Source organism: Chitinophaga sp. SYP-B3965 (assembly GCF_009647655.1).
Taxonomy (GTDB): domain Bacteria; phylum Bacteroidota; class Bacteroidia; order Chitinophagales; family Chitinophagaceae; genus Chitinophaga.
Genome location: NZ_WJFD01000001.1, coordinates 1,441,788 through 1,499,458, shown reverse-complemented (window position 1 = coordinate 1,499,458; position 57,671 = coordinate 1,441,788). Strand labels below are relative to the sequence as shown.

Sequence of the window (57,671 nt, the reverse complement as noted above, 5' to 3'; positions counted from 1 at the left end):
GAACTGATCATCCTGGACCGCCCTAACCCTAACGGCTATGTGGATGGGCCTATATTAGACATGAAATACAAATCCGGCATCGGGCAATTCCCTGTTCCTATCACGCATGGCATGACGGTAGGGGAGTTTGCGCAAATGGTGAACGGTGAAGGATGGATGGCAGGGAAGGTAAAATGCAAGCTGAAGATCATCAAACTGAAAAACTATACGCACGATATGGACTATACGCTGCCGGTGGGACCATCTCCTAATCTGAATACGCAGCAGTCTGTATTGCTATATCCATCCTTGTGTTTATTTGAAGGAACTATCATCAGCCAGGGCCGTGGAACGTACATGCCCTTCACTGTGCTGGGGGCACCTTTATTAAAAGGGATCTATCCGTTCACCTTTACGCCGGTAAGTATCCAGGGGAAGTCAGAAACACCTTTACACAAGGATGAGGCCTGTTATGGACTTGATCTCAGGAATTTCAATACGGCTGCTATCCGCAAAGCGGGAAAGGTGAACATTAAATGGATGATGGACCTGTACAAGGCGTACCCGGATAAAGCAAAATTCTTTGACAGGTCGCAAAGCAGGCAAATAGGGAATATTGATTATCTGGCAGGCGTTGCTGTATTTAAAGAACAGATCATTGCGGGGAAAAGTGAGGAAGAAATTCGCCAAAGTTGGGAACCGGGATTGAGCAATTATAAGAAGATGCGCAAGAAGTATGTTTTATATCCCTGATAAACAACTTGTTATGAATTATGTGAAAAACCTGCGATTTTCGCAGGTTTTTCTTTTTAGCGAAGGCATGGGAATTGTTGATAGGAAACAGCAGTAATGTCTCATTAATATAAAAAGTCTACATGGCCGCAAAGAAGAAAATAACTAAAACCACCTTACCTAAAACTCCCACAGGCATCATAGGTCTTGATGAAATAACACTTGGCGGTTTACCTAAAGGGCGTCCTACACTCATTTGCGGAGGAGCGGGAGCAGGAAAAACACTTTTTGCCATTGAATTTGTTGTACGGGGTGCCATGGAGTATGGAGAACCGGGTGTGATCGTGACTTTTGAGGAGAAAGCAGAAGATCTGCAAATGAACGTGGCTTCCCTGGGATATGATCTGAAGAAAATGCAGAAAGACGGGATGATCAGAATGGACTTTGTGCATATTGACCGCAGTGAGATAGAAGAAACCGGAGAATATGATCTGAGTGGACTGTTTATCCGTTTGAATCATGCTATAGACGCTATTGGTGCTAAACGTGTAGTGCTTGATACGATTGAAAACCTCTTTGGGGGATTGACGAATGAAGGTATCCTGCGGGCGGAATTACGCCGGCTTTTTGCATGGCTGAAGGAGAAAGGAGTAACAGCTATGATCACTGCGGAGAAAGGAGATGGTACTTTAACCCGCCATGGGTTGGAGGAATATGTATCAGATTGTGTGATCCTTTTAGACCATCGGGTGATCGACCAGATCTCTACCCGCCGTTTGCGTGTGGTAAAATATCGTGGTTCCGAACATGGCACCAATGAATATCCTTTCCTGATAGATGAAGATGGTATCTCCGTATTACCCATTACTTCACTGCAGTTAGATAATAAGGTTTCATCGCAAAGAATATCCTCCGGTATTGCCGGCATGGACCAGATGCTGGATGGAAATGGGTATTTCCGGGGCAGTTCTATACTTGTATCCGGAACAGCGGGAACGGGTAAAACCAGTATTGCTGCTACTTTTGCAGATGCAGCCTGCAGGCGGAAGGAGCGTGTTCTTTATTTTGCATTTGAGGAATCACCTGCCCAGATCATCCGTAATATGGGTTCCATCGGCCTGAGCTTACAGCAACATGTGGATGCTGGCCTGCTTCATTTCCATGCATCACGACCAACTTTGTACGGGTTGGAAATGCACCTGGTGACTATTCATAAGAAAATAACAGAATTAAAGCCCCGCATTGTTATCCTTGACCCGATCACCAATCTGATCACGGCGGGTTTAATGCCAGAGGTAAAATCCATTTTGATACGGCTGATCGATTTCCTGCAATCAAACCAGATCACGGTGATGTTTACGGCACTTAATTTGAACACAATAGTTAATGAACAGACAGATGAAGGCGTTTCCTCACTGGTAGATACATGGATCACAATTAAATATATTGAGACCAATGCGGAGCGTAACCGTGGATTATATATTATGAAGTCGCGCGGCATGAAGCATTCCAATAAGGTGCGTGAATTTGTGATCAGTGATGATGGCCTTGACCTGGTAGATGTATATAACGGTCCGGATGGCATACTTACGGGATCTGCCAGGGAAGCACAGCAAGTGAGTGAAGCTACCGGCGCAGAAATGCGGAAATATTCATTAGGACGGAAAGACAAACAAATAGACAGGAAACGCAAAGCGCTGGAATCGAAGATCGCTTCTTTGCATGAAGAGTTTGATACCATTCAGGACGAACTGAGTCAGACTTATATAGAGGAGGATCTCCGTAAAGAGATCATGGAGAAGAACCGTCATCAGTTATCACAAAAGCAGAGCAATGGTAAAAGAAAAAATTAAGCAGGCGAAAATAAAGGAAGAGAAATGGGAGCTGCGGTTATATATAGCGGGTAATACACCTAAATCCATGACTGCACTGGCTAATCTGAAAAAATACTGCGAACAGCATTTGCCGGATAAATATACCCTGGAGATCATAGATCTGTTGGTGCAACCGCAACTGGCGGCAGGTGATCAGATCTTTGCGATTCCAACACTGGTACGCAAAGTGCCTGTGCCTATCCGTAAAATAATAGGCGACTTGTCTAATGAAGAAAAAGTATTGGTTGGACTCAACATCAGACCTGTAAAAAAGTAAAATGCAAAAGAAAGAAGAACAGCAGTTGAACAGTCGTCCATCAGCCCCAAAAGTTGAGTTTGTTCTTCGCTTATTTGTAACGGGCGCTTCGCCCAATTCTGTGCGTGCTATTGCAAATCTGAAAGAACTTTGTGAGGAGTATCTGCCAGGGCAGTATTCGCTGGAGGTGATCGATGTTTACCAGGAGGCATCTGTTGCCCAACAGGAGCAGATCGTGGCGCTTCCTTTGCTGATAAAGAAATCACCTTTTCCGGAACGGAGAATGATTGGAGACTTATCAGATACAGACAAAGTATTAAAGGGCCTTGGGCTGAAAGCTCATTAAATGGAACAGCAGCCATTGTATTTAAGGCCCTGGATTAAAAGCTTATTAAATGGAGGAACAGTTAACAAAAAGTATTGAATCGCTGGAGGCTGAGCTGGAAGAATTACGGCATCAGCTATACGAAGCACAGGAAACGATCGATGCTATCCGCACCGGGCAGATAGATGCTATTGTAGTGAATGGCAGCAATGGTCATGAACTGTATACATTGAAAACAGCAGACCATTCCTACCGGGTATTTATTGAAAAAATGACGGAAGGTGTTGTAAGCCTCAATCATGAAGGTATTATCCTTTACTGTAATTCCCAGTTTGCCTCTTTGCTGAACATGCCCATTTCCAGGGTGATCGGCACCCCTTTCCAGGATTTTGTGCCGGAAGAAAACAAACGCAGCATAAGACGATTGTTTGAAGAAAGCTGGTCCAAAGACTGCAAAGAAGAAGTGACATTGCATACCTGCGATCTCGAAATTCCTGTGCTGCTTTCGCTGACGGCGCTGGAGTTTAACGAGAACATGGCCCTAAATATTATTGTTACAGACCTCACCATACAAAAACGTACACAGCAGCAACTGGAAACAACCAATGCACAGCTGGCGGAGATGAATCATGAACTGGAACTGAGCAACCACGACCTGCAACAGTTTGCCTCCGTAGCTTCCCATGATCTGCAGGAACCTCTCCGGAAGATTCAGATGTTTTCCAATCTTTTAAAGAACCAGAACAAAGAGATCCTTTCTGAAGAATCCCAAAGGTTCCTGGATAAAATAATGAATTCCTCCAAGCGGATGAAAACATTGATCCTGGATGTACTCAGCTATTCCAGGTTGTCCGCCAACAACAATGTATTTGAACCCGTTAACCTCAATGATATTACCAAAGAATTGCTGGATGACTTTGAACTGATCATCCAGGAGAAAAAAGCAGAGATCAGGGTGGGAGATCTGCCTGTTATTGAAGCTAACAGGGGCCAAATACGGCAGGTATTCCAGAATATGGTATCCAATGCCCTGAAGTTTTCAAAACCGGATCTTGCTCCTGTTATTGAGATCAGTAGCACCTACCTTGTGGAAAAGTTCTTTGATGGGCTGCCACAGCCTGATGGGCCTTATTGTTTGATACGAATAAAAGATAATGGCATAGGGTTTGACCAGAAATATCAGAACCATATCTTTGCATTGTTTGAGCGGCTACATTCAAAAGATAGCTACGAAGGCAGTGGGATAGGCCTGAGCATCACGAAAAAGATCATTGAGAAACACGATGGTCTTGTGCATGTAAGGAGCACATCCGGAGAAGGGGCAGAATTTTTATTGTTACTCCCCGTCTCCCAGGAGAAAAACAAACAACATGCATCTGCGCAAGAAGATCTTATTGGCCGAAGATGATCAGGACGATCAGGATTTTTTCCATGACTTTTTACATGAGAGAGAGGATATTTTTTTACTACCCATTGCCAGTAATGGCGAAGAACTTTTAGATTATTTAGCCAGTACCACCGAACTGCCTGATGCCATTATACTGGATCAGAACATGCCGAAACTCAACGGCCTCCAAACTTTACAGTTACTCAAAGACACCAGCCGGTATTCCAATATTACGGTGATGGTGTATTCCACTTCTACAGACGATAGCCTCATCAAAAGAAGCAGCTTGCTGGGCGCTACTTTGGTGGTGAGCAAACCCAGTAGTTACAAAGGATATCAGCGGATGATAGATGAGCTGATCAGGCATTTGTAAAGGGGTTTGCCGCGCAGCAAAGGGCGGTTTTTTCTTTTTTGAGAGGAGAAGTTTTTGGGACGATGGTTGGGGGGGGGAAGAGGAATGCAGGCATTGTTTTTTAAGAAGAATAAAGAACAAACCGCTGAAGGGAGTGACACAACGGCGGCTGAATAGCCATTCCACAGCCTGTTACAAAAATCCTTATATTCGGCTTCGGATGCAAAATAAGAAATGGGATTATACAAGTTTAGCCCGGAGATTTTCCGCGAGATTTCCGCTACTCAGCTATCTGGGTATACAGATCAATTTCTGGATATTAGCCAATATCTTCCTGGTGAGCCTGATGCATTTGCAGGCTTTATCTATCCAGGAAACGTTCAAGGGAAATGAACTGATCCGCTTTGATAAAGTACTCCTGCTGGCTGTTGTGCTGGGTTTGCTGTATGGCATTGTACTCGGGTTAACGGACCGGTACCTGGAACGATTTTATAAGCAACTTTCCCTTGGTAAGATCATCCTGTTTAAAACAGGCGTTTCCGTTAGTGTGATCATTATGATCGTGGTATTGCTCAGGGCTTTCTTTTTTGGTTTAACCATCAGCGAACAATCCTGGGAGTATTTCTTTTACATCCTGGTGATCTATTACCTGCTGATGACCCTCATGTTAAGCTTCATTAACCAGGTGAACAGGAAATATGGCCCTGGGGTACTGGTGCCTTTATTGTTAGGCAAATACAGAAGCCCAAGGGAAGAAGAAAGGATCTTTATGTTCATGGACCTGCAATCTTCCACTACGATTGCAGAACAGTTAGGTCACCTGAAATACAGTTCCTTTATCCGGGACAGCTTTATGGACATTAATGAAGTGCTGTTACCGCATAATGCAGAAGTATATCAATATGTGGGCGATGAAATTGTAGTGACCTGGCGGATAGATGAAGGGCTGAAGTTCCTTTCCTGCATCCGTTTCTTCTTTGCCTGTGAATATAGGTTCTTTGAGCGGGAACAATATTACATGAGCAATTACGGGGTGCTTCCCCGCTTTAAAGCTTCGCTGCATATGGGTAAAGTAACGGCTGTGGAGATCGGTGAAGTGAAACGGGATATTGCGTATCATGGGGATACGTTAAATACTGCTGCACGGATACAGAGTGTTTGCAATGATTATAATAAACGGCTTTTGATCTCCACTTACATGCTGGAGGCTATTGGTGCCAATTCCGGTATCCGAACAGAAACCATTGGTATGATCCAATTAAAGGGCAAAGCCACAAAGGTGGGCATTGCCAGTGTAGAAGGACTGGATGCCTGATCATACTGACCCTGTAAAGATCTCTGTATTATAATGAAACTTAATAGTGCCATTTACCTGGTGGCGCTGAAAAATATCCTTTAATAACTGCTGAAACGTTTCATCTCCTGCGGGTACGTAAGAAGATGAGTTAGCCCTGCCAAGGAAACCGGCTTCATCAAATTCCTGGTAACTCGGGAACACTACCTTTTCATATTTCTTTTCTTTAAAGAATGCCCTGAAATCAGCCGGAGATAATTTCTGGTGGTTCACTTCGTTGTAGTCGGCTGTTTTTTCACGCAGCAGCTGATCATAGTCTTTCGCAAAATTGTCTGTATCTGTTATCCGGTTGTTCCAGATCAGTGAGACCTTTCCCGCAGGTTTTAGGATCCTTTGGAATTCTTCCTTTGCTTCCTGGGTATTGAACCAATGGAAGGCCTGTGCACAGACGATAAGGTCTATGGAATGGTCCTTCAGGGTGGTTTTGCTGGCAGGCGCGTCTATGGAAGTGTAATTAGGGTATTCCTTCAGCATGGCGTCTGCTGCTTCCCGCATTTCGGCGTTAGGCTCTATGGCGTAAACTTTGCTTCCTGCGTCCAGCAGATGTTTGGTGAAGATGCCTGTACCGGAGCCAATGTCTGCTACGGTGGAGTTTTGGGTTAAGTCCGTTTGCCTGCGGAGATAAGTGATCACTTCGGGCGGGTAATCAGGTCTGTATTTGATATAGTTCTGTACCCGGTTGGAAAATCGTTGGGTGGAGTCTTTTGCCATAAGGTAAAGATAAGGAATCCATAAGGAATACCTTATCTTTAGCCTATGTCAAGCCTATGTGAAGCTATTTCGTAACCTTTGGTGCTTCCACCGGTAACACACCCAATTGTTGCAAAAAGCCCAGCCGGTCTGTGAACACCTGTGAGGAGATGACTTTACCATCTTTGAAAAGGAAGATACCCAGCCCGTCATTGGTAACCTCTTTACCGGTGGCGGCATAATCTGTGTACTGGCCGTTATGGGTGCCATGTAATTTCCATCTTACCATTACTTTATCTCCTTCAGCGATCACTTCCTGGACATTCCATTGAACATCTGAGAAACCTTTGATCAGTTGGTCTCCCGGTATGCCAAATCCTTCCGGTCCTTTTACACCACGGATACCTACAAATTCCGGGGAGATATATTCTTTCAATAATCCCAGGTTCCGCTTGTTCAGTGCTTCGTCATAAATTTTTCGGATTACTTCTTTGTTCTTTTCCATGGTTTCATTTTTAATAGTCTGTGCGCCAGCCATGCCGGCCATCTGCAGCATAACTAACAGCATATAAATTGATTTCATTTGTGATGGTTTGTTTAGCAAAACTATCAACAAGTGAGATCCTGACCTTGTAAAAAATCATTGATCTGTTTTACCAGAGGGGAGGGGTCTTGATAAAATCTGTGGGTGTTTTTCCGGTGAAGAGTTTGAAGTCCTTATTGAAGTGGGGCTGATCAAAATAGCCGGCATTGAAGGCTACTTCGGAAAGAGTTTCTTTGGTGAATCCACTGCTCACAATGGATTTCATACGGATGATGTTGGAAAACTGTTTGGGAGAAACACCTATTACGCGTCTGAAACGTTTTTCAAAAGCATCCTGGCTGATATAGAGGGATTGGGCGAGTTCTTTTATTTTCAGTATTCCTTTGGCGGCGTGGATCTTTTCCAGGGCGGCTAAGACTATTTTGTCCGGTTCTCCGGGGTAGAGTTTAGTTAGGAGGTATTGTTCTATGAGGACTATTCTTTGGATGTTGTTCTTTGCTTCGGCTAGTTGTTCTTCTACATCTGCTACATCTTTATACATGTTATTTAATGCGATGCTGCTGTCGTATAATTCGTACAAGGGTGCTTTAATGAATGCGTTGGCGCCGGCTTCATTAAATACTACCAGCAGGTTGGCGGAGTTTTGACCGTAGTTCACCAGCTTGCCGGATTTCCTCAGGCCGGAGATAGTGGCAGTGGGGAGTTCATTCTTTACATCGTTTTCCAGGAAGCTGACGTGACCTTTAAAGCGGAAGACCATCACCACGGAGGTATCCGGTAAAATCCTGTTCACCTGTTCATCCTGCATTTCAACGATCATGTAATGCTTGATGAAAGGGCTTAAAGCGGGGGATGGTATGTGTTTTTCTACGTTCAATTGTTAATGAAGGTAAGATTATTAAAGAAATATTTGGCGATAAGACCGATCGGTCTTATCTTTGTGTTGTTATGGCAACAGCAGAAAAAACAAGGCAGTTCATTATAGAGAAAGCTGCTTCTATCATAAATCAGAAGGGTATGGCGGGAACGTCTATCTCTGATATTATGGCTGCTACCAAACTGGCGAAAGGTGGGATCTATGGGAATTTTGAGAACAAGGATGAGATCTGCCGGGAGGTGTTTGCTTACCTGATGAAAGGGTTAAACGATGGAATACAGCATGTGCTGTTGAGTAAACCTACTCCCAAAGAAAAGTTGCTGGCTTTACTGGATCATTACCGGGACCTGGCGGTGAATAATATGGGTGGTTGCCCCATGCAGAATTTTGGAACAGAGTCTGATGATACAGATCCTTTTATTCAGGGACTGGTGCAGGATGCGGTGAAATTAACGCAGAACAGGTTGAGCCAGTTGATTAAAGATGGTATCCAGGCGGGCCAGTTTAAAGATTCCGTGAACCCTAAAGAAATGGGTATTAAGATCTTTGCCCTTGTGGAAGGTGGGATATTGACCAGCAGGGTATTTGGCAACAATCAGCAAATGAAATTAGTGATCAATATGATGAAGGCAGAAATAGAGGCATTTAGTGTCTGATTTTTTTTGCCTAATAAAAGACCGATCGGTCTCTGTACATTGTCTTAACAAATCAAACATAAATAAAATGAACATTCAAGGTAAAACAGCACTTATAACCGGCGGTGGCCGTGGCATCGGATTCTTCATTGCCAAATTATTTTCTTCTAAAGGCGCAAAGGTGATCCTCACCGGCAGGAACGAGGTTACGTTGAAAGAAGCAGTTGCTTCTATTCCTAACGCTTCCTATATCGTGGCCGATGTAACGAATGAAAAAGATCAACGTAACCTGGTGCAAAAAGCAGGTAACATTGACATCCTGGTGAATAATGCCGGGATCTTACTGGGCGCGCAGGCAGATGGCGGAGCGGACTTTATAGCTAAAGCAAAAGACGAAATGAACACGAACTACTTTGCAGTACTGGAATTAACGGAACTTTTCCTGCCGGTATTGAAACAAAGTGGTGATGCTGCGATCATTAATATCCAGTCTATTTTGTCCTACCTGCCTATTACGATGGCTTTAACTTATAGTGCATCCAAAGCAGCGTTGCATTCTTATTCTCAGGGGCTCCGCATTGTGCTGGAACAAAAGGGTGCCGGAGTAAAAGTATTTGAAGTGTTCCCTCCATATATAGACACGGATATGACGAAAGGGGTGGAAGTAAGTAAAATGAAACCGGAAGACCTGGCGACAGATATTTTGGAAGGTGTAGAGAATGATCTGTATGCTATCAGAAGTGGTTTAACGAAAGATGTGTATGCGAATTGGCATAAGGCTCCGGAAGCTACTGTGGCAGCGATCAATGGATTGTGATTAGATGTGTTAGTGAAGAGCGCTATGAGAGGAAACTTTCATAGCGCTTTATTTTTTAGCCACCTGGTTCTTAATGCGGCTCAGGGTTTCCGGTGTGATGCCAAGATAAGAGGCCAGCATATGACGGGGGACCCTGTTAGCGAGGTGGGGGAATGTTTCTATAAAATGAAGGTATTTCTCTTCTGCATTCAGGCTGATAGCTGCATCTATCCTTTGCTGAGAGGCATTAAAACTCCTGTTCAGGATGTTATTAATGAAGTCATTGAAAGCGGGCAGCTTTTGACAGAGCATATTGAAATCATCATTCCGGATCAATACTACTTCTGTATCTTCAATCGCATCAATATTGTATTTTGATGGCGTATTGTTTAATAAGCTTTCGCGATCACCCGCCCACCAGTTTTCAATGGAGAACTGTATGATATGCTCATCACCTTTATCATCTATGCGATACCTTCTCAGGCATCCTTTGCAGACAAATGCATGGTAGCGCCATACGTCTCCTTCCTGCAGGAGGTATTGCTGCTTACGCAGTTTCTTCATCGTGCAGACAGGGGCGATAATGTCCCAATCGGTTTCAGAAAGGTGGAGGTATTTTTTGAAGACTTCTATCATCAGCCCTACTAAGGTAGCAAAATTACCAGTATTGCTGGCTGGTATCTATCTTGCCGTCTCCTTTTATAATGAGATGTTTATCCAACGGTTTTGCATCCAGTTCTACCTGGTAATATACAACGCCATTCCTTTCCACTTTCTCTGTATCATTTATTTTATATCCTTTGTATTGCGTATTGACCGTATTCCTGACAGCCTGCGGCAATTGAGCGGTGCGGATATCATATTTTACGGCTACCAGTTTACCGGTTGCATCTATCAATGCTTTATGGTCCACATCTTTTACATCGAAGTCGGCTTCATATAGTTCCCCTTTCTTTTCCCAGTCAAGGCTGGATGTTTTAGGGAATCTGGCTTTGAGGGCGTTCTTAACGGCGGTGGGAACCTGGCTTTTGGGAATCTCCTGTGGGTGCATAAATAAGGCCACCAGCAACATGATCGTTTTCATATCTGTCTGTTTTGATGTTATTGTATTAACATCACGGTGGGCAAATTGTTATGGTTGTTCTTACAGGAAGCTGGCTATCTGTTTATACAGGGCTTCCTGGTCACTGGGTGCCCTGGCATTGTCCAATACCATTTTGCCATCTTTGAGGATCGCATACCGGGGAATAGCTAAGCCCTTGTTAGTACTGAATAATTTTCTGATATCGTCCATCAGTTTGGGTGAGGCGCGTATGTGATAACCCTGCAGATCGTAGTACCTGATCATGTCTTTCCATTGTTTGTCAGCAGCGTCATTATCTATTGAAATGTACAGGGATTGGACCCCGTTTTTTTGCAGGAATGGTTTAAGACTTTTATTGTAAGCAAACTCTGCTTTGCAGGGGCCACACCAGGTTGCCCAGAGGTCTACATATACTGTTTTGCCTTTGAACTTTTCGGCCAGCTCATCAAAGCTGGTGATGGTACTATAGTTTTCAACGAACTGCTGCCCGGTGGAAAAGTCTTTCCGGATCTTTTCCTGGTAATCCCTTACTTTATCTACACCTGCTACGAGTTTAGTTGTATAAGGACTTTGGGGATAGGCCGTTTTGAAATCACGGAACCAGTCGAGCACAAAGGGCTGGAAGCCATCCTCCATCGTGAGGGCGTAGATCCAGTTGGCGTAGAGATATTGCCGCAGGGGTTCTTTATAATTAGGTTGGATCAGGTCATATTTTCGTGTCCAGTATTCATCAGCCAGTGTTGATCTTTTATAGGTGCCCTGGGAGCCGGGGAGGAAATAACCCAGGTACCAGGTATCGTAGTAATTGACGTAATCGAAATACGTGTTGACGTTCATGGAGGTGGTATCATGCGGATCTGCCACTGCGAATACATCCTGCCAGTAACTGCTGATGGCTTTCATCTTTGCGGCATCGTACCGGGTGCTGTCCTTGGAAAATTCCAGTTTCATCATCGGCATGATGAAAGTACAGGCGAGCATATTGGCATAGTAGACCTTTATCAGCTTTTCAGCATACTGATAAAATCCTTTGTTTATCTTCTGCTGTTCCAGTAATGTGCGGAAGGGCTGAAGGTGTTGTTCCATTTCGGTCAGCACCTTTTTTTTATTATTGTCGTATACGGTATCTGCTTTGTACCAGGCCATGGCCACAGACTGGTAAAAGGGAAAAGCAAGGCGGTTCAATGCCAGCTGGCCTTCATCATCTTTGGCCTTTATTTTTACCGAGTCTTTGCTGATCGTTAGCGTGTAGTCTTTACCGGGCTGTACGTATAACCTGTAGGTTTTTTGTTTGTACTGGAACTCGTAAGTGCCGGAGATTTTATCCTGGTTCGGGATTTTTAATTCTCCATGGGCATCCAGCGTATCTGTTGCCCAGGCAGCGATCTGGTATTTTCCGTTGATGGGTTTCATCAAACGTACCGGCTCATGGTTTGCGTTTTCCACCCTGAAAGTAATAACGGGTAGCAGCAAATAGATTAACAGCGATTTCATACAGATCAAAATACAAAAATCATTCTATATTTGGTGTATGTTGTTTAAACAGGATCAGTTAGAAGGAATTAAAGCAGGTACTGTTTCCCTGGCTTTCAGGAAATGGAACAAGGCATCCGTTAAAAAGGGAAGCCTGCTTAAAACTGCTATTGGTGTAGTGGAAATAAAAGCTATTGCCATTGTGAACGGCGTAACGGATAAAGAGGCACAGCAGGCAGGATATAAAAATGCTGCCGAACTGATGAAAACCTTTACCCGTTATCCTGATGGAGACCTGTACAAGATCAAAGTAGGTTATTATTCTGAAGACCCACGGATTGCCTTGCGCGAGAAACCTTCTTTAACAGCAGAAGAGTTTGCTGTGTTGAAAAATAAACTGGAGCGGTTAGGGGAGTGGACGAAGGAAATATTATTACTCATTAAAACACATCCCAGGTTAAGGGCGGCAGACCTGGCCATCCTCAGTGGCAGGGAAAAGGACTGGTTGAAGCTGAATGTGCGGAAGTTGAAGAACCTGGGGCTAACCATCAGTTATCATCCGGGATATGAGATATCACCTTTGGGAAAGTATTTTCTAAAAAAAGAGGGCAGCTTATAATTGCCCTCTTTTTTTATTACAATGCCTGAGGAATGTAATCTCCTGACAGCAAATGATAATCCCTGTAGCGCATCACGCCATTTTCCTGGTAATCATTTTCAACATTAGTGGCCAGTACTACTTCATAGCCATAGGCCGTTGCATAGCTGTTGAAATCATACCCTGAGGAGCCATCATATCCTATCACCCGGTAATTTACCTGGAGATCTGATACATAAGCCGGGAATTCATTAGCGGCATCATCATAAAACCTTACATACACATCTATCATCCGGGCAACACCAATAAAGTACACGTTTTCATGACTGATCTTGGCATACACCGGGGTGAGGTGTTTGTTATTGCCAACTCTGGCCATGATGCGGTAAACGCCGGGGGCTGTAACCGTTAGGGTGGAAGAAGTGTAACTTTCCGCAATAACGCTGACAGGGTTCCAGGTAAGGGTGTGGGGCATGATCAGGTTGCCGGGATGTGTTGTAATGGGCGCTGATTGGGATTTGGACAGTACAAGCAGCACGAGCAGGCATGCCAAAAGAAGGGTCTTTTTCATTTCGTGAAATTTTAAGGGTTTTGAAATGTTTGTTTTCTGGTAATACGGGTTATGGAAACGTTTGCATTAAGTTAAACAGAATAATCTGTAAATGCAAGGACCAGGAGGGTTTGTTCCAAAAAAAAAGCCGCTCTCAGCGGAGCGGCTTTTTTTTTTATTTTGTTGGGTTATTAACGATACCATTAAATAGTATCAGCCCCGTTTTCATTTCCCGGATGGCAAAGAGGAATGGACGATCGAATTTAATTCCGCCGGAGGAAGAGGTAAATTCAATACCTACACTTGTAACTGCGGCAGCTTCTGTTCCTGCTTCATTCACTTCTATAAATGCTTTTTGTTTTACTTTACTGATCCGCAGGTCACCATTGGTATTGATCCTGGTAAAATCAGCCACATAGGAAAAAGCCAGTTCCATACCGAAACCTTTCAGTATGTCATTTAGTTCCACATCGTAATTGATCAAAAAACGGGGCAGGTAAATTGTTGTTCCTTCTTTTTTAAGGCTGTTCATCCAGGTATTCCAGGAGGCAGGGTTTGCTGCATTGATCACATCCTGCACAGACTTGCCGGTGGCTGGCAATAACAGCACCATGCTGTATTTCTCATTACCGTAAGGCAGTTCAACAACGAATCCATCACTGGAATAGGATGTATTAAGGGATGTTTTGATAGTCATGAAATCAGCCTGCACATCACCGTCACCTGCCGTATGAAAAACAGCCTTTTGTGTTTTGCTTTTATCAAACTGGTATTTCCAGTTCGCTTTAAAATAAACGGCATTGATCAGGTACATGATCATATCGGCCGGAATGTTATCTACGATCTCCGTGATCTTGCCATTTGTTTTATCATTCACCCAGGTATTGATCTTACCCGGAGCAGCAGGATCTGAAAAATTAAGGGGTTGCACGGCGGCATTGTAACTATTCTTATTCACCTGTAAAAAAGCAGGAGAGACCGTGAAGTCCTGCCGGTACCATATCGAATTAGCCAGCTTAACATCCGCGGCGGGATCAAGGACGGGGAGTTTGGCGAGCAGCTTGTTGTAGTAGCTGTTGATCTGTTCTTCCGTAGCACCGCTAAATTCCATCGCTGCCCTGATACCTTCCAGTGTTTGCCCGCTGCTGCCATTACTGGTCATGGCAATAGCCATGCTCAGGCTCAGGGGGGAGAATACCAGGTTATCCTTTCCTGCATCAGCTGCCAGTTCCTTAAATAGTTTTAGTGAGAATTTGTTATCTGCTTCGGTTCTTTGCTGTTCATCTGCCGTGAGTACAAGGTCCTCGCCCTTGTTAACATTGCTATCCTTTGTGCAGGAGGTAACCAGGACTAAAATGGCCAGAAGGAGATATACATTTCTCATATGTGGAAGGATTTTACGCTCATATAACGATCCTTCCCCGGGAATGTTACACTTCTTTTGCGATCCGTTCCCTTCTGGCTATTTCTGCTGCTGATGGTTCCTGTTCCGGATTGGTAAGGTCTCCGATCTTTACTTCGCCGGAAGGTTCATAACTGGCCAGGATCACACCGGTAGTGGAGTGTTTTATCTCCGTTAATTTCCATGCGGCCGGTTGTGTTCCTTCACCAAATAAACGTTTGCCTTTTCCAAGGGTGATAGGATAGGTCCAAATGTGCAGCTGATCTGCGAGACCATTAGCCAGCAGGGTTTGAACGAGTTTGCTGCTGCCATGCACGAGGAGGTTTGGACCATCCTGTTTTTTGAGTTCCTTCAGGCCGGCTACCACATCTCCGGTGATCAGGGTAGATTTTGCCCAGGTCAGTTCTATGGGTTTGCCGGAAACAACAAACTTCTCTATGTTACTGAATTTTTCTGCAATTGGATTATCTTTTACATATGGCCAGTAGGCAGAAAAGATATCGTAGGTGAACCTGCCTAACAACAGATCAAAGGGTTCAGCCATGATCTTTCCCAGGGTCTCCATGATCACTTCGTCTCCGTAAGGAGCAGACCAGCCGCCCCATTTAAAACCATGTGTAGGATCTTCTGTCGGACCTCCGGGGGCTTGCAATACGCCGTCCATTGTCATAAAAGTGGTGATGATTATCTTTCTCATAGTTTCCTTTTTTTGATTTGTCAGATCAAATTTACGGCCAGAGGAATTGGGAGGGGCTGTACGAACACGACATTGTTAGGGTGTGATTACGACAAAACAAATATGCGTATTTTTGCAACAGCAATTGTAAACTGTTTCCCCATGAATAGATCCATTAACTTATTAAAGGATATTCCTGACCTCGTACCTATACACCGGGAGGGTTTTCATAAATTGTCCATTCGTGTATTTGACAGGAACGAGCATAATTGCATGAACTATCTTTCCCCCAACCGGCGGGAGTTCTATAAAGTGTTAATGATAACGGAGGGGACAGGAGTATTCACTTTAGGTATCCATACTTATTTCATTGAAGAGCCTACCATTATTTTTATTCATCCCAATGATATCATTTCCTGGAAAAACCTGTCGGAAGCTGCAGGAGGATATTATATCCTGTTCAAGAAGCAGGTACTTGAAACACATCCGGTGCTTAAAAGCGCGATAGACCGCTATTCGCTGTTTTCAGATAAGAACAAAAGTGTGATCCGGCTTTCAGGGGAGAACATGCAGGTTATAAAAGGGATTTTCTCAAAAATGCAGGAAGAGGAATTATCCGGAAATGTTTTTAATGAGGAAATGATGCAAACCTATCTTCAGCTGATCATTATTGAAAGTGCAAGGGTAGCTAATTTCCCTGCACCTGCACATACTTCAGAAGAGTACAGGCATGTGCATGATTTTTTCAAACTGCTGGAACAGGCCACCGCCCAGATAAATACTTCCAACCCCGTTGGCAAAAAAACAGCCAAAGAATTTGCAGCCACGCTTGCCGTACATCCCAATCACCTCAATACACTTCTGAAAAAACATACCGGGCAAAATGTAAGCACCCATATCCGGAACCGTTTGCTGGAAGAGGCAAAGGTGCTGCTGGTACAAACAAATTGGCCATTGAAGGACATCGGCTACTGCATAGGCTTTCCTGAACAGCCTAATTTCAATCTCTTTTTTAAAAAGAACACCGGGTTTACCCCCGCAGAATTCCGGAAAAGCATCCATCTTTGAAATTCATAAATTCTCCTTTGGATTAGCTAACAGCTGTACCTCGTATTCTCTGCAACTTTGTTCTACCAAAAAACAAAGCTTATGCAGATCACTAACGAACAATCTTTTCAGGCCATGGACCTGGCGTTTGAAAAGGCTAAACAGATAGGCGTAAACGCTAATATCGCCATCCTGGATACCTATGGGTATCTGAAAGCCTTTCAGCGAATGGATGATGCTTTCTTAGGGTCTATAGACATTGCCCTGGGAAAAGCCAAAACCGCCATGCTGTTCAGGATGAATTCCGAGCAGGTGGGAACATTCTTACAACCTTCCAGAGAAGCTTATGGCATGGTGAATACCAGTGGTGGCCTGGTGGCATTTCCTGGTGGCATGCCCGTTAAAGCAGGAGGGGAAATAGTAGCCTATATCGGTGTATCCGGTGGAAGTCCGGATCAGGATTTTATGATAGCTACAGCCGGCAGTAATATTTAACCTTAAAAAATACAAAATGCAAAAGAAAAAAATACTCATCACCGGGGCTGGCTCCGGATTTGGAGAAGGCGCCGCCATTGGCCTTGCTAAATTAGGCCATGAAGTAATAGCTGGTGTACAGATCTCACCCCAGGTAACCCCTTTAAGGGAAAAAGCAAAAAGCCTTGGACTGGATAATTTGCGTGTGGAGCGCCTGGACATTCTCGATCCCTATGATGTGCAATATGCACTGACCTGGGATGTTGATATCCTGTTCAGTAATGCAGGAATGGGCGAAGCAGGCCCTGTATTTGAAATCCCTGTAGATCTTGTGCGCAAGAATTTTGAAACGAATGTATTTGCACCACTGGCCCTTGCCCAACAATTCATTGCCAAGTTCATCAATGAGAAAAGAAGCGGTAAGGTGGTATTTACTTCTTCTATGGGCGGGTTGTTCACACCGGACGGATATGGGATCTATGTTTCTACCAAACATGCGCTGGAAGCTATTGCAGAAGCATTGTCCTCCGAATTGAAAAAATACAATATCAAGATACAGACCATTAACCCCGGCGCTTATCTGACAGGGTATAATGAAACGATGGCTGATAATCCTTTCCGCTGGCTGGATGATAATAAGAATTTCACAAAGAGGGCAGATATGCGTGCCACGTTTGACAGTTTGCTGGGCACGCCACAGGGGAGGCTGGATCCGCAGGAAATGATAGATGCGATGATACAGATCGTTCCGTCAGATACCGGGAAGTTCAGGAATGTGGTGCCTAAGTTTGTAGAGGATATGCTGAAGGACCATCAGTTGAAAGCATGGGAGAATACTATTTAGAATTAAAGATCTTCCGTTTGGAAGATCTTTAATTTATTGTCCATTCGGATCAGTTGTTAATGCATCACTCATGTAATCAAAGAACGGCCGCATAGCCTGCAACGTAAGATCAGCTTCTTTTAAAAATTGCTCACTTAATACTTCTTTATCCGTAAACCGTTTGATGAGCAGGAACTGTTTATAACGCAGGAGGTCGATCCCTTCATGCCCTGCATCAAAACCTTTGGGGGTGGTTTTCAGTTGTTCTCCTTCCAGTTTTCCAAAATGGGAAAAGAACGTTTTGCCGGCTAATATCTTTCTTAGCGGCGCAGGATCAAAAGCAATATCATCCCTGATCTTTTTCAGGTCCTCTGAGGAAGGGCCCCAGAAACCACCTGCAATAAAACTATTGCCTGGTTCCAGCTGGAAATAGTATCCTCCTCTGCGTTGTTTGGTAGCGCGCTTGAAACCGCCGCTCCAGTTTGTTTTATAGGGTGTTTTATCATGGGAGAAACGGGTATCCCTGTAGATGCGGAACAGGCTCTTTTTCCCTGATTCGGTTTCTATCAGGTCGTGTTTGCTGAGTTTTCCCAACAGGGCTTCCGCAAAACCTTCTATCAATTGTTGTTCCGCCTGGAATTCCGTTTTATGTGTGTTGAACCATTCCCTGTTGTTATTTTCTTTCAGCTTTTTTAAGAATTTGAAACTGGAAGGTTGGATCTGTTGCTGCATTGCCATAAGGCAAATATACTTTACTCCGGTATATTATATCGCCGGCAAACTTCTTCATAAGTCGGAGGCGCCTGGCGGCCGGTAAGTTTTCCACCGGGGATGATGATATAACGGAACTGGTGGGAGGTATTGATACCAGGGTAGATATTCATGTCATTCGTCATGCGGATGCGGATAGTTCCTACTGTATACCCGGCAGACCATACATCCCTGGTAACAACACCTGTATTATAAGTGAGGGTAATAGGGAGTAGCCCTACCTGGCCAGGTCGCCATATAAAGGGGTTATATCCCTCCAGTTTTGCAAAAGTAAATATGGTGGCGGTATCCAGCATCTGTTGTGTGATCTCCGGAGCAGCCTGGATGTAATTAAAACCCCAGATACCAAAAACCGTATCCTTTGTGTAGGTGTCAGGTTTAAACCATTTGGAATAAATAACATTGGCCGTTCCGGCGGGACCGGTCCCGCCTTTTTTGCAAGCCGTAATGAGCAGGAGGGTTGCGGCGATAAAAAGAATGTGCTTCATTCTGCAATACTAGGGTAGGGAGGGATGTTGGGATAGTAAAAAAACGACATTTTCAATTGAACTTAGTTTATATTTAAGCACTAAAATTTCATCTATGAACAGGTACCTGAACCCTCATTTTTTGACCGTCGTTTGCATGGGAGGCGTATTAGCTTTCACTTCCTGCGGACAGGGCACTGGCAAAACTGCTGAAAACACAGCTACAGCCACGGACAGTATTACTGCCGGCGAACCTGTAGAAACAAAAACAGCCAATTCGGACTATAAACCCGCATTTCCTGGCCAGACAAGGATAGGCAGCGTTAAAACTACCACTGCTTATGAATATAAAGTACTGGACAGCAGTCTGAAATCCCCCTGGGGAGTGACCTCACTTCCTGATGGCCGTTTAATCATTACCGAGAAAAAAGGTACCATGCGGATCGCTACCCTGGAAGGTAAAGTGAGCGAACCCATCACCGGTATACCTGCTGTAAATTCCAATGGCCAGGGCGGCTTGCTGGGTATCCGGGTAGATCCTGATTTTGCTGCTAACAGGATGGTATACTGGGTGTTCTCAGAACCATTGCCTGAAGGTAATCTCACGGCTGTTGCCAAAGGCAAATTATCTGCCGATGAAAAAACGATTGAAGGCGCAGCTGTTATATATCGTGCTACACCTGCTTATAATGGTACACTGCACTACGGCGGAAGGATCCTTTTCGACAAGAGCGGGAACATTATCATCAGCACAGGCGAACGTTCAGACCTGGAAACAAGACCCCAGGCCCAGGATATCAAATCCGGCTTAGGTAAAGTGATCAGGATCACAAAAGAAGGGAAACCTGCTGCCGGTAATCCATTTGAAGGTAAAGCAGATGCAAGGCCAGAGCTTTATTCTTATGGTCACCGCAATGTGCAGGGGCTTGCTTTGCATCCTGAAACAGGAGATCTCTGGGAAACTGAATTCGGACCAAGAGGTGGCGATGAACTGAACAGGGTAGACCCCGGAAAGAATTACGGCTGGCCTACTATCACTTACGGCATTGAATACAGCGGTAAGAAAATTGGTGATAGCATACAACAGAAAGCTGGTCTTGAACAACCGGTGTATTACTGGGATCCGGTAGTTTCTCCGAGCGGTATCACTTTCTACAGTGGTGCAGGTATTCCAGAATGGAAGAACAACTTATTCATTTCCGGTCTGAGCAGTACCCATATTGCGCGGCTTGTTATCGAAAACAATAAAGTAACCGGAGAAGAAAGGTTACTTGGTGGCGAGGGACAACGTTTTCGCGATATCACGGAAGGTAAAGATGGCGCGCTGTATACTATCACAGATCAGGGCAGACTGTACCGGATTGCTAAGAAATAATTTATTTCGAAAAGGGATACACTATACGGTGTATCCTTTTTTTTAATCCAGTATCCTCATCCTGTAAGCATTCATGGCCGTAGTGCCCAGCTTTGTGATCAACCTGTAATTTACTACTACCCCCACCGCTGCACCTACTACAGGAAGTAACTGTCCTATTTTAGCCAGGTCTATATGATCACGGTATTCGATCTGAAAGCTCTGCCAGTCGAAAACATGAATATCATCCGGCAGCTGACTGCTTTTTTCTTTCCAGTTTTCGATCTTCTCAAACACATTCCGCCGATGCTCCTGGCTGCTGAAAGCCAGCTGGAAAATATGGAGGATATACAATCGTTCTTTATAATCCTTTACATCAAAACCATAATAGGTGGCGATATCAAAAAGCAGTTTTAGTTTCATGCCAAGCAGTATTGGAAAATCTGCAAGGCCCAGCAGGATACCGCCTGCTCCGGTAATACCGCCCTCTGCGGCTGCTGTTTTCCGGTAGAAGTCCACACGGCGGAGCACTGCTTCTTCCATATCATACAAAGAAGCAAAAACAGGCTGGCTGGGTACAGTATAGGTAGAGCCGAACAATACACCCCGCACCATTTGTTTAATGGTAACTGTAATGGCATCATGCACCTTCTGAGGAATAATGCGGTTAATGCGGGATTGCACTGATTTAGACAACCTGTCCATCAATGAGGAGCGGCCCTGCATTTTATGCTGCCAGGTTTCCATTTCTATTTTGATGCGTTGTTCGTATAGCATAATGGGAAATTAGGTATAATATTCCTGCGTATATTTGAAATTCATAAAAAATCGTTTGTTTCCTGCAAGAAATCCAATCCGTTCCTGCATAAATTTGCTTTATGAAATACAGAAAATTAGGCAATACCAACGAACAGTTATCTGCTATCGGGTTAGGTACCATGGGAATGAACCATGCTTATGGTGTGCCGGATGATAAAGAATCATTAGCTACCCTGAACCTGGCCATCGATCTGGGTATTAACTTTTGGGATACGGCGGATATCTATGCGAAAGGTGAAAATGAGAAACTGGTATCCCAGGTACTGGTTCCGAACAGGGATAAGATCTTTATTGCAACAAAATTTGGTTTCAGATGGGATGATAACAGGACCCGCTCGTTCGATGCATCTCCTGCTTATATGAAAACGGCAGTAGAGCAAAGCCTGAAACGCCTGCGTATAGATCATATCGATCTGTATTATGCGCATCGTGTAGATCCGAATGTACCCATCGAAGAAACAGTAGGTGCTATGGCCGAATTGGTGAAAGAGGGGAAGGTGCGGTATCTTGGTTTGTCCGAAGCCTCTGCCGCATCCATTAAAAAAGCACATGCGGTACATCCGATTGCCGCGTTGCAAAGTGAATATTCACTCTTAACGAGAGACCCGGAAGCAGAGATACTTCCATTGACGAAAGAACTGGGCATATCTTTTATTCCCTTTAGTCCGCTGGCCCGGGGACTGGTCACCAATACACTTGATATCAGTACACTGGGAGATGATGATTTCCGCAGAACATTGCCACGCTACCAGGAACAGTATGCTGAAAATAACAGGAAACTGGCAGAAGGGTTTGCTGCACTGGCAGGAGCTAAAAACGTTACACCAGCGCAGATAGCACTTGCATGGGTGTTGAGCCAGGGAGAAAATATTATACCGATCCCCGGTACAAAGAAAACCAAATACCTTAGAGAAAACGCTGGCGCGGTAGATGTAGATCTGACACAGGGAGATCTGCAAACGATCGATGAACTGCTTAAGAAATATCCGGATACCGGCGCAAGGTATACGGCTGAACATGAGAAGCTGGCAAACAATTAAGATCGGATCAGTTCATCAGGATGCTCAGAAGTAATGCGCAGGAAGGCATCCTTCCTGCGCATTACTTTGTAAGTGACTGGTATACTTCCCAGGAACTTCGTTCCACCCGGTTATGCGCTAATTTGTTATCCCTGATCTCCCATATAGCAATACCCGTCATATTGATAGGCTTATGGTTGGGTGGCAGTCCGAACATACCGTTATGAAAACCCGTAAACCTCACGTTGTTCCAAAAATGCAGGACCTTATCTATCGGAGATAATTCCGATAAGTTTGAAGTTGTCATATGCCTGTTTTAAATACTGTAGTAAATGCCTCCTGGTCAGGGAAATTATAGAATTTTGCATTATTATTCTAACTTGCCGGCATTATCAGTTTAAAATGTGAATGTTCAGCAACCATCTTGCTAGCCAAAATCTATAATTTTTATTATTAATACATCTTCATTGAACGACGGACATTTTATGGATGGTCCTGACCTCTATAGACGGATTGCAGCTGGTGATGAATCTGCATTCAGACGTCTTTTTGAGATCTATGCGCCACGCCTGCTGGCAATGGCGGCACGTATTACAGGATCAGTGGCAGTGGCAGATGACCTGGTGCAGGATACCTTTCTTAAAATATGGGTAGCCCGCGACCAGCTTACGGAAGTTGCACAACCCGGTGCCTGGATCAAAAAGATCTGCTTTTTCCTGGCAGTAAACTATGTACGCCGTCAAACCATCCGGGATAAAGTAATGGATACCGTAAAACAGGAAGAACTCCCCGTAGCAGAAATGATCGAATTCCGGCAGTTGCTCAGCCTGGTGAACAAAGCGGTGCAGCAATTACCTGAAAAGCAGCAACAGATCTACCGTTTAAGCCGTGAACAGGGGCTTAGCATCAATGAAATTGCACAACATATGGATCTGGCCATCAGCACCGTGAAAAACCTGCTGGTGATGGCATTGAAAAATATCCGCGCTTCCCTGCAAAAGGCTGATTATCTGCCGTTCCTCGCCATATTGATAGATATATTCATCGCCGGAAAAAAATAATTCCCCTTTTTTCGGTACCAATTCCCCGCTCAATTGTCTGGTATAGATAAGGGGGGATATAAACAGCCACCACCAAATGGAACAAAACACCCGATTAGCATATTTACTGGACCGGCTTGCCACACATACAGCCACCGAAGAAGAACTGCATGAACTAACCAGTTTAGTTGATCAGGATGCATCTGGTATTTCTATGGATGCGGTGGAAAGCTGGCTGGAAGAACACCGTCAGCAACCTATGCCAGCCTTCGATCAGCAACACTGGATGCAGGTGGCAGATCAGATATTGCAGTCGGATAAACTATCTGTTGATCCCGTTGTTAAACCAGTTCACCGGGTACATTTCCTCCACAGATGGGGATGGGCAGCCGCAGCAGTGTTATTATTTGGTGCCGGCGCCTGGTTCTTCAATCATAATCAACAGCCGAAACCTGCTCCAGTGGTTGCAAAGATGGATGTGGAGCCCGGAAAGAACGGCGCCATCCTTACACTGGCGGATGGTTCACAAATGGAACTGGATAGTGCAGGCAATGGTATCATCACCCGTCAGAACGGAACCGCTGTAGCAATGAAAGATAACGGGCTGCAATACACCCCCGGAGATCGTGGCACAGGGGAAATGGAATACAATACGATCACCACATCCAAAGGACGGCAGTTCCAGGTGATGCTGCCGGATGGTTCCAAAGTTTGGCTCAATGCAGCCAGTGTGCTGCGTTTCCCTGTAGCTTTTGAAGGAAAGGAGAGGGAGGTGGAACTTTCCGGCGAAGCCTATTTCGAAGTGGCTAAAAATGCAGAACAGCCCTTTAAATTAAAAGTGCCGGGGAAAGTGGATATCGAAGTGCTGGGTACGGCATTCAACGTAAAAGCATATACCAATGAAAAGAATAGTTACACCACTCTGGTAACAGGATCTGTCCGGATATCCCATACCAACAAAACAGGCAACGGAATTGTATTAAAACCAGGTGATCAGCTTCAGGCAGGAGACGCAGGAATGGAAGTAACACGAAATGCGAATGTAGAAAAGGCCATCGCCTGGAAGAACGGCCTTTTCAATTTTGAAGGGGTAGGCCTGAGAGAAATGATGCGTCAGCTGGAACGCTGGTACAACCTGGAAGTGGTGTATGAAGGAAATGTGCCGGAGGTACTGTTTTTCGGAGAGATGAGCAGGAAACTGAAACTCTCTGATGTATTAACAGGCCTGGAACGGTCTGATGTACATTTTAGGCTGGAAGAGGGCCGCAGGCTGGTAGTAATGCCTTAATCTAAAACATGTAAATGAATTAAAAGAACGGATCAACCAGCATAAAAAAACCGAAAGTGCTACTAACACTTCCGGTAAGCGCTGGCTGATTCAAATCGGGTTTCGAGACCTCCATTTTTAACAACCAAACGTTGCAAATCTATGCAAAAAACTGCTTATTGGAGCCGTTGGGACTTGCCGTGCCGGCTCCCAACCAAAATGCTCCGGATCATGAGAATTACCAGTGTTCTTCTTCTTGCCATTTGCCTGCATGTATCGGCCAACACATTTTCGCAATCTGTCACCTTTTCAGGCAGGGCCGTTCCCATGGAGAAAGTCTTTTCTACTATTAAAAAGCAAACCGGTTTTGTGGTATGGGGTAAATCAGAACTCCTGAAACAGGCGGGTACGGTATCCGTATCTGTACAAAACATGCCGCTGACCAGTTTCCTGGAACTGATCATGAAAGATCAGCCGCTGAACTACAAAATTGTGGACAACACGATTATGTTGTATAGTAAACCTGCTACCCACACAGCTGTAATTGTTGCGGAACCGGTAACCGGGCGTGTAACAGATAGCACGGGCAGTTCCCTGATCGGCGCTACGGTAGTGGCCATGGGCTCAAAGCAATCTACTGTCACCAATACGGAAGGTAGCTTTACCCTGTCTGTTACAGCAGGAGATAAATTGCGCATCAGCTTTATCGGATATAAAACAAAAGAAGTGGTGGTTACAGCAGCCATGCTGAACACCGGCAACATCGGAAATATTTCTCTGTCCGTTATCTCTTCTACCTTAACTGAATTGAATGTTACTGCTAACACAGGTTATCAGCTCATTCCAAAAGAGCGCGCCACCGGATCATTTAGTGTGATCACGGATAAAACACTCGGCGCGAGGATGGAAACCAGTATCATGGACCGCCTGGAAGGCACGGTGCCCGGTCTCTTTATACAGAACGGAAACGTTAATATCCGGGGGCTCGCTACACTTTATGGCACGCAGAGTCCGCTTTATGTAGTAGATGGTTTCCCCTATGAAGGAGACCTGAACTATATTAATCCGGCCGATGTAGTGAATGTAACCGTGATGAAAGATGCGGCGGCAGCTTCTATTTATGGTACCAGGGCGGCCAATGGTGTGATCTCCATTACCACCCGTTACGGCAGCAGCCGGAAACTAACAGTGAACTTTTCCAGCACTGCGTTTTTCACCGCCAAACCTGATGCGGGTTATATGAACCTGCTCAATTCCTCCCAGATGGTGGATCTGCAAGAGGAACTTTTCGGAATGTATCATAAATCGTATAGTGATCCTATTAAACGCGAAGGCAAGCCCCAGGCATTGGAAGCACTTTATAATTATGAGCAAAACCTGATCACTAAAACAGAGCTGGACAATATCCTCAATACTTTAAGGAATGCAGACGGGCAAGGCCAGCTGGAAGATCTGTTCATGCGCAACCGGATCAAGCAACGTCACAGCTTTTCTGCCAACGGCGGTAATGAAATTCATCAGTATAATATCATGATGAATTATACCGGCAACAGGGACTATGGATTCCGTACCAACAGTGAAGATATTAACGTAGGCATGAAAGATAAAGTGAAAGTGTTTGATTGGCTGGATGCTGAAGTAGGGGCCACTACGAATATCCGCAACGGAACGTTCCTCCGTGAAAGCCCGCAACGCTACTACACGAATATGCCTTATGAAGTACTGAAAAATGCTGATGGCAGCCTTGCTTCCGTCACGAGGTTAAAATCACCTTTTGAGATCGATCGCTTAAAGAACCTTGGGTTGTATGATGAAACATTTAATCCACTGACTGAAATGAATAATTCAGATCTGTCTTATTCATCCAATTACTTCAGGCTGCAGGGTGGATTCACTGTTAAAATAATCAAGGGCCTCACACTGGACCTGAAATACCAGACAGAACGAGGCACCAGCTACAATAAAGAATATTATAATCCTGATTCCTACTACACCAAAAGTATGATCAACGATGCGGCACAGGTCATCAACGGCGCGTTGGTGAAAAATGTACCGGATGGCGGACAAATATTTGAAACAAGAGGGAGCTCAAAATCCTATACGGCCCGTGCGCAGCTTAACTTCGACAGGCGCATTATTAATGCTAAGCATCATTTGACTGCATTAGCGGGCATGGAGCGCAGGGCGATATTACAAACGGCCACCTCTGTGTTTAAAATGGGGTACAACGATAATAACCTTCAATTTGTACCTGTAAATGAAGTTGCCCTCGGTGCTTTAAAAGGAACAGAATCCCTGCAAAGTACCTTCGCCCTGAGATTTAACCAGTATAGCAATTTTACTAATAGTGAAGACCGGTATATTTCAACATATGGTAATGTTGGTTATACTTACAACGGGAAGTATAACATCACCGGAAGTGCGCGTGTAGATAATTCTAACCTCTTTGGTACCGATCCGCGTTACAAGTATGTTCCGTTGTGGTCAGTTGGCGCCAGCTGGAGATTATCTGAAGAAAATTTCATGCAGGACATCAGCTGGCTGAACAGCCTGAGCATCCGCACCACTTATGGGCTTGGCGGAAACGTGGCCAGAACAGTAGGCCCCTACCTGCAGGCAACTTCTTCTTTCTTTGCTGAAGGAAACGCTCCGGCAACCAGCATCATCTATCCTCCCAATAAATTACTGAGATGGGAGCAAACCGCCTCTACCAATATCGGTGTGGACTTTGCGGTATTCAACAACAGGATCTCCGGTTCAATGGATTACTATATCCGCAAAACCACTGACCTGCTGGGTGAAAAGAACATCGATCCTACGAATGCATTTCCCAGCGCATTGATCAATTATGGCAGTTTAAACAACAAAGGTTTTGAACTGGCGCTCAACACGCTGAACATAAGTAATAAACGTTTCTCCTGGAGCAGTACACTCGCTGTAAGCCTCAACAAAAACAGGATGACAGACATCAATACCAGGACCCCGGATGTGTATGGTCTCACAGGTGGTTATGGTGTAAATCGCGTGGGTTATCCGATGGATGCGGTGTTTAGTTTCAGATCTGCAGGCCTTGATCCCACCAATGGTTCTATGATGGTATATGATGCTGATGGAAAAGTAGTAAAGAACTATGATCAGACCGGTACTATCGTGGCAAATATGACAGACATCAATGGACTGGTATATAGCGGTACACTGCGTCCTAAATATACTACAGGGTTCACCAACAGCTTTACTTACCGTCAGCTTACACTCAGTATCATGATCATTGCCAACGGCGGTAATGTGATCAGAGATGTAGTGCCACCTGTTAACTTCTACAACTTTCCCGGTGCGAACAATGTAGACAGGAGAGCGATTAATTTCTGGCGGAAACCCGGCGATGAAAAAATACCGGGTATGGCGCCGGCGCCTGATCTGCAAGGTAATGGAGGCAATTATTACACACTCATATGGTATGCTTCTGATCAAAATGTACTCAAGGCAGACTATATCAAAGTAAGGGATATCTCACTGTCTTATAATTTAACACCGGCATTGGCCCGTCTTAAAAAACTGTCGGCTGCTAAGTTAACACTGCAGGTGCAAAATCCTTTCCACTGGTATGCCAACTCCGCCGGAATTGATCCGGAAGCTTATCAGATGGCCACCCAATATGCTAACAGAACATTGCCGGTGATGTCCACTTTTATGGCAGGACTTGATATTACTTTTTAAAACCAGGAAACATGAAAAAATTACTTGTAATCAGCATACTGATATTATCCGGTTGCACTAAGTTCCTGGATATAAAACCAAAAGATAAATTTATCCCTACAACTGTGGCGGACTTTGAGAATATACTCAATAATGGTACCATCGTGAATTTTGGAGACCAATACTGGGACCTCCTGTCTGATGATGCATTCCTCCCGGAAGGAGAACCCGGTAACCTGTTCACTAAGCAGCAATTGTGGGGCAGGAAGATCTACATGTTCAATCCGGTTCCGTACGATCAGGGCGCCAACGATTACTTGTGGAGTGAAGGTTATAAAAGGATCTTCTACTTTAACGTTATCATCAGCAATATCATGGATGCCACAGAAGGAACGGAAGCCAATAAAAAAAGCGTTCTTGCAGAAGCTTTGCTGGGGCGTGCTATGGAACATCTGCAAATGGTGAATGTATATGCCCATCATTATGATGCGGCTACTGCTGCCACACAACCTGGAATTCCCCTTGCACTGGTAGCAGATATCAATGCAAAGTTTGTAAGGAATACGGTGAAAGAAGTATATGATCAGATATTGAGTGATGCCAATGCCGCCATAGCTGACCTGCCTTTAAAAAATAAGTACACAAAGTTCAGAGCAAGTAAAGCCGGTGGTTACGCATTGCTGGCCAGAACTTATCTCTTTATGGGCGACTATGTGAATGCCCGCAAAAATGCAGACCTGGCCCTTTCCCTGCAAAGTGAACTGGCCAACATGAATGATTATAAGATCATGATCCCTGGCCCTTTTCCTAATGTACCAGGCGCACCGGTGGGATGGACCAACATTCCTGACGGACAACTCAACACGGAAACCATTGTGGCACGTCACTTCCTCCGGCCTTTCGGAATGGGGCAGGATGTTTGTGCCTCACCTGAACTGAGCGCACTCTTTACAGACAACGATAAACGCTGGACATTGTACTATGCCAACGGATGGCCACCCGCACCACCATTCAATTATATGACCCGGTACGGGGTGAAGATCTTCCTGCGCGGAGATTTCTTCAGCAACTGCCTCAATGTGCCGGAAATGTACCTGGTGCGTGCAGAATGCCTGGCCCGGGAAGATAAGATGACAGATGCTCTCGCAGATATCAATAAGTTAAGATTGAACAGGATCGTACCCGCTGCCTATGTTGCTTTTACACCGGCAGATTTCAGCAATGATCCGGAGAAAGTGTTGCGTTTTGTGTTGGACGAAAGAAGGAGGGAGCTGGCATTCACCGGCATGCGTGTCATCGATCTGAAACGCCTGAATAAAGAAACCCGTTTTCAAAAAACAATCAAACATACGGCCCAGGGTACAACGTATGAGTTACAGCCTGGCAGCAATAATTACCTGCGCCAGCTGTGGCCCAATGCTACATTGTTCAACCCGGACTGGCCATTGAACCCATAAATTTTCTATTCGCCATATCCTACTGAAGAAGGCGCCGGTAATTTGCCGGCGCTATTAACTTCCATTGACTAATTAAATCATACATGCAAGACAACATCGTAAAAATTGAAGGACTGTCTCACCGATACAGCAAAGACTGGGCGGTGAAAGATGTCAGTTTTGAGATCAATAAAAAAGGTATCCTGGGCTTGCTTGGCTCTAATGGTGCAGGTAAATCTACCACTATGAACATCCTTTGCGGGGTGTTAAGTCAAACGGAGGGCAAGGTGCTGATAGAGGGGATTGATATGAGAGCACATCCGGAAGAAGCCAAGAAAAGGATCGGCTTCCTGCCACAGAGCGCACCGCTTTATCTTGAACAAACTGTTGATGAATATCTCACTTTTTGTGCGCATCTCCGGTTCATAGATAAACGCCGGGTGAAAGAAGCGGTGGATCAGGTGAAAGAAAGATGTGGTGTAGCACATTTTTCCAAAAGGCTCATTGGCAACCTTTCCGGTGGCTACCGCCAAAGGGTAGGGATTGCACAGGCGCTCATTCATAAACCCCTGCTGGTAGTATTGGATGAACCCACCAACGGCCTCGATCCCAACCAGATCCTGGAAGTACGGCAGCTCATTAAAGAAATAGCGGAAGATCGTGCTGTGATCTTCTCTTCACACATACTTTCTGAAATACAGGCTACCTGCCAGGATATCATCATGATAGAAGGAGGTAAAATAGTTTTCAAGGATACAATGGATTCTTTCAACAATTACATTGAACCGGATAGCCTTATTGCCACGCTGGAAAATCCACCGGAAGAAAAGGAGATAAGGGCCATCAATGGTATCAAAGACGTGGAATTCCTAACGGCAAAAACCATCCGTGTAAGATTTGAACCCGCTGCGGACATAGCTGAGAACATTATAGAAATGAGCGTTCTCAGGAAATGGCGCTTAAAGGAGATCACACTGGAGAGGAGTTCACTCGATGCCATTTTTGCACAGTTATCCAATAAAAAAACTAAACCTGCCATACAGCAATGAAAATAATTCTCAAAATAGCCCGCCAGGAACTGAGCCTCCTGTTTCATTCACCGGTAGCCTGGCTCATTTTAATTGTATTTCCCGTACAGATAGGCATCGACTTCATTCACTATATCCAGATGATAGGACGGGCACAACGGATGGGAAGCCACTTCTCCGAAGTTACTTCCATGATCTTTGCCAGCCCGCAGCAGGGATTTTTCCCCGGCGTTAAAAGCACGCTGTACCTTTATATCCCACTTTTAACAATGGGGCTCATCAGCCGTGAAACACACAGCGGTTCCATTAAATTATTATTGTCGTCTCCCATTAAAGTAAGGGATATTGTACTGGGGAAATATGTAGCTATGATGGGATATGGTGCGCTGTTGCTGCTCATCATCGTTTTATATGGCATCTCCGGTTCGTTCTTTATTGAAAATATGGACTGGAAGTTGTTAGCCTCCGGTTCAATGGGTTTATACCTGCTCATTTGTGCTTATGCTGCTATCGGATTGTTCATGTCGTCGCTCACCAGTTACCAGGTAGTAGCGGCCATCAGCACATTGGCAGTATTGGCCGGACTGAACTTTATTGGCGGTCTCTTTCAGGGAAATGATGCAGTGCGGCATATCACTTACTTCATGTCTATTTCCGGAAGAACGGAGCAGTTCATTTTTGGATTGATCAGTTCTGAAGATGCCTTTTACTTCGTTCTGGTGGTCGCATTTTTCCTGGCCATTACCGGCATGCGGTTACTGGATCAGCGGGAGGCAAGGCCTGCTTACATTCGTGCTTTAAGATACGTTGGATTGATAGCCATATGCTTTCTCACCGGCTACTTAAGTTCGCTCCCGATCTTTACCGGGTATATTGATATGACGGCTACCAAAGCGCATACACTGGGTCCTCAAAGCCGTGAGTTGATAAAGACAATGGACAAGCCGCTGAAGATCACCACCTATGTAAATATCCTCGACAATAATTATTACCTCGGTGCGCCGGAGAAAAAAAGTGCAGATGAAAGGATACTCACCCCTTACCGCCGGTTTATGCCAAACCTGGAAATGGAGTATGTGTATTATTATGATTTTTCCAACAACAAACAACTCTACAAAAATTACCCGGGAGAAAGTGATGCTGCCATTGCAAAGAAAGTAGCAGACATCCAGGACCTCGACTATAAAAAAGTGATCCCTCCGGGTGAGATCAGGAAAACGGTGGATCTTGGCCCTGAAGAAAACCGCCTGGTAAGACTGTTGCAATATGGTAAGGAAAAAACTTTCCTCCGGTATTATAACGATATCAGGATCTATCCCAGCGAGCAGGAATTTACCGCAGCATTGAGACGCATCGTAACACCTGCTAAAATACCCGTTATTACTTTTCTTACCGGTAATGGAGAGAGAAGCATAACAAGAGAAGGTGATGACGCTTTGAAGAAGTTTGTGAATGAACTCAGCTTCAGGGGGGCATTGATCAACCAGGGTTTCAATGTAGATACCGTTAACCTCGCTCATGAGGAGATCCCTACTGCCACTTCCGTACTGGTGATAGCAGATCCTAAAACAGCCATTTCACCGGTAACACAAGCCAAACTGGACCAATATATTGCCAGCGGTGGAAACCTGCTGGTGATCACTGAACCTGGATCGCAGGAAATATTGAAACCCTTGTTGCAACAACTGGATGTGCAGCAGGAAGATACACCGGTACTGGAAGAAAGCAGGGATTATGCTCCTGATTTTATCCTGGCCACTTTTTCCGATAAAGCCGGAGAGATTGCACCCAAACTTGCAGCATACAAAGCGGATGATGGGGTAGTATCCATGGTAGGCGCTGTAAACCTGCAATACGGACAACAGTATGGCTTCCATACCATTCCCTTGCTGACCGCCAAAAACGGTAAAGCATTGGTGGTTGCAGCAGAAAGAAAAGTGAAGGATAAAACTCAGCGGATCGTTGTTACGGGAGACGCTGATTTTATGAGCACCGGCGAACTGGGACGGCGTAAACCAGATATCTGGAACCAGCCGCTGATTACAGAATTATTCCGGTGGTTCACCTATGGGGAGTTCCCCGTCAATACCGGCGCTATAAGATCAAAGGACGTTATTGACAGTGATGATAAAGGTATCCTTATGATGCGGATATTTTTCTTTGGCGTAATACCGGTATCACTCCTGATCTACGCAACGGTATTGTTGCTGTACAGGAAAAGAAGATAGATTAGCCAGCCATTTATTTATAAACCAGGAGAGAGGCCGTACCATAAAAGGGCGGCCTTTTCTTATTGGTTAAAGCAGCCTGGCGCTTCACCATCCCCCAAAGTAAGCTCCTTCCTCCCCAAAAAAAACTCCTTCCCCAAAAGAAAGCCCCTCCCCAAAAAGAAAAAAATCCCGCCCTTTGCTGCGCGGCAAACTCCCAACCTGAAACTTTTTCCGCATTTGATCGTCTTAGGTTTAAACAATAAAAATCCCATAATATGAAGCCTATCATTATCTTTCTATTCCTCTCCGTATGCTCGATTTCAATTCATGGACAGGATAAAAACAATTACGTTTACTTTAACAAACTTATAGAACTCGGTGGTACCGAATATGTTATTGCAACCATTGAGAACGTTGGAAAGATGTTTACAGTAAAGGGTAAGTATCTTTTGTTCATCAACACCAGTAACGGGCAGTCAAAACAGGTCGATTTTTCCAGTGATGCTTCCATCCACCACGTTGAGCAGATCAGAATAGATAGTTTGCAAATTAATAAGGTGATTGTGGCGGGCCGTACGGTGAACCTTGACAATAGTAAAAATATTGATTGGGGAGATCCTACACAGATCATTATCCTTTCAGTAGACGGACAGGAAAAAGTACAGTTAACTGAAGATAAATTTTTTGCAGCCACCTGGATAATAAATAGACAAACAGGAAGGATTATTATTACAGGGCATTACGACACCAATGATAACGGCAAATACGATAAAACAGATAAAAGCGAAATATTACTATACGACCTGAAGACGCTGAAGCTGATCTCAAAGATCTAGCGGCTACCCCAAAAATAAAGAATGTTCTTTATCTTACGTAAATGAACAGAGGAAGACCCCGGGAATTTATACAACCATCAGGCGTAAACGAACTCAGTAGTATATTTCTCGCAATCGCGAGAACAGTATTGATCATTTGCTTGTTATTGGCCAATCCACTAACATCCGGATCTCTCCTTGTACTGCTTTTTTTCATTTCGATAGCAAGGCATCTCCTTTTATACTTTAGTGAACCAATGCCGGATAATATATATAATTTCCTGCTTGACCTGGTTTCTCCATGTTTATATGGATTCCTGTTGTACCGTCTTTTATCCGTATATCAGGCGGATCTTTTATCCCTTTCCGTCAGTTTTTTTATACCGGGCATCATGTATTGCTATTTATTTGCGCGTGAGCCTGGTGAGAGAATGGGGCCAAAAACTTTTTGGGGAGGCCTGTTGGGATATGTTGTAGTTTTTCTTCTCGTGTTAAATTATTCGTTTGATCGTTCAAATCCTGTAGTGGAGAAATATTTTATAGCAAAAAAGTACTCCGCAACTACCGGATCAGATCATAACGGGGATAAGGGAGAAAATTTCTACTTTGACCTTATCCATGCAGACAGTATTTCCTCATCTACCCATTGGGAAGAGGTGGACCGGAAAGACTGCGATTATTATCATTATAATTGGATGCATAAAAGGATCAAATCAGGAAATGAAACATTCATGATATTAGACAAAAAGACCTATTCCGGGCCTCATCATCAATGTTCATTTTTACTGCAAAAGATCAATGGTCCTGTTGAGGCAAGATTTATGACAGAGCCGGAATACGACCGGTTTGAAAAAGGAGATACTTTCCATATTGAAAAGCATAAAGGTGTGTTGGGTGTAGAATGGTTAACTTATAGGTGAAAATTATCAAAATAGGGCTTGCCTATCAAAGTATAGAGTAAATTGATTGAGTTTGTATTCTAAATAGCATAAATTTATAATCCTGTGCGAACACCAGGCACAGACGAGTGTTTATTTATTACCACAAACCTTATAACAATGGGAGAATCAAACGACATCAGTAAATGCCCGTTTCACAATGGCAGTATGAAGCATAATGTTGGCGGCGGCGGCACCAGGAACCACGACTGGTGGCCTAACCACTTAAAGCTAAGTATCCTTCGCCAGCACTCATCCTTATCCAACCCCACGGATGAGCAATTTAACTATGCTGAAGCCTTTAAAAGCCTTGACCTGGAAGCCGTAAAAAAGGACCTTCATGCACTCATGACGGATTCACAGGACTGGTGGCCCGCAGATTTCGGGCATTATGGTCCCTTGTTCATTCGTATGGCATGGCATAGTGCAGGAACCTATCGTGTAGGGGATGGCCGTGGCGGCGCAGGGCAGGGGCAGCAACGTTTTGCCCCGCTTAACAGCTGGCCTGACAATGTTAGCCTGGATAAAGCCCGCAGACTGTTGTGGCCCATCAAACAAAAGTATGGCCTCAAAATTTCATGGGCAGATCTGATGATCCTTACCGGTAATATAGCACTGGAATCAATGGGTTTTAAAACATTTGGCTTTGCCGGTGGAAGGGAAGATGTCTGGGAACCGACTGAAGATGTGTACTGGGGCTCCGAAACCAAGTGGCTGGGCGGTGATCTGCGTTATGCGCATGGTTCCCATGGTGTGGCAGAGAAGCATGGTGTAGTTTCGTCTGACGATGATGCAGATGGTCATATCCATTCCCGCAATTTAGAAAAACCACTTGCTGCTGTGCAGATGGGGTTGATCTACGTAAACCCGGAAGGGCCTGATGGCAATCCTGATCCTATTGCAGCTGCTAAAGACATTCGCGATACTTTTGGCCGCATGGCTATGGATGATGAAGAAACCGTTGCGCTGATAGCAGGAGGGCACAGCTTTGGTAAAACCCATGGTGCGGCTCCGGCTACGCATGTAGGCAAAGAGCCGGAAGCGGCAGATGTGGAATTGCAGGGCCTGGGCTGGAGTAACAGTTATGGTTCCGGTAAAGGGGCAGACGCTATTACCAGCGGGCTGGAAGTGATATGGACAAAAACGCCTACACAATGGAGTAATAATTTCTTCGAAAACCTGTTTGCGTTTGAATGGGAACTGACTAAAAGCCCGGCCGGTGCACACCAGTGGGTAGCTAAAAATGCAGGAGATATTATCCCTGATGCATATGATAGTGCAAAGAAGCATGCACCCACCATGCTGACTACAGACCTTTCTTTAAGATTTGATCCTGCTTACGAAAAAATATCCAGGCGTTTCCTGGAAAACCCTGATGCATTTGCAGATGCTTTTGCACGGGCATGGTTTAAATTAACGCATCGTGATATGGGGCCACGTGCCCGTTATCTTGGTCCTGATGTGCCGGAAGAAGTATTGCTTTGGCAAGATCCTATTCCTGCAGTAGATCATGCGTTGATAGATGAAAAGGATATTGCTGCATTGAAATCAAAAGTATTGGGATCAGGGCTGAGCGTATCTGAACTGGTTTCCACAGCATGGGCTTCTGCTTCCACCTTCCGTGGCTCTGACAAACGTGGTGGTGCCAATGGTGCCCGCATTCGCCTGGCGCCTCAGAAATTCTGGGCAGTAAACAATCCGCCGCAGTTGCAGAAAGTATTGAGCGCATTGGAAAGTATTGCCAAAGAATTTAACGCAGGTGGCAAAAAGGTTTCACTGGCAGATCTGATCGTACTGGCTGGTTGTGCAGGTGTTGAAAAAGCAGCGAAGGATGCAGGACATGTGATCACCGTTCCTTTTACACCTGGCCGTATGGATGCTTCGCAGGAACAAACTGATGTTGAATCATTCGGTTACCTGGAGCCTGCTGCAGATGGTTTCCGCAACTATCGCAAAGCAAGTTTTACTGTTCCTACTGAGGCCTTGTTAATAGATAAGGCGCAGTTGCTTACACTCACAGCGCCAGAATTAACAGCGCTGGTAGGTGGCATGCGTGTTTTGAGCACGAACTTTGATGGTTCGAAACATGGAGTTTTTACCGCACGCCCTGGTCAGCTTACGAATGATTTCTTTGTAAACCTGCTGGATATGAACACTGCATGGAAAGCAGTGTTTGCAGACAGGGAAGTGTATGAAGGCAGCGACCGTGCTACTGGTAAAGCAAAATGGACAGGCACCCGTGCTGATCTGGTATTTGGCTCTAACTCAGAACTGAGGGCTATTGCAGAAGTATACGGAAGCGCAGATGGTAAAGATAAATTTGTGAAAGACTTTGTAGCAGCGTGGGATAAAGTGATGAATTTGGATAAGTTTTAATAAAATAGAAAAGGATACACTATTTAGTGTATCCTTTTCTATTTTATATCAATTTTACAAGATCACTTCCAGTTTCGAGCGCCTGTTTTGCTGGTATTCCTCTTCATCACACGGAACGCCATCCTTACATCTATTGACGGGTTCGCTTTCTCCTTTGTTCGCATAATAGAGCCGTTTGGGATCGATGCCTTTTTTGGCAAGGTATTCAATAACAGAAAAACAGCGCAAGGCAGAGAGATCGGTATTGTACTGATCTGTACCCCGGTTATCCGCAAAAGACAGTACAACGAGTTTCCAATTGGGATGGCGCATCATTGTTTCCGCTACTTTATCGAGTACTTGCTGTGATTCCGCCAACAGACCGGCGCTGTTATAATTATACAGGAGTTTCAGATCTTCCAGGTTTCTTTTATCGGTTTCCTCTTCTGTGGTAAGCTGCCGTTGTTGACCTGGCCTAGTATTGACCGTTTCACCTCCGGGCGTATTGTTCGCAGTACTATGATCGATCACACCCGGTGTATTTATACCGTTCAGCCTGTTGAAAAGATCTGTATCAGTAAAGTAATAGATATCATCACTGCCCATACCTCCCTGTTTGTTGGAGGCCAGGTAACCTTCCTGCCCGTTATTTTTCAGTACGAAACTGATGTCATCCGCACCGGAGTTGAAAGGTGCTTTCAAGTTCTCTGGTGTTTCCCAGCTGTTCTTTTCTCCTTTTACACGGTAGATATCATATCCGCCGAGACCTGCGTAACCTTTGCTGGAAAAGTAAAGAACGCCGTCCTCATTTATCGTCGGGAATGTTTCTGCCGCGATCGTGTTGATCTTTTCACCACAGTTCATGGGCGTGCCCCAACTGCCGTCCGCCTGTTTTTCACAATACCAGATGTCCGTTTCTCCGAGGCCACCGGAGCGGTTGGACACGAAATACAAGATGTTCCCGCGTGCATTTAGCACAGCATGGCTGGAAGAATATCCCACCGCATTAATGCCAGGCATCAATGCCAGCTTGCTCCATTTGCCGTCTGTTTTAACGGCTTGGTAGATCTGAAGCTGGCGGATACCGTTCACTGCGCCTTTGCCGGTATAAGGAATGTTTTTCCCCTGGATGTTGATCGTGGCGTAGAGGGTATCTTCCGCTTTGTTCATGTAAACAGGCCCGATATGATAATCATATTCATCAAATAGTGCCGGCAACAGTTCTTCCAGGTACATGGTGCCATTGCCTTGTGCGTATTGCTGGTAAACGTAGGCTTTGTAATAAGGCTGCTCAGTACGTTTGTCTGTTTGAGGGAGTGCCTCCCTGTTACCATTCAGCAAAAGCCTGCGGTAACCGTTGGATAGCAGGAGCAATCTGTTATTAGTAAAACTGCTCACTATGTCAGACCCGGATGTGTTCAGCGCTTTAAGCGGTTTTAATTGCAGGGAAACAGGTGTTTTCATCCAGACAGCCGCACTATCGCAACCGCGTAGCGCTATTTCCTTCAGCTTCATACTGTCTGCATTACTGGTGGAGAATAATGCATATTGCTGCCTTGCGGAATCGTATTGTTCCAGCTGCCGCAGTGTTTCCCCGCAGGCAAAATAAGCAGCAGCAGGATGGTCCGGCCGAGCGATGATCTGCTGGTAAAAGCCGGCTGCTTCTTCAAAGCGGCCGATCTCCTGGTAGCTATGTGCCATCTTCATCAGTAATGCTACAGGTGTTTTGCTGCGGGCCTGCCGCTGATAAAGCGCTCCGGCCACTGCATATTCTTCCCGCGCATATGCCTCTTCCGCCAGTTGAAGCACACTTTTCTGCTCCTGTGCATACATGCTGCCAGTCAGCGCGATGATCATGATAAAGGTTAAACTACGTCGTATCATACTTCGTAAGTAATAGGTTTAAAAATACCGTGGATTCTGTAACGTGAATTTTTTGGAAGGGATCAGATAGCCGATGGACATTTCATGTGAACCACCCTGATAACCAGCCATTCTGTTAACGTTCAGATCATAGGAATAACCGATGCGCAATTGAGGTGTGGCATAGAACTCCACCATGGCACTGGCTGCGTTCTGTTCCTCCAGGTCACGTTGTAATCCGGTCTTTTTCCAGATGTTCACGTTAGTGCGGTAGGAACCGCCTATCCACAGCTTTTCACCGATCAACAGAAAGGCATTCAGATCCAGGTTAGTAGGCCCTTTGAAATCCTCTTTCAGCAGGAAGGAGGGCTTCAGCTGAAGACCTTCACCAAGTTGAAACACAGTGCCTGCGGTAAGATACATGTGCTGCGTTTTGCGGATGGTGGAGTAGTTATTCCCTTTCCAGTTATATCGCGATGCGTCTGAATAAAGGGAGAACAGGTCCATTACAGCAACGCCTGCATAGAATTTCGAAGTATAATAATAGATGCCGAAACGTGCATCGGGTACCCAGGTGCTGGTTTTACCCGTAGGTATTGCCTGGTCATCATTATCCATGTACTGTAATGCGGAACCATCAATGGAATACTGGGTTACACCCGCACCGATACCAAAGCAGATGCGGCGTGTGTTTTCCGCATCAAGTGGAATACGGTAGGAATAGGAACCGTAAAATGCCAGTGATTCCTGCGGTCCGAGTTTATCGAACAATACCTGTCCGCCCAGGCCAACCCTGCCTTCGCTGGCGGGTGTTACACCATCCAGGGATATGCTCCCGGTGCGTGGTGCACCGGGGAAACCTGCCCATTGATGACGGTATGTTGCATTCAGGTAGAGGTCTTCCTTGTAACCCGCATAAGCAGGGTTAACACTGAGCCCGTTGAAAACATACTGACTGAACTGTATGTTCTGCTGCGCTACTGCGCAGGCTCCCGGAATGAGGAGCAAAGCCGTTATCGCTGCCTTGAGTATTGTTTGCATCTTTTTATTTTTAAGATCAGCAGAGCATTTTGTTATCATTACCGCACGATTAATACCCATCCTTTATAAGATTTAATACCATCCGGTTTATTCACTTCCAGGATATAGAAATAAGTGCCTTCATTCAGACCAGAACCGTTCCAGTCGTTACGGTAGTCGTTGGACCGGTATACCTGGCCACCCCAGCGGTTGAACACCTGCAGTTTTGCGCCCGGGTATTTTTCAATACCGCCGATAACAAACTTCTCGTTCTTACCATCACCGTTAGGGGTGAATACATTGGGAAAGTTCAGGTCCTGACCTTCGATCTGTAATCTCAGGAAGGCCTTGTTATTCGTCATGTCCGGATCGAGTGAGCCAGAGCCTACTTCAGAACCAACAACGAGTTCACCACCTTCGGTGATCCTGCAGCGTATTTCCAGTTGAACGGTTGCGCCTGGTGTTACATCACCAATGGTCCAGATCACGAGCCTGTTGGCAGTTATATTCACCGTGCCTCTTTCCGGAGTAGTGCCTGAAGGCAGACCCAGTTGCATGGCCAGTGTATCGGTTACCACAACACCGCTGGCGAGGCCGTTTCCGATATTGCTTACAGTGATCCTGTAAGTGATCTCCTGTCCGAGGCGGTAAGGGCCTGCTGCAGGTGCAACCAGTTCTTTGGTGATGGTGAGGTCTCCCGCAGGAATATCCTCACTGGTGATGGTTACTGTTGCCTGATTGGCCGCACCTGCTGTGTAATTGAAGCTGGTGGACTGACCGCCTGAGATGTTCAATATCACTGTTTCCGGATCTTCTATCAACATGTCATCTGTTACCTGTACCGGAACAGTTATACTGTTTTCTCCGGCTGGTATGGTAATGGTGTTAATGGCCTGATAGTCTGTGCCGGCAACAGCCGTTCCGCTTATGGTGTATTGAATAGTAAGCGGTTCAGCCGTGCGTTTGCCATTTGCTATGCTGATGGTGAATTCACCGTGCGTAGCTGGCTCTGTAGCATTGGGTTGGCTGGCCGTTACTTCCAGTACCAGGTTACCAGTGGCGTCATTGTCTGTAATATTTATAGTAGCGGTATTCTGAGCGCCAACTGTATAAGTGAGACCAGTAGAGGAGCCGCCGTTGATGGTCATGATCACGGTTTCTGTTGGCTCTATCAGTTCATCTTCCAGTACAGTTAAGTCAACATCTACACTGGTGCTGCCAGCAGGGATCACTGCGCTGCTGCTGAGTGCGGTGTAATCTGTGCCTGAAGTGGCGGTACCTGTGATCGTATAGGTTACGGTAACATCTTTGGCTGGTGCCTTGCCACCGGCCAGGCTGATGGTGAATTTACCAGCAGTGGATGGTTCAGTGACAGATGGTGTTGCGCTTACCACAATATCCAGGTTATTATCGTCATCTATCAGATCTATTGAAGCTGTGCTATTGGCACCCGGTGTGAGAACGATGCCTGTAGCGGAGCCATTGGTGATGGTCAGCTCAATGGTTTCATTACCTTCTATTATCTGATCATCGATACCGGATATCTGAATGGCAACACTGTTATTACCTGCAAGTATTACTGCAGTACCGTTCAGTAAGGCGTAGTCTGTACCATTGATGGCGGTACCTGCTATCGTATAGTTAACAGTAAGATCAGTGGCCGTTTTGATGTTGTTCGGCAGGCTGATGATAAAACCTGCGCCTGCAGCTGCTTCTGATACATCGCCATTAGCTGCTACATTCAGTACCAGGTTAGCCGGTGTGTTCTCATTATCTGTAATATTCACCGTGGCATTGCCTGTACCGGTATACGTGATGCCGGCGCCGGTGCCACCGTTGAGCGTGAGTATAACGGTTTCTGATACTTCCAGTATATCATCATCCTGTGCGGTAACAGGAACGGTTACACTGGCATCACCTGCACGGATCACCGCAGTACCACTGAGGACAGTGTAATCTGAACCTTGTGTAGCTGTACCGCCGATGGTGTAGTTCACGGTGATATCATTTGCAGCACGTACAGTTCCCGCGAGGCTGATCACAAAGCTGCCATCTGTACCGCCTTCTGTTGCATCGCTGCCTTTGGTAACAGTCAGTTCGAGGTTGGCGGGTATGGTGCTTTCATCGTCTGTGATGTTAACCGTTGCGCTGGTTGTGCCGGTGAATGTGAGGTTTGTACTGCTACCACCTGCAAGGGTTGCTATTACTGTTTCTGTTGGTTCTATGATATCGTCGTTCTGTACAGCTACTGGTAATTGTATACTGTTATTATTTGCAGGAATGATGATAGTGCCGGTGAGGGCAGTATAATCGGAACCTGGTGTAGCAGTACCGTTCACGGTATAACTCACAGTGATATCTTCTGAAGAAGTTACGCCGAAAGGCAGGCTGATAATAAATCTGCCATTAGTACCTGGTTCTGCACCGTCTAAGTCCTGAGCGATATTCAGTACCATGTTAACCGGGTCCTGATCATCGTCTATTATATCCAGGGAAGCTGTTTTATCCGGGCCGGGAACGAAGGTTACGCCGCCGGTTTGGGAACCACCTGTAACTTCCAGTATAACGGTTTCAGTGCCTTCGATCACGAGGTCGTTGACAGCGGTAACAGGTACGTTTGCAGAGCTGGTTCCGGCAGTGATAACAACAGATCCGATGAGATCATTATAGTCATCAGTAGTGGTGGCGGTACCACTTATGATATAGTTCACCGTGATATCTTCTGTGGATGTTACGCCATCAGGCAATGAAACGATGAAATTACCAGGTGTGCCTTGCTCTGTTGCATCTGCGTCTTTGATCACTTTCAGCACCAGGTTGTCTGGTGTGTTGTCATCATCAGCAATGTTCACGGTTACATCGCCGGCGCCTGTATATACAAGACCTGCGCCGTTACCACCGGTGAGGGTGATGATCACTGTTTCCAGTGGTTCTATTATCTGATCGTCTATTACGGGAACAGGTATTGTTACACCGTCATCGCCAGCTTTGATGATGGCAGTACCGGAGAGTGCAGCGTAATCTGCATCTGGTGTTGCTGTGCCGGCCACGGTATAGTTCACTGTGATATCCTGTGCAGCAACAATATTTGCGGGCAGTGAGAATTTCACAAAGCCAGGCGTGGAGCGCTCTGCAGCATCGCTTACTTTGCTGATGCTGAGGGTCAGGTTTGCAGGTGTGTTGTCTGCATCTGTGATATCCACTGTTGCGCTGTTTGCTGCGGCTGGTGTGAAGGTGAAGCTGGTAGATTGACCGCCTGTTATTGTCAGGGTCACTGTTTCAAGACCTTCCAGGATCTGATCGGCGGCTGCGGTTACATCTACATCTACACTATGGGTATTGGCAGGGATCACTACCGTACCGGTTAAGTTAGTATAGTCAGTACCATTGGTAGCGGTACCGGCTATTGTATAATTCACCGTGATAGCCTCTGTGGATGTTGTTGTTGTGCCGGGCAGGCTGATGGTGAATTTACCAACAGCGCCGGATTCAACTGCATCAGCGGTTTTGGTAACAGAAAGCTCAAGGTTGGCCGGAGCATTATCATTATCAAATATCCGGGCAGTAGCAGCAGGACCAAAGGTATAAGTGAAGTTGGGAGAAGTGACGCTGTTGATCGTAACTACCACGTCTTCTGTGCCTTCTATGATATTATCATCTACCACAGCACCTACGCTGGACGTGCCTCCTGTACCTGTTGAGGAAAGTTGAGCCGTTCCACTAAATTGCGCTGCCGTTGGGTAGCCGTTAAAGTCCGCGCTCAATGCGGCAGTACCACTTAAGGTGTAATTAATTGTGATGGTTTCTGAAGGCGCAATTCCCAGTGGTAAACTGAAATTGAACCTTATGCGACCAAGTTGTCCGGCACCGCCCTCGGTACCTTCATAGCCCATGGTCAAGTTCACATGACGGTTAGCAGGTGTATTATCATCATCCAGGATATTCATCGTAACAGGCCCGGAGGGTAATGACCAGGCAGGACCACCAACAAGACCGGCTGTGGATGTGCCTGAAAGAGCCAGTATAATCGTTTCAGTTTGCTCAATTCTATTATCATCGATCACTTTTACCGGTATATCCACATAGTTACTGCCTGCCGGAATAACAATACTGGCCAGGTTAGTATAGTCCGTATTTGCTATCGCCGTACTGCTGGCATTAATGAAGTAATTCGCGATGATATTAACCTGACAATAAACGTTTGGAGGCAGGCTGATGCGGTAGTTGCCGTTCGTGCCTGGTTCTGCTGCGTCAGCAGTTTTTGTAAGGGTCAGCACCTTGTTTGCAGCGTTATTGTCATCATCCGTGATATTCAGGCTTGTGGTACGGGAAGCTGCAATGGCAGAAGGAGTGAAAGTATAGCTGGCAGAAGTACCGCCTGTAATCGTCAGTGTCACTGTTTCCGTCAGGGATTCTATAAGCTGATCGTCCTTCACCAGTACAGGCAGCAGTACGCTGTTGCTCCCTGCGGGCAGCACTATACTGCCGCTTAAGGTAGTGTAATCTGTTCCGTTAGTAGCAGTAGTTGCACCGGTAGCGATCGTATAGTTCACGGTGATATCTTCCGATGATGTAATGCCGGCACCTGCCTCCAACTCAATGCGGAAACCACCGTTGGTAAGCGGTTCTGCAGCATGCGCTGTTCTCACGATCCTCAGTGTCTTATTGGCTGCGATATCATCATTATCAACAATATTCACGGAAGCGCTTTCATTGCCGGTTTCAGGTGTGTAGTTTTCAGCACCTGCTGTACCACCGGTAATGGTGAGCACCACTGTTTCTGTCTGTTCAATTGCCAGGTCGTTTGTTACTATTACGGGTACCAGCACATCGTTCTGACCAGCAAGAATAGTGGCCGTTCCGGTCAGATTTGTATAATCTGTACCATTTACCGCGGTTCCGCTGATGGTATAGTTAACGGTGATATCAGTGCCAGCAGTAACACCATTTGGCAGTTTGATGGTGAAGTTGCTGTTTGCCCCGCCCTCTGTTGCAGGCGTGCCGGCTACTGCACTCAGCGTTTTGTTTGCCGCCGTGTTGTCATCATCTGTGATATCCAGATCGGCTGTAAATGAAGCCGGATCGCGGGTATAGGTGAAAGTGTTACCATCTGTACCAGCATTGGGCGCATCCAGCGTGAGGGTGGCTGTTTCTGTACCCTCCATGATCTGGTCGTTGATCACATTGAGCGGAATGATCACGCTGTTCTGGTATGCAAGAAGTGTGATCATTGATATGGAATAATCCGTATTACGGGTAGCGCTGCCGGCGCTCATGGTGTAATGGAGCGTCATGTTAGCACTTGCAGTGTAACCTGTTGGCAGGCTTATGGTATAACTACCGCGTGTGCCCGGTTCGGCTGCATCAGCTGTTTTTACCACTCTCAATATCCGGGCAGCGGCATCGTTATCGTCAATGTTTAGGGTGATTTGGTCGTTCGCCGGATCTGCCGGGAAGAGGTAGGCAGTAACTCCGTTGTAGGAGCTACCGGAAAGGATCGTGAAGATCATCGTTTCTGTTGGTTCAATGATCTCGTCGTTGATAACATTGAGCGTTACAAGTACGCTGTTCTGACCAGGTGGTATGGTAACCGTTCCAAAGCTTTGGTAATCCAGACCGGATGTAGCTGTGCCGGTGACCTTGTAGGCTACGGTCACAGGCCATGAAGAGGTACTAACGCCGTCCAGTTTTACAGTGAATGTAGCGTTGGATAATCCCTCGGTTGCAGTTGTAGCCCCAGCGTAGTCCACTTGCATGGGAGGCAGCGAGGTGGCATTGATGTCAACGATATTTACCACCGCACCATTTCCGGCCGGATCTATTGTAAACGTATGTGATGCCGATGTAGCGCTGTTAAGCGTCAGGATCACTGTTTCAGGTCCTTCCACTGTCGCGTCAGCTAAAGCATCCACATTAACGAATACGGCATTGACCCCGGCCGGGATCGTGATGCTAAGGGTTCCAAACCCGGTTATACTATAATCAGCAACGCTTGTAGCAGTACCCGATGGCGTAAAGTTAACCGTTACATCTTCCGAACTGGTAACACCAGGAGGGAATGAGATCCTGTATTGTCCGTCCGCATCGCCTTCAATAGCATCGGAAACTTTTGTAAGCAATACAACAGTGCTGTTAGCAGTAGCGTCATTGTCCGCAATATTAGCCGTTGCGGGGTTGGTGGCAGAAGGTGTATAAGTGAAATTTGTGGAGGTACCACCTGTAACAGTTACGATCACCGTTTCGGTGTTTTCTATCTCCTGTTCGTCTCTTACATTCAATGCAATCTGCACACTGTGTTGACCAGCAGGAATAACAACCGATCCTGATAATGTGGTGTAATCCGTCACCGGCGTAGCAGTACCAGACACGGTGTAGTTCACCGTCGTATTTTCTGATGCAAACACACCCGGCGGTAAACTGAAAGTGAAGGAACCGGATGTGGATGGTTCTGCAGCATTCGTTGCTGTTACCGCTATTGTTTTGTTGCCGGCTGTATTATCGTTGTCCGCAATATTGATCGTAGCACTGCCATTTACCGCGTCTGGAGACAGTGTAAATACCGTACTGGCACCCTGAGTGGCCACACCATTGGTGATGGTGAGGATCACTGTTTCCGTTAGTTCTATCAAACCGTCATCTACAACGCTTAAAGGAACTGGTACGCTGGTTTGACCGGCAGGCAGGATGATGGTAGTAGAAGGCCCGTTATAGTCAGCGCCGTTTGTGGCCGTACCTGTTAGCGTGCAGGTAACAGTGATAGGCAGGGAGCTGGTATAACCTGCGGGCAGGCTGATCGTAAAGCTGCTATTGGTACCGGCTTCTGCCGTGTTACCATTGCTGGTTACGGAAAGGAGCCTTGTGGCCGTTGTATAATCGTTATCCGCCTGCAGAAGGGTAGCGGCGCCGTTTGTGGCACTTGCAGAGAAGTTGCCGGCAGTAGCAGTTGTACCCCCTGAGATCGTTAATATAATGTCTTTGGTTTGTTCTATGATCTGATCGTCTAATGCATTCACATTGATCACTACACTGTTTTGACCTGCGGGAATAATGATCGTTCCAGGCAGTGTTTGATATTCAGTGCCACTGGCAGCTGAGCCACTCATTACATAGGTCACCGTAATATTTTCCGGCGCCAATACACCTGAGGGTAATGCGATCGTGAAAGTACCTGTATTGGTAGGTTCATCTGCATTGAGTTGTGATGTTACACTCAGGAAGCGGTTAGCGGGCACATCATCATCATCTGTGATCTGCGCGGTAGCATTGCCTGCTACACCATCTATGGTATAAGTGTAATTGGTGGAATTACCGGCAGACAAGGTGACGATAACCGTTTCCAGGCTTTCGATCTGTGCATCGTTTACAATGCTAACGGGGAGGGGTACGCCATTCTGGCCTGCGGCGATCACTGCCGTGCCGCTTAATGTTGCATAATCACCAGGAGCAGTAGCTGTGCCGCTAACGGTGTAAGTGATATTGATATTTTCCACGGCCAGTACACCGGCAGGCAGGTTGATTGAAAATCCGCCATCCGTTACCGGTTCCGATGCATCCGCTGTTTTCGTAATACTCAGTACTCGTTTTGCCGGAGGGAAGGCATCTACTGTTACGGTAACTGTTTGGGATGCTACACATCCACTTGCATTGGTAACCGTATAAGTAATGTCAGCAGTTCCACCAGCTACACCGGTTACAACACCGCCGCCATCTACAGTAGCTACAGCTGTGTTACTGCTGGACCAAACGCCGGCAGGTGTAGTATTCGAAAGGGTAGTGGTAGCTCCCTGGAATAAGTTCAATGTACCTGTAATGGCAGGTACCACTGGAATTGCATTTACTGTTACGGCAAGTTGCTGGCTGTTGCTGCAACCATCGCCGTTGGTAACGGTATAGATAATATTAGCTGAGCCTGCTGTAACGCCGCTCACCACACCTGTGGCGCTCACGGTAGCAATGGCTGCATCGCTGGTAGACCAAACACCTCCGGGTGTGGTGGAAGAAAGGGTAGTGGTATTACCTACGCAAACGGCTGCAGTTCCGGTTACCGGATCAACGGTTACCGTGCTGCGGGTGATAACGATGTTGTCCGGGCGGGTACATCCATCAGGGTAACTAACTGTTACGCTGTAGGTGCCGGGCCCGTTGACTACAAGTGTTTTCCCTGTGCTGCCGTCACCCCATGTAATGGTTGCAAGCGGTGAAGCGAAGAAGCCATCTGTATTGAGTGTATGGGGGAACTCATTCGCGCAAAGTGTGAAATCCGGTCCAAGACCAAGAATAGGTGTGGAGCCGTTATATGGTGCAATATCCCAGTTGGTATTGCCGCCGAGATTTTCGCTGTGTTCCAGTGCTTTGAACGGTGTAATGCCTGCTGCTGTAATGTTACGCAGCCTCACATAGTCAAAAAGAACCTGGCCGCCTGCTTTGGTAACCGTAAAGGGAGCAGCGGTGAGGCTGGAGATCTCTGTCAGGTTACAAGGGGTACCGCTACCGAACCATTCTTTTGTAATGGTAGTATTGGAACCGGCCAGGAAGTTGTATACCTTACCGGGAGAAAAGATCAACGTATCGATAGTGTTGCCTGTTCCGCCGATGTAGCCCTTACCTTTGAACTCCAGCTTGCCAATGGTATTACCGCCCAGAATATAAGCGCCTGAGGTAGTAGCCGGGTTAGTGAAAATAAATTCTTTCGCGGATATTGAAGCGACTCTCACATAGTTTGAGTTGGTGAGCCCTGTATTCACTATGTTATAAGCAGCGTCGTCTGCTGCGAAGTAGCCTGCGGTGTTTATGATTGATCCGGCAGACTGTAATGACTTGTTGGCCCCCTGGTATTCCCAGGCGGCTATATTCAGGGTGGCATTGGTGATGTTTATGGTAGTAAAGCCATTCTGGTTACCATCACTTATCGCATCCAATGCTATAGTACGATCACTTAAATCTAATCCGCCATTCCTGATATCTATCCTGGTTTGCGGGTTGGAGAAATTATCCGTGAAGCGGAGTGAATACCCTGTTGATTTACCCAGGAACATATCCAGGTTGCCCGATGTGTTACCATTGGAAGTAAAGGTGCTGTTAGTTGTTCCTACGAAATATAGTTGTGCATTGATAGCTACTGTATTGTTCAGGGTAAGGTTGCCCCATACTTCCAATGTGAGGGAGTTGCTGGCTTTGTTGAAAACCGGTGCAAATGTGGCGCCGGTCCAATCCATATTCCGGCAATAAGCATTTCCGTTGGAAATGGAGACTGTGCTGCTACCACTGGTAAAACTGCTGGCGTCGAAATACACATCGTTAGCCACAGTTGGTACGCAGGCGCCGCCTGTGCCATTAGGGGTATTACTCCAGTGTAAGGATTCATTCCAGTCGCCTGAGCCACCTACCCAATAGCGTGGACCGGCAGCGGAAGGGGTTATATTGAAACCGGTATTACCACCTGCATCGGCGCCCGATACTGAGATAGGAACGCCGCTGCCGGTTGCGGTTATGTTCAACAGATAAACATTATTAAAATCCCGTGTAGAAGAAGCGCCGAAGCTGAGTATTGCAGGAGTACCATCTAAATCCCTCAATTCCCCCAGACCATTACAATCAGGGCTGTTGAAGCGGAAGAGGCCGGTGATGGTCTGTGTGCCCTTGAAGTAATAAGTTCTTGAGGGAGCCAATAACAGATTATTGATAGTATTAGTACCCTGAAATACCACCCTGCCGCAACGGACATCCATTGTGCCGATAGTATTACCTCCGTTGCCGTTCAGGGCAATGACGGCAGTGGTAGGGCTGGTATTAGTAAATACCAGTTCGCCGATGGTGGTGCCGGTGATGTTAACTGAGTTCAGTGTGGCATCGGAATATACTTTCGGATAGGTAAAGCCGTTCACACTAAACCATACCTTCGCAGTGATAAACGAGCCGGCTCCATTGTTCACGGAAGTGGCGTTCCTTGAATCCATCAACCAGTCATTCACCGTGATGGTGGTATTACTGAAGTCTATGGTACGTACAGTATTGGTTTGGCTTCGGATCTCAGCTATGTTTACTGTACGTCCGGGCATCAGGAGTTTACCGTTGGCTACCCTTAAGCTACAGGCAGGGAACGTCAGGTTATCTGTGATAGTAAGCCCGCCGATTGGCCCTGTTTTATCCACATTGATCAATGGGGCCCCCAGGTTGCATCCTTTGGATGTGAACGTGGATGCTTCAGTGCCTTTCAGCAGATAAATGCCTCTGATAGTTGGTGTATTTGTTCCGGTAAAGGTCATTGTGGGGTCCAGTTCCAGAGAACCCCAGATCTCCATCGTATAGCCACCTATATTTAAAATGGGTGCATTGGTTACGTTCGTCCAGGTCATGTCGTGACATCTGGCAGTATTGGTAACAGAAACAGTTTTGCTTGCATTAGTAAAGCCGCTATTGGCATCAAACACCACATTATCTGTGGAAAATGGTACGCAAGCTCCACCAGTTCCGCCGCTGGATGTGCTCCAGTGGGCCCTGTCGTCCCAATCGCCGGCACCGCCTACCCAGAATAGGGTGGTATTGCCTCCTGTCCGGGGTGTTATATTGAAACCGGTATTACTGCCACCATCTACCCCAACCACTGTGATCGGCGCAATGCTACCCGCAGCGGTGAGGCTGGTGATCAGAACATTCCGTATATCGGCTGTGGCACCAGCTCCAAAGGTAAGTCTGGCATTCGCGTCCGCACCCCTCAGTTCACCCAGCGCATCACAGTCTGCGGTATTTGCCAGCATAGAAGTATTGATCGTATTATTACCATGGAAAATGTAACCTTTCCCCGGCGCCAGTATCAGCTGGCCGATCACATTGCCCGCGCCTGCTATACGACCGCCACTCTTGAATTCCAGGCGGCCTATTATATTGTTCGCACCTATCCGCTGGGTCCCTATCTGGGACACCAGGCTGGCAAGCGTAAGCTCGTTGAAGGTATTGTTGTTGATATCCATATCAGGGTTGTCCCTGTTCGCAAATACTTTATCGAACGTAAGGCCCGTAGAGTAGAACATATCCGCCGTGATAGTGGAGGCTGTAGCCGTAAGCGTTAGGTTTGAGCCCCTGGTATCCCAGGCAGTGAGGCACGTAATGTTAGCATTACTGATGTTGACGCTCCTGACGGTTGCACCACCTGCCGAAAGACTGCCGATCGTATGCGTCTGGCCGGACATGTTCAAAAGCCCTGTGTACAATACAATGTTCGATACCGCTGTGTTTTCGTTTATCCCATCCAGTATGGTGAGCGAACCGGTACCTTTATTAATTGTAATAGGATTATAATATCCGACACCGAGCCTTACCGCTCCGTTTGTTTTGTAGGTAGCGTTAGAAGTGCCGACAAAGTTGAGGGATGACATGGCGTACCGCACGGTGGATGAAAGTTCCACGTTGCCGCTTACCTGCAGCTGGAAGGTGGTAACATTATTCCTGAATATGGCGGCAGTGGTAACGCCCGCCCAGGACATATTACGGCAGTAAGCATGAGCGCCGGTAGGCAGGGTTACAGTCATGCCGGCGGCCAGGCCGCTGTTTCCATCAAAATACACATCGTCGTTGGCGCCGGGCACAATGGACTTATTAGGCGTACCGCCTGAAACGGAAGCCCAGTGTGTGGTTTCAGACCAGTTGCCGGTGCCGCCAACCCAATAGTAGTCGGCCGCATACAAACGGGATACAAATAACAGAAGAATGCTGAGTAGAATTAGTTTTTTCATTTATGTCGGATATGAAGGGACAATAAAAGTGATGGCCACCTTACAGAGAAGTATGGCAAGTGTTTCTTGCAATATGTTTCCGGGAATGTATCTTTTTACATAGGATTGAACACGGTTAATAGGTTATGGATGTTATAGAATATGGACGGAGCGAAAGTAAAAGTTGTTGTAGGATTTGTTTGTAGTAATAGTTCTATAAATAGAATTTTTTTTGTGAGAGTTGTTTATACATTATTATGATCTGGAAATATTGAACGCTTAATAGTATAATGTCGTCCTTAACACTTTGGTAATATGCTGCGGCTATATTTGTGCCGAATCAGCCTTCATATGTGTACCGCCCATCAACATCTTGTTGTACCAGCCTCTGTTATTGATGCGTTCCGAAATGGATCAGAAAAGGCGTTCCGGGAAATATTCATAGCTTACGATGCCCGCCTTACCGCTTATGCGGCGAAAATATGCATCACCCGGCAGGACGCGGAAGAAGTAGTACAGGATGTATTTATCAGCCTCTGGGAGCACCGGGCTGATATGGAAGGCAATGATATCTCTGGCTGGCTCATCACCGTATGCCGCAACAAGGCCCTCAAATCCCTGCGCCGGCAGATTCTGCATACGGACATCAGCAGTCTGCCCAAAGTGCCCGTTGATCTGTCAGACCCATTGCAGCAGCTCTATTTCCAGGAGATCGAACAATACATCAACACCATTATTCAATCCCTGCCGCCCATGCGGAAGAAGATATTCCTCATGAGCCGGGATGAAGATAAAAGCTACCAGCAGATCGCGGACGAGCTGGGTATTTCCGTACTCACTGTGAAGAAGCAGGTGAGCCTTGCCCTTACACATTTACGCACACAGGTTACTCCTTATGCTTACAGCCTGATTGTACTGCTCCTCCCTGTATATTAACTTAATGTTACCGCTTACTACCTTGCAGGCTTTATTGGGTACTTCCTGTAAAATCTGCCCAATATGCCGGTTTCTCCAGAACTGTTGAAGCAATTGCTGCGTAAACAGAAAGACAAGACCATTACCGACCGTGAAATGGTATTGCTGCGCCTGTACCTGTCTTCTCCCGAAGCGGAAGAACAGCTGGCTGACATTGATTTTTCCGACATGCCGGATGCAACCGGCGGGTCTGCAACGCCGCAGGAATTACGTTTTCAGCAGATCATGCAAAAGCTACCGCGAAAGCCTGTACGAAAGATAACCTGGTACCACCTGGCAGGCGCAGCTGCTGTGGCATTGGTGATCGCAGGCATTGGTATGTTATTGCAGCAGGAGAGGGGATTGCCCTTACCTGTGCCTATGCTGACGCTGCAAACAGGCAACGGAGAACTGAAAGAAGTAATGCTGCCAGACAGCTCTCATATCTTCCTCAATGCACGCTCCGCAATCCGTTACCCGGCCAGCTTTAGCGGAACAACACGTACTGTACAATTACTGCAGGGGCAGGCTTATTTCGATGTTGCAAAACAGGAAGCACCTTTCATCGTGGAGAGTCCCGAAGGTATGCAGACTATCGTATTAGGCACCGCATTCACCGTTATGGCGGACAGTGTTGCCGGCCATTTGCAGGTAGCGGTTAAAGCCGGTAAAGTGCGGGTGGACAGGCAGCAGCATGCCATTGCGATATTGCTTCCCGGTGATGGGGTGTTCTATGATATTGCGAAGGCCCGGACACAAACCATGCACACTGATCCCGGAAGTATCGGAGAATGGACGAGCGGGGAAGTACGCCTTTCTGCAGCCAGTTTTGCAGAAATGGCGAGCCTGATGCAACAACTCTATGGCATCACGGTTATAGCGGGCAATACGCCTGTACAACACAATCAATATAGCCTGCCCGTAAAATATGGAACAGACCCGCGACCATTGATGGAAGTTATGTGTATGGTGAACGGGAACCGCGCGGAATGGCGGAAAGACAGTACGGCAGTGATCATTCGCTAAAAAGAAAAACGCCTGTTGAAGCAGGCGTCTTCAAACACCGGTATTGAAGTACCGGTATTTATAACAAATAAACTAAAACGAAGGTATGAAATTTTTCAGTCGGACGAAACCGCGGCACCGCCTATGGCAACGACTCCTGCTACTGGTGTGTCTCTTCACCAGCAGTCATTTGTATGCACAACAATCCGCTTTATCCAAAAAGATCAGCATCCGCTTCACCGGTGAAAGCATGGCGGCTGCATTGGAGAAAGTAGAGAAACAGGCCGGGCTTAAACTGGCTTTTAATGCCGCCAACACCAATGGTTACAAAGCACCTGTTACCGAATACACCGACAAAACGCTGGAGCAGGTATTGAAAGCCCTGTTGCAGCACACTTCCCTTTCTTTCAGGGAAGCCAATGGTTACATTATCATCAGCAAGGAAAACAATGCGCCCGTTCGTACGAAGGGGAAACTCGTGGGCCAGGTGACCGATGAAGAACAACGGGAACCTGTGCCCGGCGCCAATATCCGCATCGGCAGCAACGGTGCCGTGACGGATGCGAACGGGCACTTCAGCATCACACTTCCGGCTGGTAATTACACCGCCATCATCAGTTATGTGGGATTTGCCTATAAGGAGATCCCCGGCGTAACGGTAAAGGACGATTCTACCTCCACACTGGACATCGTATTACAAAAAGACAAACGCCAGCTGGGGGAAGTGACCGTGCGGGCTGACCGTGTGATCACCACCAACGACCGTCAGCTGATCGAAGAGATCAGAACGGCGAGAGGTATAACTTCCGGTATTTCTTCCGAACAGATCACGATCAGCGTAGACCGTTCTGCTTCTGAGGTGGCGCGCCGTGTATCGGGCGTTACTTTGCAGGACGGCTTTATCAGCATCCGTGGTATGACGCCCCGTTATAATCCCGTTTACCTCAACAATGCTTTTCTTCCCTCTACCGATCCCAATAAAAGGGCATTCAATTTCGACCTGCTGCCATCTTCCGTGATCGACCGGATGATCGTGTATAAATCTCCTGTACCGGAACTCCCTGCTGATTTTGCGGGTGGTGTGGTAAAGGTGTACACGAAAAAATCTGTTCCCATCCGCAGGCTGGAGATCAGTTTGAATGCACAATACCGCACAGGTAACAAGTTCTTTGATGATCATGTGCAGGGTGGTAGTGGCAAATACGACTGGCTGGGTTTTGACGATGGCACCCGTGCAATGCCGGTGAACATGCCGCGCAACCCTTACGGTATGGTGATCCTGGGAGATGTACCAGGCACTCCCGATGCCTACCTGGCCGCCAATGGCGCCATTACGGACGCTTTGCTAAAACGCAGCGTTCAGTCCTGGAACCTGAGCAAAAAATATCATCCGGCAGACCTTCAGGGGGATATGACCTACTACACTTATGCCAATATCGGTAAGCTGAAGCTGAACAGCGTAACGGTAGGGCGTTACGAAAACCAACGCAGCTTCTATTCTACCAAAACAGCACGCAATGCCAACATGTACAGGGATACGGTATTTCCTGCTCCGGGCGTAGCGCTTACGCCCTTTACGCTTCCCAGCTTCCGTGCAGGACATGATTCCGTTTATTCCTCTAGTATACGGCTGGCCGCCATGCAGCACTTCTCGCTGATCATCAACGACCGGAACGAGATCACCGCCATGGGCCTCATGAACCGCAGCACGAAGCAGGTGTTGCAGATCAATACGGTCAATGAATGGTTTGCGAGCGAAGCTGCTTCGCTCTTCATCCGCCGTATGGAGAATGCATACAATACGCAGGACCTCTACATGGGCATGCTCGGAGGTTCACATAAGACCGGTAATCAAAAACACCTGCTGGAATGGACGGCCAGCTATTCCCAGGGGCTCAATAAAGATCCCAACCAGTTCTCCAACGTTTATAATCCGGACGATGCATCCATTATTGGTGACAGGGCCGGTGCAGGAAAGTTTGTTCAGACGGATTCAACAACCTGGAAGTTAAACGCAGGTACACGAAAGAATACCACCATCGGGCGGTTTACGGATGGTGAAGGTGATGAACAACGCTGGCAGGGAAGTCTCGATTATACGCTCACGCCGCTGTTACAAAAGAAAGATTTCCTGATACGTGCAGGTGCTTATGCAGAAAGCCGCCGCAAGCGATATTTCTACAGCGCACTGGCTTACAAAAACTTCCCGGAACTGGGATACAGTGAAAGCCCCTGGGATAACCTCGGCGACAGCCTGTTGTATGCCATGCAAACAAGAAATGTGCGCATGTACACCAATGTGCAGGAAGTTGGATTGGGTGGAGCACAGACAAACGGGTACACCGCTACCTTCGATAACGTGGCCGGCTACATGGCGTCCAGTCTTCCCGTATCCTTCCGCTGGCCGTTCGGTAAACGCCCGATGATGAAGCTGGACATCTATGGCGGTTTACGCGTGGAATATTCCAAACGTATTGTGTTAGACACGAGAGGACTACAATTACTGGAAGAATATTTGCCGAACAGCGCCGGCCAGCAGGTGCTTGTTGGCACAGCGCCTCCCACACATCAGTATTTCTTTTTACCCTCTGTAAACGCCACCTTACATATGAACGACAAGTGGCAACTGCGCGCGAGCTATGGCAAAACACTGAACAGGCCGGAACTGCGTGAACTATCTCCTTTCGTTACCTATAATCCTTCAGATGGATTCACCTATATCGGTAAACCTACACTGCATGATGCACGCATCGACAACTACGATCTGCGCCTGGAATGGTATCCTGCCGCAGGAGAAGCTGTATCTGCAGGTTTTTACTACAAACATCTCAATCAGCCGATCGAAGAAACGATGGCCAATACCAATACCGGTATTCCCGGGTTCACGCACAGCAATATGCCGTTTGCCCGTATCTATGGGATAGAGCTGGAAGTACGCAAACAACTGGGCTTTCTCGGTGGTGATGTATTTGAGCATATGGGCCTCATCGTGAACGCCTGTTACAACTTCACAGAAGCGAGTAACCAGGCCATGATGGTGGATGCACCAGGATACCTCAACTACTATCCCGGTGGCGAAAACAGGGCCTTTACAGGCGCTGCCCCCTGGATACTGAACGCCGGTCTTTTTTATGACCACAAGGCCAGCGGCAGCAGGATATCGTTGCAATACAATGTGCTCGCAGAGCGTATCATCACCAATACCTCGGGTGGCAGATTAATAGACCTGGAGCCTCCGGTGATCGAACGCAGCAGGCATCTGCTCGATCTTTCCGTATTGCAGAAGATAGGCAGGCATGTGAGTGTAGCCGCACAGAACCTGCTGAACGCAGCGATCCGTCATTATGTGGACAATGACTTTAACAAAAAGTTCAACACGGATCCTACCTTATTCGAATGGACCATACACGGCCCGATCCGTACGGAGTACAATAAATACATCCGGGGTGATTATTACATCCGTGATTACAAACCAGGTATTTACTATACGCTGGGTTTCCAGTTCAACCTGTAAAAAATAATAGCATGAAAAGATATATATACTTACTGTTTGCTGTGCTGATGTGCACGATCATGGCCTGCCAGAAGGAGGTCATTGATGTGCGTGATTTCGGCAGGGTGACTATTGACAGCATTTCACCGGGTACCGGGCCTGCGGGCACCTACATAGTCGTACACGGCCATAATTTCACCTATCTGAAGACAGATGCCAAAGTGCACCTCAACAACGCCGAGGTACGCGTCGTTACCATGTCGCTGGATAGTATGTTGTTACAAATACCGGAAGGTGCTTTAACCGGAAAGCTGGAATTCAATTTTAACAGGAAGAACCCAACGGGTGGTTACAACTACAGCGGTCAGGTAGATTCTGCTGCTACAGGGCCTGTATTTACTGTAGACGCGTCTGCTATTCCCAAACCCATGATCATGGAAGTGCTGCCTTTGCATGCGAGAGTAGGCGGAGAGATCACTATC

The 57,671-nt window shown here is 46.3% G+C and carries 44 protein-coding genes (2 of these 44 cut by a window edge); 28 read left to right on the top strand and 16 right to left on the bottom strand.

The features are described 5' to 3' along the window. The 7 genes from GFS24_RS05905 to GFS24_RS05875 all read left to right on the top strand — a co-directional run. On the top strand, positions 1–732 hold the 3' portion of the coding sequence (locus tag GFS24_RS05905) for an exo-beta-N-acetylmuramidase NamZ domain-containing protein (protein WP_153658655.1). 450 nt of this gene lie to the left of the window's left edge; only the last 732 of its 1,182 coding nucleotides appear in the window; its start codon lies off the left edge, out of view; it ends in the stop codon at positions 730–732. A gap of 122 nt (positions 733–854) precedes the next feature. Continuing rightward, complete coding sequence (gene kaiC, locus GFS24_RS05900; RefSeq protein ID WP_153658654.1) at positions 855–2,564, top strand: circadian clock protein KaiC; 1,710 nt, start codon at positions 855–857, stop codon at positions 2,562–2,564. Further along, entirely contained in the window at positions 2,545–2,862 is a 318-nt protein-coding gene (locus GFS24_RS05895) for a circadian clock KaiB family protein (protein WP_153658653.1), read from the top strand. The genes kaiC and GFS24_RS05895 overlap by 20 nt, the downstream gene beginning before the upstream one ends. Before the next feature lies 1 nt (position 2,863). Beyond that, positions 2,864–3,187 (top strand): circadian clock KaiB family protein, encoded by a 324-nt coding sequence (locus GFS24_RS05890; protein ID WP_153658652.1) that lies wholly within the window; start codon positions 2,864–2,866, stop codon positions 3,185–3,187. Between the two features lie 49 nt (positions 3,188–3,236). Next, complete coding sequence (locus GFS24_RS05885; RefSeq protein ID WP_153658651.1) at positions 3,237–4,574, top strand: ATP-binding protein; 1,338 nt, start codon at positions 3,237–3,239, stop codon at positions 4,572–4,574. Beyond that, complete coding sequence (locus tag GFS24_RS05880; RefSeq protein WP_153658650.1) at positions 4,537–4,926, top strand: response regulator; 390 nt, start codon at positions 4,537–4,539, stop codon at positions 4,924–4,926. Before GFS24_RS05885 ends, GFS24_RS05880 begins: the two co-directional genes overlap by 38 nt. Before the next feature lie 199 nt (positions 4,927–5,125). After that, positions 5,126–6,220: an adenylate/guanylate cyclase domain-containing protein gene (locus tag GFS24_RS05875; protein ID WP_153658649.1), complete on the top strand. Its 1,095-nt coding sequence runs from the start codon at positions 5,126–5,128 to the stop codon at positions 6,218–6,220. On the opposite strand, the gene GFS24_RS05870 is transcribed toward GFS24_RS05875, so the two are convergent. The 3 genes from GFS24_RS05870 to GFS24_RS05860 form a co-directional block, all read right to left on the bottom strand. After that, the gene (locus tag GFS24_RS05870) at positions 6,221–6,970 is read right to left on the bottom strand and encodes a class I SAM-dependent methyltransferase (RefSeq protein ID WP_153658648.1); all 750 of its coding nucleotides are present in this window, start codon (positions 6,968–6,970) and stop codon (positions 6,221–6,223) included. A gap of 64 nt (positions 6,971–7,034) precedes the next feature. Then, on the bottom strand, positions 7,035–7,532 hold the full coding sequence (locus GFS24_RS05865) for an ester cyclase (RefSeq protein WP_153658647.1): 498 nt from the start codon (positions 7,530–7,532) through the stop codon (positions 7,035–7,037). Between the two features lie 70 nt (positions 7,533–7,602). Further along, positions 7,603–8,370, bottom strand: a complete 768-nt coding sequence (locus GFS24_RS05860; protein ID WP_153658646.1) for a helix-turn-helix transcriptional regulator — start codon at positions 8,368–8,370, stop codon at positions 7,603–7,605. 71 nt (positions 8,371–8,441) lie between these two features. Between GFS24_RS05860 and GFS24_RS05855 the strand changes: the two genes are divergently transcribed. Together GFS24_RS05855 and GFS24_RS05850 are read left to right on the top strand one after the other, a co-directional pair. Beyond that, on the top strand, positions 8,442–9,026 hold the full coding sequence (locus tag GFS24_RS05855) for a TetR/AcrR family transcriptional regulator (RefSeq protein ID WP_173002980.1): 585 nt from the start codon (positions 8,442–8,444) through the stop codon (positions 9,024–9,026). A gap of 67 nt (positions 9,027–9,093) precedes the next feature. Continuing rightward, positions 9,094–9,822, top strand: a complete 729-nt coding sequence (locus tag GFS24_RS05850) for an SDR family NAD(P)-dependent oxidoreductase (RefSeq protein ID WP_153658644.1) — start codon at positions 9,094–9,096, stop codon at positions 9,820–9,822. A 48-nt stretch (positions 9,823–9,870) separates the two neighbouring features. Here GFS24_RS05850 and GFS24_RS05845 read toward each other — a convergent pair whose 3' ends face one another. Genes GFS24_RS05845 through GFS24_RS05835 form a run of 3 tightly spaced genes read right to left on the bottom strand, consistent with a single transcriptional unit; the run spans position 9,871 to position 12,379 of the window. Then, the gene (locus tag GFS24_RS05845) at positions 9,871–10,437 is read right to left on the bottom strand and encodes a Crp/Fnr family transcriptional regulator (protein ID WP_153658643.1); all 567 of its coding nucleotides are present in this window, start codon (positions 10,435–10,437) and stop codon (positions 9,871–9,873) included. Between the two features lie 22 nt (positions 10,438–10,459). Beyond that, entirely contained in the window at positions 10,460–10,885 is a 426-nt protein-coding gene (locus GFS24_RS05840; RefSeq protein ID WP_153658642.1) for a PepSY-like domain-containing protein, read from the bottom strand. A gap of 60 nt (positions 10,886–10,945) precedes the next feature. Then, the gene (locus tag GFS24_RS05835; protein WP_153658641.1) at positions 10,946–12,379 is read right to left on the bottom strand and encodes a TlpA disulfide reductase family protein; all 1,434 of its coding nucleotides are present in this window, start codon (positions 12,377–12,379) and stop codon (positions 10,946–10,948) included. 37 nt (positions 12,380–12,416) lie between these two features. Here GFS24_RS05835 and GFS24_RS05830 point away from each other — a divergent pair, with 37 nt between their 5' ends. Continuing rightward, positions 12,417–12,977: an ASCH domain-containing protein gene (locus tag GFS24_RS05830; RefSeq protein WP_153658640.1), complete on the top strand. Its 561-nt coding sequence runs from the start codon at positions 12,417–12,419 to the stop codon at positions 12,975–12,977. Between the two features lie 16 nt (positions 12,978–12,993). Here GFS24_RS05830 and GFS24_RS05825 read toward each other — a convergent pair whose 3' ends face one another. The 3 genes from GFS24_RS05825 to GFS24_RS05815 all read right to left on the bottom strand — a co-directional run bounded on the left by GFS24_RS05825 (position 12,994) and on the right by GFS24_RS05815 (position 15,605). Then, the gene (locus tag GFS24_RS05825; protein ID WP_153658639.1) at positions 12,994–13,527 is read right to left on the bottom strand and encodes a hypothetical protein; all 534 of its coding nucleotides are present in this window, start codon (positions 13,525–13,527) and stop codon (positions 12,994–12,996) included. Positions 13,528–13,681: 154 nt separating this feature from the next. Further along, the gene (locus GFS24_RS05820) at positions 13,682–14,890 is read right to left on the bottom strand and encodes a serpin family protein (protein ID WP_153658638.1); all 1,209 of its coding nucleotides are present in this window, start codon (positions 14,888–14,890) and stop codon (positions 13,682–13,684) included. A gap of 46 nt (positions 14,891–14,936) precedes the next feature. Next, positions 14,937–15,605 (bottom strand): dihydrofolate reductase family protein, encoded by a 669-nt coding sequence (locus GFS24_RS05815; protein WP_153658637.1) that lies wholly within the window; start codon positions 15,603–15,605, stop codon positions 14,937–14,939. A gap of 141 nt (positions 15,606–15,746) precedes the next feature. Between GFS24_RS05815 and GFS24_RS05810 the strand changes: the two genes are divergently transcribed. From GFS24_RS05810 to GFS24_RS05800, 3 genes are all read left to right on the top strand, one after another. After that, on the top strand, positions 15,747–16,652 hold the full coding sequence (locus tag GFS24_RS05810) for an AraC family transcriptional regulator (RefSeq protein WP_153658636.1): 906 nt from the start codon (positions 15,747–15,749) through the stop codon (positions 16,650–16,652). Between the two features lie 81 nt (positions 16,653–16,733). After that, positions 16,734–17,126, top strand: coding sequence for a heme-binding protein (locus GFS24_RS05805; RefSeq protein ID WP_153658635.1), 393 nt, complete (start codon positions 16,734–16,736; stop codon positions 17,124–17,126). 16 nt (positions 17,127–17,142) lie between these two features. After that, complete coding sequence (locus tag GFS24_RS05800) at positions 17,143–17,949, top strand: SDR family oxidoreductase (protein WP_153658634.1); 807 nt, start codon at positions 17,143–17,145, stop codon at positions 17,947–17,949. Between the two features lie 33 nt (positions 17,950–17,982). Here GFS24_RS05800 and GFS24_RS05795 read toward each other — a convergent pair whose 3' ends face one another. Both GFS24_RS05795 and GFS24_RS05790 read right to left on the bottom strand, forming a co-directional pair. Beyond that, positions 17,983–18,666, bottom strand: a complete 684-nt coding sequence (locus GFS24_RS05795) for a DUF2461 domain-containing protein (protein ID WP_153658633.1) — start codon at positions 18,664–18,666, stop codon at positions 17,983–17,985. Positions 18,667–18,680: 14 nt separating this feature from the next. Then, positions 18,681–19,187, bottom strand: coding sequence for a hypothetical protein (locus GFS24_RS05790; protein ID WP_153658632.1), 507 nt, complete (start codon positions 19,185–19,187; stop codon positions 18,681–18,683). A 94-nt stretch (positions 19,188–19,281) separates the two neighbouring features. On the opposite strand from GFS24_RS05790, the gene GFS24_RS05785 reads away from it, so the two are divergent. Continuing rightward, on the top strand, positions 19,282–20,541 hold the full coding sequence (locus GFS24_RS05785; protein ID WP_253906404.1) for a PQQ-dependent sugar dehydrogenase: 1,260 nt from the start codon (positions 19,282–19,284) through the stop codon (positions 20,539–20,541). 42 nt (positions 20,542–20,583) lie between these two features. Here GFS24_RS05785 and GFS24_RS05780 read toward each other — a convergent pair whose 3' ends face one another. Further along, on the bottom strand, positions 20,584–21,297 hold the full coding sequence (locus GFS24_RS05780) for an EcsC family protein (protein WP_153658631.1): 714 nt from the start codon (positions 21,295–21,297) through the stop codon (positions 20,584–20,586). Positions 21,298–21,398: 101 nt separating this feature from the next. On the opposite strand from GFS24_RS05780, the gene GFS24_RS05775 reads away from it, so the two are divergent. Beyond that, the gene (locus tag GFS24_RS05775) at positions 21,399–22,379 is read left to right on the top strand and encodes an aldo/keto reductase (protein WP_153658630.1); all 981 of its coding nucleotides are present in this window, start codon (positions 21,399–21,401) and stop codon (positions 22,377–22,379) included. Between the two features lie 61 nt (positions 22,380–22,440). Here the strand turns inward: GFS24_RS05775 and GFS24_RS05770 are convergent, their stop codons facing one another. Beyond that, positions 22,441–22,665, bottom strand: a complete 225-nt coding sequence (locus GFS24_RS05770) for a hypothetical protein (RefSeq protein ID WP_153658629.1) — start codon at positions 22,663–22,665, stop codon at positions 22,441–22,443. A 160-nt stretch (positions 22,666–22,825) separates the two neighbouring features. Here GFS24_RS05770 and GFS24_RS05765 point away from each other — a divergent pair, with 160 nt between their 5' ends. From GFS24_RS05765 to katG, 9 genes are all read left to right on the top strand, one after another. Next, complete coding sequence (locus tag GFS24_RS05765; protein ID WP_153658628.1) at positions 22,826–23,419, top strand: RNA polymerase sigma factor; 594 nt, start codon at positions 22,826–22,828, stop codon at positions 23,417–23,419. 76 nt (positions 23,420–23,495) lie between these two features. Further along, on the top strand, positions 23,496–24,686 hold the full coding sequence (locus GFS24_RS05760) for a FecR family protein (RefSeq protein WP_153658627.1): 1,191 nt from the start codon (positions 23,496–23,498) through the stop codon (positions 24,684–24,686). Positions 24,687–24,896: 210 nt separating this feature from the next. Beyond that, complete coding sequence (locus GFS24_RS05755; protein ID WP_173002979.1) at positions 24,897–28,382, top strand: SusC/RagA family TonB-linked outer membrane protein; 3,486 nt, start codon at positions 24,897–24,899, stop codon at positions 28,380–28,382. 11 nt (positions 28,383–28,393) lie between these two features. Next, the gene (locus tag GFS24_RS05750; protein ID WP_153658625.1) at positions 28,394–29,818 is read left to right on the top strand and encodes a RagB/SusD family nutrient uptake outer membrane protein; all 1,425 of its coding nucleotides are present in this window, start codon (positions 28,394–28,396) and stop codon (positions 29,816–29,818) included. An 83-nt stretch (positions 29,819–29,901) separates the two neighbouring features. Further along, the gene (locus GFS24_RS05745; protein ID WP_153658624.1) at positions 29,902–30,846 is read left to right on the top strand and encodes an ABC transporter ATP-binding protein; all 945 of its coding nucleotides are present in this window, start codon (positions 29,902–29,904) and stop codon (positions 30,844–30,846) included. After that, the gene (locus tag GFS24_RS05740; RefSeq protein ID WP_153658623.1) at positions 30,843–33,053 is read left to right on the top strand and encodes a Gldg family protein; all 2,211 of its coding nucleotides are present in this window, start codon (positions 30,843–30,845) and stop codon (positions 33,051–33,053) included. Before GFS24_RS05745 ends, GFS24_RS05740 begins: the two co-directional genes overlap by 4 nt. Positions 33,054–33,310: 257 nt before the next feature. After that, complete coding sequence (locus GFS24_RS05735) at positions 33,311–33,871, top strand: hypothetical protein (protein ID WP_153658622.1); 561 nt, start codon at positions 33,311–33,313, stop codon at positions 33,869–33,871. Between the two features lie 503 nt (positions 33,872–34,374). Beyond that, positions 34,375–34,770: a hypothetical protein gene (locus tag GFS24_RS05730; RefSeq protein WP_153658621.1), complete on the top strand. Its 396-nt coding sequence runs from the start codon at positions 34,375–34,377 to the stop codon at positions 34,768–34,770. Between the two features lie 138 nt (positions 34,771–34,908). After that, the gene (gene katG, locus GFS24_RS05725; RefSeq protein WP_153658620.1) at positions 34,909–37,164 is read left to right on the top strand and encodes a catalase/peroxidase HPI; all 2,256 of its coding nucleotides are present in this window, start codon (positions 34,909–34,911) and stop codon (positions 37,162–37,164) included. Between the two features lie 54 nt (positions 37,165–37,218). Here katG and GFS24_RS05720 read toward each other — a convergent pair whose 3' ends face one another. The 3 genes from GFS24_RS05720 to GFS24_RS05710 are packed head-to-tail and all read right to left on the bottom strand — an operon-like array spanning position 37,219 to position 51,758. Next, a complete protein-coding gene (locus GFS24_RS05720; RefSeq protein ID WP_153658619.1) occupies positions 37,219–39,027 on the bottom strand; it encodes an OmpA family protein in 1,809 nt (602 codons plus the stop codon). Positions 39,028–39,045: 18 nt separating this feature from the next. Then, on the bottom strand, positions 39,046–40,047 hold the full coding sequence (locus GFS24_RS05715) for a type IX secretion system membrane protein PorP/SprF (RefSeq protein WP_173002978.1): 1,002 nt from the start codon (positions 40,045–40,047) through the stop codon (positions 39,046–39,048). Between the two features lie 38 nt (positions 40,048–40,085). Beyond that, the gene (locus tag GFS24_RS05710) at positions 40,086–51,758 is read right to left on the bottom strand and encodes a Calx-beta domain-containing protein (protein ID WP_153658617.1); all 11,673 of its coding nucleotides are present in this window, start codon (positions 51,756–51,758) and stop codon (positions 40,086–40,088) included. A 330-nt stretch (positions 51,759–52,088) separates the two neighbouring features. On the opposite strand from GFS24_RS05710, the gene GFS24_RS05705 reads away from it, so the two are divergent. The 4 genes from GFS24_RS05705 to GFS24_RS05690 all read left to right on the top strand — a co-directional run. After that, entirely contained in the window at positions 52,089–52,673 is a 585-nt protein-coding gene (locus tag GFS24_RS05705) for an RNA polymerase sigma-70 factor (RefSeq protein ID WP_173002977.1), read from the top strand. A gap of 63 nt (positions 52,674–52,736) precedes the next feature. Further along, positions 52,737–53,717: a FecR family protein gene (locus GFS24_RS05700; protein WP_153658615.1), complete on the top strand. Its 981-nt coding sequence runs from the start codon at positions 52,737–52,739 to the stop codon at positions 53,715–53,717. An 85-nt stretch (positions 53,718–53,802) separates the two neighbouring features. Continuing rightward, complete coding sequence (locus GFS24_RS05695) at positions 53,803–57,210, top strand: TonB-dependent receptor (protein ID WP_153658614.1); 3,408 nt, start codon at positions 53,803–53,805, stop codon at positions 57,208–57,210. An 11-nt stretch (positions 57,211–57,221) separates the two neighbouring features. Next, a protein-coding gene (locus tag GFS24_RS05690) for an IPT/TIG domain-containing protein (RefSeq protein ID WP_153658613.1) crosses the window boundary here: on the top strand, positions 57,222–57,671 show its start. The gene runs 1,017 nt beyond the window's last position; 450 of the gene's 1,467 nt are visible here — the first part of the coding sequence; it begins with the start codon at positions 57,222–57,224; the stop codon falls past the right edge of the window.

Bases quoted from the DNA above. Each gene is read 5' to 3' on its own strand.
- kaiC (WP_153658654.1), top strand. From the start codon at position 855: ATGGCCGCAAAGAAGAAAATAACTAAAACCACCTTACCTAAAACTCCC.
- GFS24_RS05895 (WP_153658653.1), top strand. From the start codon at position 2,545: ATGGTAAAAGAAAAAATTAAGCAGGCGAAAATAAAGGAAGAGAAATGG.
- GFS24_RS05890 (WP_153658652.1), top strand. From the start codon at position 2,864: ATGCAAAAGAAAGAAGAACAGCAGTTGAACAGTCGTCCATCAGCCCCA.
- GFS24_RS05885 (WP_153658651.1), top strand. From the start codon at position 3,237: ATGGAGGAACAGTTAACAAAAAGTATTGAATCGCTGGAGGCTGAGCTG.
- GFS24_RS05880 (WP_153658650.1), top strand. From the start codon at position 4,537: ATGCATCTGCGCAAGAAGATCTTATTGGCCGAAGATGATCAGGACGAT.
- GFS24_RS05875 (WP_153658649.1), top strand. From the start codon at position 5,126: ATGCAAAATAAGAAATGGGATTATACAAGTTTAGCCCGGAGATTTTCC.
- GFS24_RS05870 (WP_153658648.1), bottom strand. From the start codon at position 6,970: ATGGCAAAAGACTCCACCCAACGATTTTCCAACCGGGTACAGAACTAT.
- GFS24_RS05865 (WP_153658647.1), bottom strand. From the start codon at position 7,532: ATGAAATCAATTTATATGCTGTTAGTTATGCTGCAGATGGCCGGCATG.
- GFS24_RS05855 (WP_173002980.1), top strand. From the start codon at position 8,442: ATGGCAACAGCAGAAAAAACAAGGCAGTTCATTATAGAGAAAGCTGCT.
- GFS24_RS05850 (WP_153658644.1), top strand. From the start codon at position 9,094: ATGAACATTCAAGGTAAAACAGCACTTATAACCGGCGGTGGCCGTGGC.
- GFS24_RS05845 (WP_153658643.1), bottom strand. From the start codon at position 10,437: ATGATAGAAGTCTTCAAAAAATACCTCCACCTTTCTGAAACCGATTGG.
- GFS24_RS05840 (WP_153658642.1), bottom strand. From the start codon at position 10,885: ATGAAAACGATCATGTTGCTGGTGGCCTTATTTATGCACCCACAGGAG.
- GFS24_RS05835 (WP_153658641.1), bottom strand. From the start codon at position 12,379: ATGAAATCGCTGTTAATCTATTTGCTGCTACCCGTTATTACTTTCAGG.
- GFS24_RS05830 (WP_153658640.1), top strand. From the start codon at position 12,417: ATGTTGTTTAAACAGGATCAGTTAGAAGGAATTAAAGCAGGTACTGTT.
- GFS24_RS05825 (WP_153658639.1), bottom strand. From the start codon at position 13,527: ATGAAAAAGACCCTTCTTTTGGCATGCCTGCTCGTGCTGCTTGTACTG.
- GFS24_RS05820 (WP_153658638.1), bottom strand. From the start codon at position 14,890: ATGAGAAATGTATATCTCCTTCTGGCCATTTTAGTCCTGGTTACCTCC.
- GFS24_RS05815 (WP_153658637.1), bottom strand. From the start codon at position 15,605: ATGAGAAAGATAATCATCACCACTTTTATGACAATGGACGGCGTATTG.
- GFS24_RS05810 (WP_153658636.1), top strand. From the start codon at position 15,747: ATGAATAGATCCATTAACTTATTAAAGGATATTCCTGACCTCGTACCT.
- GFS24_RS05805 (WP_153658635.1), top strand. From the start codon at position 16,734: ATGCAGATCACTAACGAACAATCTTTTCAGGCCATGGACCTGGCGTTT.
- GFS24_RS05800 (WP_153658634.1), top strand. From the start codon at position 17,143: ATGCAAAAGAAAAAAATACTCATCACCGGGGCTGGCTCCGGATTTGGA.
- GFS24_RS05795 (WP_153658633.1), bottom strand. From the start codon at position 18,666: ATGGCAATGCAGCAACAGATCCAACCTTCCAGTTTCAAATTCTTAAAA.
- GFS24_RS05790 (WP_153658632.1), bottom strand. From the start codon at position 19,187: ATGAAGCACATTCTTTTTATCGCCGCAACCCTCCTGCTCATTACGGCT.
- GFS24_RS05785 (WP_253906404.1), top strand. From the start codon at position 19,282: ATGAACAGGTACCTGAACCCTCATTTTTTGACCGTCGTTTGCATGGGA.
- GFS24_RS05780 (WP_153658631.1), bottom strand. From the start codon at position 21,297: ATGCTATACGAACAACGCATCAAAATAGAAATGGAAACCTGGCAGCAT.
- GFS24_RS05775 (WP_153658630.1), top strand. From the start codon at position 21,399: ATGAAATACAGAAAATTAGGCAATACCAACGAACAGTTATCTGCTATC.
- GFS24_RS05770 (WP_153658629.1), bottom strand. From the start codon at position 22,665: ATGACAACTTCAAACTTATCGGAATTATCTCCGATAGATAAGGTCCTG.
- GFS24_RS05760 (WP_153658627.1), top strand. From the start codon at position 23,496: ATGGAACAAAACACCCGATTAGCATATTTACTGGACCGGCTTGCCACA.
- GFS24_RS05755 (WP_173002979.1), top strand. From the start codon at position 24,897: ATGAGAATTACCAGTGTTCTTCTTCTTGCCATTTGCCTGCATGTATCG.
- GFS24_RS05750 (WP_153658625.1), top strand. From the start codon at position 28,394: ATGAAAAAATTACTTGTAATCAGCATACTGATATTATCCGGTTGCACT.
- GFS24_RS05745 (WP_153658624.1), top strand. From the start codon at position 29,902: ATGCAAGACAACATCGTAAAAATTGAAGGACTGTCTCACCGATACAGC.
- GFS24_RS05740 (WP_153658623.1), top strand. From the start codon at position 30,843: ATGAAAATAATTCTCAAAATAGCCCGCCAGGAACTGAGCCTCCTGTTT.
- GFS24_RS05735 (WP_153658622.1), top strand. From the start codon at position 33,311: ATGAAGCCTATCATTATCTTTCTATTCCTCTCCGTATGCTCGATTTCA.
- katG (WP_153658620.1), top strand. From the start codon at position 34,909: ATGGGAGAATCAAACGACATCAGTAAATGCCCGTTTCACAATGGCAGT.
- GFS24_RS05720 (WP_153658619.1), bottom strand. From the start codon at position 39,027: ATGATACGACGTAGTTTAACCTTTATCATGATCATCGCGCTGACTGGC.
- GFS24_RS05715 (WP_173002978.1), bottom strand. From the start codon at position 40,047: ATGCAAACAATACTCAAGGCAGCGATAACGGCTTTGCTCCTCATTCCG.
- GFS24_RS05710 (WP_153658617.1), bottom strand. From the start codon at position 51,758: ATGAAAAAACTAATTCTACTCAGCATTCTTCTGTTATTTGTATCCCGT.
- GFS24_RS05705 (WP_173002977.1), top strand. From the start codon at position 52,089: ATGTGTACCGCCCATCAACATCTTGTTGTACCAGCCTCTGTTATTGAT.
- GFS24_RS05700 (WP_153658615.1), top strand. From the start codon at position 52,737: ATGCCGGTTTCTCCAGAACTGTTGAAGCAATTGCTGCGTAAACAGAAA.
- GFS24_RS05695 (WP_153658614.1), top strand. From the start codon at position 53,803: ATGAAATTTTTCAGTCGGACGAAACCGCGGCACCGCCTATGGCAACGA.